Raw genomic sequence first — 57,671 nt, 5'->3', positions numbered from 1 at the left:
TAACTTTGTTTGCAGCGGTGGTATGAGAACCTTGCCAGTATGGACCAGCGATCCGGATTCGTTGTGCCAGCAAAGCGAGATTCAACAGCAGCCGTCGGGCAATCCGTTTGATCAGTCTTCTCAGCCGCAGCAACCTGCGCAACAGGAGCAGAAAGACAGCGACGGCGTAGCAGGCTGGATCAAGGACATGTTTGGCAGTAATTAACGTTCTCAGGCAGTAATGCGTTGATACTAATGGCAGGTTCTCTGTTGATACAGGGAACCTGCTAAATTTAGTGGGATGCAAATATCAGAAGAAATTGACCTGTTTAATATTCAACGCAATGAATTTAAATATTTTTTGCGTGAAACATTCTTCCTTTGATGCCAACAGACATCCTCTCAGAATAGTCGATGAAAGCGTATCGACACAGCCTTTGCCGGACTTAATGAGAAAGCGAATCAAAAAGGTAAATAGTGAATGACTATAGCAGTGCACGCTAATGAGGTATCTCTCAACGTTGTTATTGGTATTAATGAGGGGGGCAAAAGATGATGCGCTCTGGTCAGCAAGTATCACATCCTGAGAATCACTATCAGGCATTATTGCAGGAAATTATGGCATTAAGTGGCCTGGATCCGAAAGGCGTGGCGCAGTATCTCGGCACTTCTTACATTTCAGTTGCTCGCTGGATTCGCGGGGATATTGAACCCAGTGCCGATACGATAAAAGAATTGCATGAGCTACTTGCGAAGCTCAATGCGGGTCTGGCGATCGATCTTGCGAATCTGAATACGACACGAACATTCGCCTCTCGTGGGATACGTAAAAAAACGACAGCCGACAAATATGAAGGCACGATTGTGCTGCGCGATGAGCCGGGGCTGCCTCTGCTCTCCCGACTTAAAAAAGGAGAACTTTGGGGCAATGGTGAATACCTGTTGGCTGAAATTCTTTCATCGCATTCTGAAGCTGCGCAGACCGTGAAAGAGGCTGTGGCGGAGGGCGTTTCAGCAGGAAAGAATACGTATACTTATGACGCGCATACATATCACACCAAAGTTCCGCCTCAAGGGATTGCCCAGGTGCTGCAAAAATATTTGCCCGAAGGCGGACTGGTGCTTGATCCCTTTGCGGGAAGCGGTATGACAGGGGTCGCGGCACTGACGACCGGTCATGATGTCATTCTCAATGAACTGTCACCTGCAGCCAGTTTTATCGCTAATCGATTTACATCGCAATGCGATCCCGCTGCGCTCGCGGCGGCGGTAAAAGTAGTTACTGAGAGTCTGGAGGATCTGCGTAAAACCCTTTACACAACGCAATGCCGTACCTGTGGAAAAGAGGCAGAGTTGCTCTTTACTGTCTGGTCATACAAAGTCATTTGCAGCGAGTGTAGTAAGGAGTTTGTGCTTTGGGACGAATGCCGTAGCTACGGTAACACTGTGCGCGAACATAAATTTTTGCGCGAGTTCCCGTGCCCTTATTGTCATCATCAGGTCAAAAAATCGCGCCTTGCCCGAACGACGCCAGTGCCGGTTCTCGTGGGGTATAAATGCTGCGGTAAAGCTCAGTCCGAGGTGCCGCCTGTGGAGGCCGATCTCAAGCTCATTGCCGCAATTGACGCAGGCAAATATCTTGCTGAGGGGTTCATCCCGGATTTCGATCTACCAGATGGAGTGAATCTGGCACAGCCCAAGCGTCATGGCCTGACTAACATAAAGCATTTTTATACTGCCAGAAATCTGGCGGCGATGAGCCAGTTGTGGAAAGCGATTCATCGCGTTGAAGATACCAATATTGCCGCATTTCTCGGCTTTGTTTTCACTTCGCTCTATCAGCGTGTGACCCGGCTTTCTGAGTACCGTTTTTGGGGCGGCAGCGGTAATACGGCAAATTTTAATGTCCCGTATATTTTCAATGAAGCGAATATCTTTTTGACCTTCGAACGCAAGGCCAGATCAATTATTGATCACCTTGAAACCACGGCTAAAGCCTACGTTGGTCGTTGTCAGGTTAAAACGGGTTCTGCGACCGATCTTTCGTTTCTGCCGGATAATAGTGTTGATCTGATTTTCACCGATCCGCCGTTTGGAGCCAACATTAACTATAGCGAAATGAATATGTTGTGGGAGTCCTGGTTAATGTCCTATACGGATGCCACGGATGAAGCCATAGTTAATCGCGTACAAAAAAAGGATGCCAACAGATATCAGGAATTAATGACGCAGAGTCTGGCTGAAAGTTATCGTGTGCTAAGACCAGGACACTGGATGGTGTTGGTATTTATGAACTCTTCGGAGGACATCTGGAATCGTCTGCGTAATGCAGTGCTGGATGCTGGTTTTACCATTGAAAGGATCGATATTTTCGACAAGCAGCATGGTACGTTTAAGCAATTTGTTAGCGATAACACCGCAGGTGCTGATCTCATGCTGCATTGTCGTAAAGTTGAAAATGGCAACAAGCAGGAAGTGTCAACGGCGGAGGCGAAAACCATTTCAGTTAAGGAATTCCTGAGCCAGCGAAATGGTACGATCCCCGTGCTTCCTTATCTGCACGTTAAACGTGAGGCTGATATTGATTATCGCACTCTCTACAGCGAATATCTGGCTGAAAGTCTTTTACTGCATGGGAAAATGTTGGACTTCGCGACCTTCAGGTCTCAGGCAATTGCTCTTTTGGAAGGTAATAAGGATCCGTTGTAATGGCATACTTACAAGCATTTACTGATACTGAAAAGGTATTTGCTAAACGGTGGTTGGCAACTCAGGTTGCCGCCATGATGGGCAGAAAGCTGGAGGAAGGTGACTGGAGTCGCGTTTACTGCCTGGCAAAAAATATTCCTGATGGTGGCTGGAGCAATTTACATATTGATGTCAATTATCAGGGATTGGGGCTGGAGATGAAACTCTTGCGCATAGCAGGCCTGCGTGACAGACCGATCAAGTCAGTCTGCGGCACTACGCTTATGCACCCGGCTGCAACGCGTTCGATCCGTATTGATGATACCACTCGTGATGCTAACGACGTGATGCATGACGTCTTCCAGCAATACGCAGAGCTTATAGAACGTCGAACGCAAACGGTAAGAGATGCCGCACCTCATAAGACCCCTGATATGCGTACAGGCTGGCTACTATGGGAGGATAGTCTGACGGAATTCCTCTATTTTGAAGAGCGAATGATCCCGCCAAATCCGGAGCAGTACACAGCGGTATGGAATGTTACTCCAGCTAAAGGGGCACGTAAGGCCAGCAAAAGTTTGTGGATATATGACCGGGATACAAAGCAGAAACGCTATTCCGTGACGACCAGTGCGGGTATCAAGATCCAGCCATATTTTGACGTGCCGCTGCCGTCAGACGAGAATCTTTGCTATTTTCGTGTGCAGAGTGAACCGGTGAATGAAGAGATCGTCCGCATGTGGGTTTCTGCCTCCACCGCTCAGGCACTAAAAAGCCGTCTGGGTTCGCTCGACACTGCCACCATGAATGAAGCAATTTTCCGTGCCATTGAACAGAGTGAGAACAACACTCAGGCGCCGGAAGTTGATGAAGGACTGGCGGTTTCTATAGATATCAGTAAACAAGCGCACGTTCAGCTTGCGGAAGCCTGGGAGACCGTGAGCGATGAGCATCGCGCGCAGCTTCTTCTGAAAGCGTTATCCTGACGCGGCTTGTATAGACTGGGGAATAAATCACTACGCCTTGTGGAATGAATGAACACAGGGCGTAGATAAGTCAATATCAGTAACATCCCGCCTAAACAATTAACCCTTTCTTTTCATCTGATTGTTTATTGACCCTTCAGGGGCGCGCATATTGCGTACCGCTTGCGAACCCGTCAGCCTTTCGAATATTATCTTATCTTTATAATAATCATTCTCGTTTACGTTATCATTCACTTTACATCAGAGATATACCAATGGCGCGTTACAAAACTGCTCAGCCAAAACACTCGCTGCGTAAAATCGCAGTTGTAGTAGCCACAGCGGTTAGCGGCATGTCTGTTTATGCACAGGCAGCGGTTGAACCGAAAGAAGACACTATCACCGTTACCGCTGCACCTGCGCCGCAAGAAAGCGCATGGGGGCCGGCTGCAACTATTGCGGCGCGACAGTCCGCTACCGGCACCAAAACAGATACGCCGATTCAAAAAGTGCCACAGTCTATTTCTGTTGTGACCGCCGAAGAGATGGCGCTGCATCAGCCTAAGTCAGTAAAAGAGGCGCTCAGCTACACGCCAGGTGTCTCTGTTGGTACGCGTGGCGCATCCAACACCTATGACCACCTGATCATTCGCGGTTTTGCGGCAGAAGGCCAAAGCCAGAATAACTATCTGAATGGCCTGAAGTTGCAGGGCAACTTCTATAACGATGCGGTCATTGACCCGTATATGCTGGAACGCGCTGAAATTATGCGTGGCCCGGTTTCCGTGCTTTACGGTAAAAGCAGCCCTGGCGGCCTGTTGAACATGGTCAGCAAGCGTCCGACTACCGAACCGCTGAAAGAAGTTCAATTTAAAGCCGGTACTGACAGCCTGTTCCAGACTGGTTTTGACTTTAGCGATGCACTGGATGATGACGGCGTTTACTCTTATCGCCTGACCGGTCTTGCGCGTTCTGCCAATGCTCAGCAGAAAGGGTCAGAAGAGCAGCGTTATGCTATTGCACCGGCGTTCACCTGGCGTCCGGACGATAAAACCAATTTCACCTTCCTTTCTTACTTCCAGAACGAGCCGGAAACCGGTTATTACGGCTGGTTGCCGAAAGAGGGAACCGTTGAGCCGCTGCCGAATGGTAAGCGTCTGCCGACGGACTTTAACGAAGGGGCGAAGAACAACACCTATTCTCGTAATGAGAAGATGGTGGGCTACAGCTTCGACCACGAATTTAACGATACCTTTACCGTGCGCCAGAACCTGCGCTTTGCGGAAAACAAAACCTCGCAAAACAGCGTTTATGGTTACGGTGTCTGCTCCGATCCGGCGAATGCTTACAGCCAACAATGTGCGGCATTAGCGCCAGCGGACAAAGGCCATTATCTGGCGCGTAAATATGTCGTTGATGATGAGAAGCTGCAAAACTTCTCTGTTGATACCCAGCTGCAGAGCAAATTTGCCACTGGCGATATTGACCACACCCTGCTGACGGGTGTTGATTTCATGCGTATGCGTAACGACATCAACGCCTGGTTTGGTTACGACGACTCCGTACCGCTGCTCGATCTGTACAATCCGGTGAATACCGATTTCGATTTCAATGCGAAAGATCCGGCAAACTCCGGCCCTTACCGCATTCTGAATAAGCAGAAGCAAACGGGTATTTACGTTCAGGATCAGGCGCAGTGGGATAAAGTTCTGGTCACCCTGGGCGGTCGTTATGACTGGGCGGATCAAGAATCTCTTAACCGCGTTGCCGGGACGACCGATAAACGTGATGACAAACAGTTTACCTGGCGTGGTGGTGTTAACTACCTGTTTGATAATGGCGTAACACCTTACTTCAGTTATAGCGAATCGTTTGAACCTTCTTCCCAGGTCGGAAAGGATGGTAATATTTTCGCACCGTCTAAAGGTAAGCAGTACGAAGTCGGCGTGAAATATGTACCGGAAGATCGCCCAATTGTGGTGACGGGTGCACTGTATAATCTCACCAAAACCAATAACCTGATGGCGGACCCTGAGGGTTCCTTCTTCTCGGTTGAAGGTGGCGAGATCCGCGCACGTGGCGTAGAAATCGAAGCAAAAGCGGCATTGTCGGCGAGTGTTAACGTGGTGGGTTCTTATACCTACACCGATGCGGAATACACCACCGATACTACCTACAAAGGCAATACGCCTGCGCAGGTGCCAAAACACATGGCTTCTCTGTGGGCTGACTACACCTTCTTTGACGGCCCACTTTCAGGTCTGACACTGGGCACCGGTGGTCGTTATACAGGCTCCAGCTATGGTGATCCGGCTAACTCCTTTAAAGTGGGAAGTTATACGGTCGTGGATGCGTTAGTGCGTTATGATCTGGCGCGAGTCGGTATGGCTGGCTCCAACGTGGCGCTGCATGTTAACAACCTGTTCGATCGTGAATACGTCGCCAGCTGCTTTAACACTTATGGCTGCTTCTGGGGCGCAGAACGTCAGGTCGTTGCAACCGCAACCTTCCGTTTCTAATTTCTCTTTTGGGGCACGGATTTCCGTGCCCGTTTCACAAGTTGGCTGTTATGCAGGAATACACGAATCATTCCGATACCACTTTTGCACTGCGTAATATCTCCTTTCGTGTGCCTGGGCGCACGCTTTTGCATCCGCTGTCGTTAACCTTTCCTGCCGGGAAAGTGACCGGTCTGATTGGTCACAACGGTTCCGGTAAATCCACGTTACTGAAAATGCTCGGTCGTCATCAGCCGCCATCGGAAGGTGAGATTCTTCTTGATGCCCAGCCGCTGGAAAGCTGGAGCAGCAAAGCGTTCGCCCGCAAAGTGGCTTATTTGCCGCAGCAGCTTCCTCCGGCAGAAGGGATGACGGTGCGTGAACTGGTGGCGATTGGTCGTTACCCGTGGCATGGCGCGCTGGGGCGCTTTGGCGCGGCAGATCGCGAAAAGGTCGAGGAAGCTATCTCGCTGGTTGGCTTAAAACCGCTGGCGCAGCGGCTGGTCGATAGTCTCTCTGGCGGCGAGCGTCAGCGGGCATGGATCGCCATGCTGGTGGCGCAGGATAGCCGCTGTCTGTTGCTGGACGAACCGACCTCGGCGCTGGATATCGCCCACCAGGTTGATGTGCTGGCGCTGGTGCACCGTTTAAGTCAGGAGCGTGGCCTGACGGTCATTGCCGTGCTGCACGATATCAATATGGCGGCACGCTACTGTGATTATCTGGTCGCCCTGCGCGGCGGTGAAATGATTGCTCAGGGAACGCCTGCGGAAATTATGCGCGGCGAAACCCTCGAAATGATTTATGGCATCCCGATGGGTATTTTGCCGCATCCGGCGGGTGCTGCACCTGTGAGTTTTGTTTATTGATGAGCGGCTTATCTCTTATTTCGCGCCGCCGACTGTTAACGGCGATGGCGCTTTCTCCGTTGTTATGGCAGATGAATACCGCCCGTGCGGCGGCTATTGATCCCAATCGTATTGTGGCACTGGAGTGGTTGCCGGTGGAGTTACTACTGGCGCTCGGCATCGTACCTTACGGCGTGGCGGATACCATCAACTATCGACTGTGGGTCAGCGAACCGCCATTGCCGGAGTCGGTGATTGATGTTGGTTTGCGTACAGAACCTAACCTCGAACTGCTGACCGAAATGAAACCATCGTTTATGGTCTGGTCGGCGGGATATGGCCCTTCACCAGAAATGCTGGCACGTATTGCGCCGGGACGCGGATTTAACTTCAGCGACGGCAAACAGCCATTGGCGATGGCGCGTAAATCGCTGACGGAAATGGCAGATTTACTTAACCTGCAAAGCGCAGCGGAAATGCATTTAGCGCAATATGAAGACTTTATCCGCAGCATGAAACCCCGCTTTGTAAAGCGAGGATCGCGTCCGTTACTGCTGACGACGCTTATCGATTCGCGCCATATGTTGGTCTTCGGTCCAAACAGCTTATTCCAGGAAATTCTTGATGAGTACGGCATCCCAAATGCCTGGCAAGGGGAAACCAACTTTTGGGGCAGTACCGCCGTCAGTATCGATCGTCTGGCAGCCTATAAAGACGTTGATGTGCTCTGTTTTGATCACGACAACAGCAAAGACATGGACGCGTTAATGGCGACGCCGCTGTGGCAGGCAATGCCGTTTGTCCGTGCCGGACGCTTTCAGCGCGTACCCGCCGTCTGGTTCTATGGTGCGACGCTCTCGGCAATGCATTTTGTGCGTATTCTGGATAACGCCATCGGAGGTCAAGCGTGAGTAAACGAATTGCGCTTTTCCCGGCGTTATTACTGGCGCTGCTGGTGATTGCCGCTGCGGCGTTGACCTGGATGAACTTCTCGCAGGCGCTGCCGCGTAGCCAGTGGGCGCAGGCTGCCTGGTCGCCGGATATTGACGTCATTGAGCAGATGATTTTTCACTACAGCTTGCTGCCGCGTCTGGCGATTTCACTGCTGGTTGGCGCAGGTCTGGGGCTGGTAGGCGTGCTGTTTCAGCAAGTGCTGCGTAACCCGCTGGCGGAACCGACCACGCTGGGCGTCGCAACGGGCGCGCAACTGGGAATTACCGTCACCACGCTCTGGGCGATCCCCGGCGCGATGGCGAGCCAGTTTGCCGCGTTGGCAGGGGCTTGTGTCGTTGGCTTAATTGTCTTTGGCGTCGCGTGGGGCAAGCGCCTTTCGCCGGTAACGCTGATCCTCGCGGGTCTGGTGGTGAGCCTTTATTGTGGGGCAATCAACCAGTTACTGGTTATCTTCCATCACGACCAGCTACAAAGCATGTTCCTGTGGAGCACCGGAACGCTGACACAAACCGACTGGAGCGGCGTTGAGCGTTTATGGCCGCAGCTGCTGGGCGGCGTGATGCTGACGTTGCTGCTACTTCGTCCATTAACCCTGATGGGGCTTGATGATGGCGTGGCGCGCAATCTGGGCCTGGCCTTGTCGCTGGCGCGTCTGGCGGCGCTGTCGCTGGCGATTGTCATCAGTGCTCTGCTGGTGAATGCGGTAGGGATTATCGGCTTTATCGGGTTGTTCGCACCACTGCTGGCGAAAATGCTGGGGGCGCGGCGTTTGCTGCCACGGTTGATGCTGGCGTCGCTGATTGGTGCGCTGATCCTCTGGCTTTCCGATCAAATCATCCTCTGGCTGACTCGCGTGTGGATGGAAGTTTCCACCGGTTCGGTCACTGCGCTCATCGGTGCGCCGCTGCTGTTGTGGCTGCTGCCGCGTTTACGCAGCATTAGTGCGCCAGATATGAAGGTGAACGATCGTGTCGCGACTGAACGCCAACATGTGCTGGCGTTTGCCCTCGCTGGCGGCGTGCTGCTGTTGATTGCTGTGGTTGTGGCGTTGTCGTTTGGTCGTGATGCGCACGGCTGGACGTGGGCGAGCGGGGCGCTGCTTGATGATTTAATGCCCTGGCGCTGGCCACGAATTATGGCAGCACTGTTTGCGGGCGTCATGCTGGCGGTGGCGGGCTGCATTATTCAGCGGTTGACCGGAAACCCGATGGCAAGCCCGGAAGTGCTGGGGATTAGTTCCGGCGCGGCGTTTGGCGTAGTGTTGATGCTGTTTCTGGTGCCGGGCAACGCCTTTGGCTGGCTGTTTCCTGCGGGAAGTCTTGGCGCGGCGGTGACCTTGTTAATCATTATGATCGCCGCCGGTCGAGGTGGATTTTCCCCACACCGGATGTTGCTTGCGGGGATGGCGTTAAGCACCGCGTTCACCATGCTGTTGATGATGTTGCAGGCGAGTGGTGACCCGCGAATGGCGCAAGTGCTGACCTGGATTTCCGGTTCGACCTACAACGCGACCGATGCACAGGTCTGGCGCACCGGAATTGTGATGGTGATTTTGCTGGCGATTACCCCGCTGTGCCGCCGCTGGCTGACCATTTTGCCGCTGGGTGGCGATACCGCACGAGCTGTGGGAATGGCGCTGACGCCGACGCGAATTGCGTTGCTGCTGTTAGCGGCTTGCCTGACAGCGATCGCGACGATGACTATTGGACCGTTGAGTTTTGTTGGTCTGATGGCACCACATATTGCGCGGATGATGGGCTTTCGACGGACGATGCCGCACATTGTGATTTCGGCGTTGGTGGGAGGTTTATTGCTGGTATTCGCTGACTGGTGTGGGCGGATGGTGCTGTTTCCGTTCCAGATCCCAGCGGGGTTGCTATCGACGTTTATTGGCGCGCCGTACTTTATCTATTTGTTGAGAAAGCAGAGCCGTTAATTGAATGCCTCGCCCGGTGGGCGAGGCAAAATCATCACAACTTCGCAAACACCCGACGCGCAGCATCGATGGTGTTATTGATATCTTCCATGCTGTGCGCCACAGACATAAAACCCGCTTCAAACGCTGACGGTGCCAGATATACACCTTCATCCAGCATCATATGGAAGAAACGCTTAAAGCGTTCCACGTCACAAGCCATCACGTCCTGGTAGCACGTCACGGACTCGGCGTCGGTAAAGAAAATACCGAACATGCCGCCAACATGGTTAACGACCAGCGGAATTCCCGCTTCTTCTGCCGCTTCCAGCAGACCTTCCGCCAGACGCGTGGTTAACTCATTCAGCGTTTCGTGAACGCCCGGCTGTGCGACTTCATTCAGACAGGCGAAACCTGCTGCCATCGCAATTGGGTTACCGGAAAGCGTACCAGCCTGATAGACCGGGCCGGTCGGAGCCAGTGCATCCATTACATCACGACGACCGCCGAATGCGCCTACTGGCATCCCACCGCCGATGATTTTGCCCAGGCAGGTGAGATCCGGCACCACGCCGTAATAATCCTGTGCGCCTGCCAGCGCCACGCGGAAACCGGTCATAACTTCATCGATGATCAGCAACGCGCCAAACTCGTCACACAGCGCGCGCAGACCCGGCAGGAACTCTGGCAGCGGAGGAACACAGTTCATGTTGCCTGCCACTGGCTCGACGATAATGCAGGCAATCTCTTGCGGATACTGTTCAAACGCGGCGCGTACAGACGCCAGATCGTTATAGGTACAGGTTAAGGTATGTTTGGCGAAATCTGCCGGAACGCCCGGAGAGTTTGGCTGACCTAACGTGAGCGCGCCAGAACCGGCTTTCACCAGCAGGCAGTCAGCGTGGCCGTGGTAACAACCTTCGAATTTAATGATTTTGTCGCGACCGGTAAAACCACGCGCCAGGCGGATGGCGCTCATCGTTGCTTCGGTGCCAGAGTTCACCATGCGCACCATATCCATCGTCGGCACGAGTTCGGTCACCAGCTCCGCCATTTTTACTTCCATTTCGGTCGGCGCACCAAAGCTCAGACCACGTTCAGCGGCTTCAATCACTGCATTGCGGATCGCCGGATGATTATGACCCAGCACCATCGGCCCCCAGGAACCGACATAATCGATATAGGCTTTGCCATCAACGTCGTACAGATAAGCGCCGTCCGCTTTTTCGATAAACAGTGGAGTACCGCCCACGCCGGTAAAGGCGCGAACAGGAGAGTTCACACCGCCAGGGATCAGCTCGCGCGCTGCGCTGTATAGGTTTTCAGACTTACTCATGGAGGGTTCCTGATTCGTAGAAAAAGTGAATGGCTGCTATTCTATGTTATTCATAACAAGTTAAATACTCGTCAAACATCAGGTTGCTTATACTGCTGCAACCTGGATTTCTAAGAGTATAAAAGTTTTGGGTATTTGAAACATTACGCTTTGCAAAGGATTTTCATGGAACGAGCGAGTAAAATGCCGTCATCTTATTTGTATGACCAATATGTGATCATTGGATGAAAACTGAAACTCCTTCTTATGAAATACCGCAGGCCGCGCGTCTGCGACGCAGACAACTGATTCGCCAACTTCTTGAGCGCGACAAAACCCCGTTAGCCATTTTGTTTATGGCGGCGGTCGTCGGCACCCTTGTCGGGCTGGCTGCAGTTGCTTTTGACAAAGGCGTCGCCTGGTTGCAAAACCAACGTATGGGGGCGCTGGTACATACTGCTGATAATTACCCACTTCTGTTAACCGTCGCTTTTCTTTGTTCGGCGGTGCTGGCAATGTTCGGCTACTTTCTGGTGCGTAAATACGCACCAGAAGCAGGTGGTTCAGGGATTCCGGAAATTGAAGGGGCGCTGGAAGATCAACGTCCCGTTCGCTGGTGGCGTGTTTTGCCGGTGAAATTCTTTGGCGGGTTGGGGACACTCGGTGGTGGTATGGTTCTGGGGCGTGAAGGACCAACCGTACAGATCGGCGGTAACATTGGCCGTATGGTGCTTGATATTTTCCGCATGAAAGGTGATGAAGCTCGCCACACGTTGCTGGCAACCGGTGCAGCGGCGGGGCTTGCGGCGGCCTTTAACGCGCCGCTCGCGGGTATTCTATTTATTATCGAAGAGATGCGTCCGCAGTTTCGCTATACGTTAATTTCGATTAAAGCGGTATTTATTGGCGTCATTATGTCGACCATTATGTATCGGATTTTTAATCATGAAGTTGCGCTGATTGACGTCGGTAAACTTTCTGACGCGCCGCTCAATACCCTGTGGCTTTATCTGATCCTCGGCATTATTTTTGGTATCTTCGGCCCTGTTTTTAATAAATGGGTTCTGGGGATGCAGGATTTGCTGCACCGTGTGCACGGTGGCAATATCACTAAATGGGTGTTGATGGGCGGTGCGATTGGCGGTCTGTGCGGGTTGTTGGGTTTCGTTGCACCAGAAACTTCGGGCGGCGGTTTTAACCTGATTCCTATCGCTACGGCGGGGAATTTCAGCATGGGAATGCTGATATTTATTTTTGTCGCGCGAGTGATCACTACGCTGCTCTGCTTCTCTTCTGGCGCGCCGGGCGGTATTTTCGCTCCGATGCTGGCACTCGGTACGGTTTTGGGAACGGCATTTGGCATGGCTGCCACGGAGATATTTCCGCAATACCACCTTGAAGCAGGGACATTTGCTATAGCTGGAATGGGGGCGTTACTGGCGGCCTCTGTTCGTGCGCCGTTGACCGGGATCATCCTGGTGCTTGAGATGACAGATAACTATCAGCTCATTTTGCCAATGATTATTACCGGTCTTGGCGCAACACTATTAGCACAATTTACTGGTGGGAAACCGTTATACTCGGCGATTCTTGCCCGCACGCTGGCAAAACAGGAAGCGGAGCAGCTGGCGCGAAGCAAGGCCGTGGCTGCCAGCGAGAATACTTGAACGAAATACCAGGGTATTAGATAATGGCAGTTATTATTGGGTTAGAATTTGCCCAATTGCCGATGTCGTTTGGAGCAAAATATGAGTGATGACGTAGCACTGCCGCTGGAGTTTACCGACGCAGCAGCCAACAAAGTTAAAAGCCTGATCGCTGACGAAGATAACCCGAATCTGAAATTACGCGTGTATATTACCGGTGGCGGTTGCAGCGGCTTCCAGTATGGTTTCACCTTTGATGATCAGGTGAACGAAGGCGATATGACCATCGAAAAACAGGGCGTTGGCCTGGTGGTTGATCCGATGAGCCTGCAATATCTGGTCGGCGGTTCCGTTGATTATACCGAAGGTCTGGAAGGTTCACGCTTCATCGTAACCAACCCGAATGCGAAAAGCACCTGCGGTTGCGGTTCTTCCTTTAGCATCTAATCTGCTGTTAATGTGCCGGATAAACTATCCGGCACACCTTCTCTCTTCAACGCCCATTCTCATCCAGCGCAAACGTCGGCAATTTCAGATGCCACCGAATAGCCGCCAGCCGTATCAATAGCGTTACAACCATTCCCATCATACTGGCTGTTTCCAGCGTTACGGAGAAGGTGTAATGAGCTGTAGCGTGGACAATACCGCCGATAATACAGGCCGTCGCGTAGATTTCTGTGCGTAATATCATCGGAACTTCGCGCGCCAGTACATCGCGGATGATCCCGCCGCCAACGCCGGTGATCACACCCATACAAACCGCGATTAACGGACCGGCTTCCGCATTAAAGGCTTTGTTGACACCAATGCCAACAAACACTGCCAGACCAACAGCATCCAGCACCGGCAGCATCCATTTGGGTAAGCGCCTTGGCTGGCGTACCAGAACGATAGTCAGCATACTGGTCACCATCGCGACGACCAGATCGGTGGGATCTTTCACCCAAAATACCGGACCGTGATCCAGCGCCATGTCGCGAATTGTCCCGCCACCTACTGCGGTAACCACGCCCAGAACCAGGACGCCAAAAGGGTCCATACGCAATTTTCCGGCCAGCAAAACGCCGGAGATGGCAAATACCGCTGTACCGACTATATCCAGCCAATAGACGAGCATTTTTCAATCCCCACTGAGCACCTGAAAGGTCAGGCGCTAATCCACTTGTGAAAGCGCATTACAGAGTTGTTGTGCAGCGAGGATAATACGTGGGCTTGCGCGTTCAAACCAGTCACTTGTGAGAGGAATAACGGGAATTTTGAGTTGTTCGCCCCAGTATTGCTTTATTTTAGGAATTTTATCCGCTCCGCCAGTGATGACAATGGCCTGCGGTGCGCGTGCTAATACTTGTTCACGGCTAACCTGCGGCCAGGGAACTCGACTGTCTTTAAAGATGTTTTCTCCGCCGCAAACTTCCAGTATCTGGTTCTGAATCGACTCTTTTCCGCTGGTGAATGGCGGATTAATGCCGAATTGTAAGAAAACACGTTTTTTCGGTTTATCAGCATATTGCGCTTTCAGTTGCGCATACTGTTCCAGTAAGGTTTGCGCGGCTTTTCCGGCCTTGTCAGGTTGCGGACTCCAGGGAGCCAGTTGACGTAACGCATCGGCAATTTGTTCAATGCTTGTCGCATCGACCCACATGACTTTTATTCCCAGCGAAGCAAGTTGGTCAACCTGCCGCTCGGCGTTCCCTCCGCGCCAGGCAACCACCAAATCGGGTTTCAGCGCCACGATGCGTTCCAGATTCATCCCTTGCCAGGTGGAAACCTGCTCAATATTCTGCGCTTCTGGCGGATAGTCGGAATAACTGCTGACCCCTACCGGCGTGATCCCGGCGGCAAAGGCAAGTTCAGTGTTGGCGGGAGAAAGTGTGATAACGCGCGGCGCGGCGTTGAGCCACAGCGGTGCGAGAAAAGACAGGGCGACCAGCGCCCTGAACAGTGACTTAGCCATGCGCCAGTTTCTGCACCAGTGACTCAACCATCAGGCTGGACTGTTTGGCTGCAACGGCCAGAAATTCGTCGAAGCTGAGATGAGACTGTTGATCGGCCACGTCGGAGATGGCGCGTACCACCACAAACGGTACATTAAAATTGTGGCAGACATGAGCGATAGCTGTCGCTTCCATCTCTACCGCAATGGCCTGCGGGAAATTGTGGCGGATTTTCGCCAGACCAACAGAGCCGTTGATGAACGCGTCGCCGCTGACAATCAGGCCTCGTACAGCGTTAAGATTCAGTTCGGCAATGCAGGACTCGGCGGCAGCGATCAGTTTATCATCAGCTTTGAAGCCTGCCGGACAGCCAGGTAACTGACCATATTCATAACCAAATGCCGTGACATCCGCGTCGTGATAACGTGCTTCGTCAGAGACAACGATATCGCCCACTTTCAGCGTTGGCGCCAGGCCCCCTGCAGAACCGGTGTTAATAATCACATCTGGTTTGCAGTGTTCCAGCAGCAGAGTCGCACCCAGCGCCGCAGCGACTTTACCGATGCCCGATTTCAGAAGCGCAACCTCGGTTCCGTTCAGTTGACCTGTGTAGATTTCACAGCCACCCAGACGGAGAGTTTGACGGTTTTCGATTTTGTCACGCAGTAGCGTAACTTCTTCTTCCATTGCACCAATGATGCCGATTTTCATAGATTTACTCGCGATAAGCCTGATTTGAGGGCATAGTTTATCATGCGCTTAAGAGGAAGCGTATTTCTCACGCGGGAGAGGACATGGCACAGATTGATTTCCGAAACAAAATAAACTGGCATCGTCGTTATCGTTCACCGCAGGGCGTTAAAACCGAACATGAGATCTTGCGGATCTTTGAAAGCGATCGCGGGCGTATTATTAACTCTCCGGCGATTCGTCGTCTGCAACAAAAGACCCAGGTTTTTCCACTTGAGCGCAATGCCGCCGTACGCACGCGTCTTACCCATTCAATGGAAGTTCAGCAGGTGGGGCGCTATATCGCCAAAGAGATTTTAAGTCGTCTGAAAGAACTTAAATTGCTGGAGGAGTACGGCCTGGATGAACTGACCGGGCCGTTTGAAAGCATTGTCGAGATGTCATGCCTGATGCACGATATCGGTAATCCACCGTTTGGTCATTTTGGTGAAGCGGCTATAAATGACTGGTTTCGCCAGCGTTTGTACCCAGCGGATGCCGAAAGTCAGCCGCTGACCGACGATCGCTGTAGCGTGACAGCGTTGCGATTGCGGGAAGGGGAGGAACAACTTAACGAGCTGCGGCGCAAAATTCGTCAGGACTTATGTCATTTTGAAGGCAATGCACAAGGTATTCGTCTGGTGCATACATTGATGCGGATGAATCTCACCTGGGCGCAGGTTGGCGGTATTTTAAAATATACTCGTCCGGCGTGGTGGCGTGGTGAAACGCCTGAGACTCACCACTATTTAATGAAAAAACCGGGCTATTATCTTTCTGAAGAAGCCTATATTGCCCGTTTGCGTAAAGAACTTAATTTGGCGCTTTACAGTCGTTTTCCATTAACGTGGATTATGGAAGCTGCTGACGATATCTCTTATTGTGTGGCTGATCTTGAAGATGCGGTAGAGAAAAGAATATTTACCGTTGAGCAGCTTTATCATCATTTGCATGATGCGTGGGGTCAGCATGAGAAAGGTTCTCTGTTTGCACAAGTGGTAGAAAATGCCTGGGAAAAATCGCGCTCAAATAGTTTAAGCCGCAGTACGGAAGATCAGTTTTTTATGTATTTACGGGTGAACACCCTCAATAAGCTGGTGCCCTATGCGGCACAACGATTTATTGATAATTTGCCGACGATTTTTGCCGGAACGTTTAATCATGCCCTGTTAGAAGATGCCAGTGAATGTAGTGAACTTTTAAAATTATATAAAAATGTCGCCGTAAAACATGTGTTTAGCCATCCAGATGTCGAGCAGCTTGAGTTGCAGGGGTATCGGGTGATTAGCGGGTTATTAGAGATTTATCGTCCTTTATTAAGCATGTCATTATCAGACTTTACTGAACTGGTAGAAAAAGAGCGAGTAAAACGTTTCCCCATTGAATCACGCTTATTCCACAAGCTCTCAACGCGCCATCGGCTGGCCTATGTCGAGGCTGTCAGTAAATTACCGTCAGATTCTCCTGAGTTCCCGTTATGGGAATATTATTATCGTTGTCGGCTGTTACAGGATTATATCAGCGGCATGACGGACCTTTATGCGTGGGATGAATATCGGCGGCTGATGGCGGTAGAACAATAACCAGGCTTTTGTAAAGACGGACAATAAATTTTTACTTTTTGCAGAAACTTTAGTTCGGAACTTCGCGCTATAAAACGAATCTGAAGAACACAGCAATTTTGCGTTATCTGTTAATCGAGACTGAAATACATGAAAAAAACCACATTAGCACTGAGTGCACTGGCTCTGAGTTTAGGTTTGGCGTTATCTCCGCTCTCTGCGACGGCGGCTGAGACATCTTCAGCAACGACAGCACAGCAGATGCCAAGCCTTGCACCGATGCTCGAAAAGGTGATGCCTTCAGTGGTCAGCATTAACGTAGAAGGTAGCACAACCGTCAATACGCCGCGTATGCCGCGTAATTTCCAGCAGTTCTTCGGCGATGATTCTCCGTTCTGCCAGGACGGTTCTCCGTTCCAGAGCTCTCCGTTCTGCCAGGGGGGCCAGGGCGGCAATGGCGGCGGCCAGCAACAAAAATTCATGGCGCTGGGTTCCGGCGTTATTATTGATGCCGATAAAGGCTATGTCGTCACCAACAACCACGTTGTTGATAACGCGACGGTAATTAAAGTCCAACTGAGCGATGGCCGTAAGTTCGACGCGAAGATGGTTGGCAAAGATCCGCGTTCTGATATCGCGCTGATCCAAATCCAGAACCCGAAAAACCTGACAGCAATTAAGATGGCGGATTCCGACGCGCTGCGCGTGGGGGATTACACCGTCGCTATCGGTAACCCGTTTGGTCTGGGCGAGACGGTAACTTCCGGTATCGTCTCTGCGTTGGGGCGTAGCGGCCTGAATGCCGAAAACTACGAAAACTTCATCCAGACCGATGCGGCAATCAACCGTGGTAACTCCGGTGGTGCGCTGGTTAACCTGAACGGCGAACTGATTGGTATCAACACCGCAATCCTCGCACCGGACGGCGGCAACATCGGTATCGGTTTTGCTATCCCGAGCAACATGGTGAAAAACCTGACTTCGCAGATGGTGGAATACGGGCAGGTGAAACGCGGCGAGCTGGGTATTATGGGAACCGAACTGAACTCCGAACTGGCGAAAGCGATGAAAGTTGACGCCCAGCGCGGTGCATTTGTAAGTCAGGTTCTGCCGAATTCTTCTGCCGCGAAAGCAGGTATTAAAGCGGGTGATGTGATCACCTCACTGAACGGTAAGCCAATCAGCAGCTTTGCCGCGCTGCGTGCCCAGGTAGGCACCATGCCGGTGGGCAGCAAACTGACTCTGGGCTTACTGCGCGACGGTAAGCAGGTTAACGTGAATCTGGAACTGCAGCAGAGCAGCCAGAATCAGGTTGACTCCAGCTCCATCTTCAACGGCATTGAAGGCGCTGAGATGAGCAACAAAGGCAAAGATCAGGGCGTCGTCGTGAACAACGTGAAAACGGGCACTCCGGCTGCACAGATTGGCCTGAAAAAAGGTGATGTGATTATTGGCGCGAACCAGCAGGCAGTGAAAAACATCGCTGAACTGCGTAAAGTTCTCGACAGCAAACCATCCGTGCTGGCACTGAACATTCAGCGCGGCGACAGCACCATCTACCTGTTAATGCAGTAATCTCCCTCAACCCCTTCCTGAAAACGGGAAGGGGTTCTCCTTACAATCTGTGAACTTCCCCACAACTCCATACTTCTTCATTATCCTTTGGGCATTTGCACAATGCCGTGCGTTCCGTACTTCCTTATGCTAAGCCGTGCACAATGGAGGGCTTATGGCTGGCTGGCATCTTGATACCAAAATGGCGCAGGATATCGTGGCGCGCACCATGCGCATTATCGATACCAATATCAATGTAATGGATGCTCGCGGGCGCATTATCGGCAGCGGCGATCGTGAACGTATTGGTGAATTGCACGAAGGTGCATTGCTGGTACTCTCGCAGGGGCGAGTTGTCGATATCGATGACGCGGTAGCACGTCATCTGCACGGTGTGCGGCAAGGGATTAATCTACCGTTACGGCTGGAAGGTGAGATTGTCGGCGTAATTGGCCTGACTGGTGAACCAGAGAATCTGCGCAAATATGGCGAACTGGTCTGCATGACGGCTGAAATGATGCTGGAACAGTCGCGGTTGATGCACCTGTTGGCGCAGGATAGCCGTTTGCGGGAAGAACTGGTGATGAACCTGATTCAGGCCGAGGAGAATACACCCGCACTCACTGAATGGGCGCAACGGTTGGGGATAGATCTCAATCAACCGCGAGTGGTGGCTATTGTCGAGGTCGACAGCGGTCAGCTTGGCGTGGACAGCGCAATGGCAGAGTTACAGCAATTGCAAAACGCGCTGATTACGCCGGAGCGTAATAATCTGGTGGCGATTGTCTCGCTGACCGAAATGGTGGTGTTGAAACCGGCGTTGAATCCGTTTGGGCGCTGGGATGCAGAAGATCATTGTAAGCGAGTTGAGCAGCTCATTACTCGTATGAAAGAGCACGGTCAGCTGCGGTTTCGCGTTTCGCTGGGTAATTATTTTACCGGTCCTGGCAGTATTGCCCGCTCTTACCGCACGGCGAAAACAACGATGGTGGTTGGTAAACAGCGAATGCCCGAAAATCGCTGCTATTTTTATCAGGATCTGATGCTACCAGTCTTACTTGATAGTTTGCGCGGTGATTGGCAAGCCAACGAACTTGCGCGACCGCTGGCGCGCTTGAAAGCGATGGACAATAACGGCTTGCTGCGGCGAACACTGGCGGCGTGGTTTCGCCACAATGTGCAACCGCTGGCAACGTCAAAGGCGCTGTTTATCCATCGAAATACGCTGGAGTATCGACTTAATCGTATATCAGAACTGACCGGCCTGGATTTGGGCAATTTTGATGACAGGTTGCTGCTGTATGTGGCGCTGCAACTGGATGAAGAGCGGTAGGTTCATAACAAAGTTAAAGCCGGGTGATACTTTACCCGGCTCGCAGAATGACATCAGTAACTATTATTTGCGTGTCAGCTTTTCCAGATCCGCTTCAATCTCACTGATCTTATTGGTTACCACTGACTCCAGGTGACGCAAGTCATCGAGGATCTTACGCTTAAGATCAACTTCGCTACGGTCACGCTGGCAGATTTGATCAAGCTCATCAATGATATAACGAAGATTTGGGCTGATTTCCTGCACTTCTTTATAACCCTGACCCACACCATCGGCGACCACCGTTTTGCGCTGACGCGGATATTTAAACTTCACGCTCTTGGCGAAAAACTCACCTTTGTCTTTCTGAAAATAGATTTTCAGAATATCGTTGTTGGCTTCCTGCCGGAGGCTGTAACGATCAATTTCTTCAGGATTGGTAATACCCAGACTTTTCAGATTGTCGTACATAGCGTTACCTCAAAATGAGTCAGTAAATTGTGCTTATCTTAGCATTTGGCCTGGCCCGCCCGGCTCGACTGTGATCGCGGAAAGCCTTTTTCTTCCAGACTTCTATCATGGCGTAAAATTTAAAAAATTACCTGCTTTATTCTGGCGATATTCCAGAGGATGGATTAGCACATTTATCTTCGTTTTGCGAATTACATGACAGTCCAAAAAAGATGAAAAAGTATTTAAAAGAAGAGACAAGAATGAGTAGGGCGAATTAATCTGAGTCAGAAAGCACACGGGCAGCATCGTGCTGCCCGTTTGCATACTTTTAGTCGATGGTACGCAGCAGTTCGTTAATACCGACTTTACCGCGAGTTTTCGCGTCAACTTTCTTAACGATAACGGCACAATAAAGGCTGTATTTGCCATCTTTCGACGGCAGGTTGCCAGAAACAACCACAGAGCCTGCCGGAACGCGACCGTAGTGGATTTCGCCGGTTTCACGGTCGTAAATACGGGTGCTCTGACCGATGTATACGCCCATGGAAATAACGGAACCTTCTTCGACAATCACCCCTTCAACCACTTCAGAGCGCGCGCCGATGAAGCAGTTGTCTTCAATGATGGTCGGGTTAGCCTGTAGCGGCTCCAGCACGCCGCCAATGCCTACACCGCCAGACAGGTGCACGTTTTTACCAATCTGCGCACAGGAACCGACGGTCGCCCAGGTATCAACCATGGTGCCTTCATCAACATATGCGCCGATGTTGACGTAAGACGGCATCAGCACGGTGTTACGGGCAATAAACGCACCCTGACGTACCGCCGCTGGTGGTACAACACGGAAGCCTTCTTTCTGGAAACGTGCTTCGTCGTAGTTGGCGAATTTCATCGGCACTTTATCGAAGTAGCGGCTTTCTGCCCCTTCGATCACCTGATTATCATTAATACGGAAAGAGAGCAGCACCGCTTTTTTCAACCACTGATGCGTCACCCACTGACCGTCAATTTTTTCCGCAACACGCAGCGCGCCAGAGTCCAGCAGCGAGATCACCTGATTTACCGCTTCGCGGGTAACAGTGTCTGCATTGGCTGGCGTGATTTCGGCACGGCGTTCAAAAGCGGTTTCAATAATGTTCTGTAACTGCTGCATTGTTAAACTCTTTTCATATCAGTAAACACATCACCCTTTATCGTTTGGATTGAGGGCCTCTGTCAACCGCTGATGCACTTCCTGCTGCAACTCATTATTAAGCGCACGTCGGTCGGCGGTGGCGATTATGAATAAATCTTCTACTCGCTCACCAATGGTTGTAATTCGGGCGCCATGAAGCGAAATTCCCAGATCGGCAAAAATTTTCCCCACCCGTGCCAGCAGTCCTGGTTGGTCGAGGGCGATCAGTTCGAGGAATGATTTTCGGTCGGTATGGGTCGGCAAAAACGTCACTTCGGTTTCAACAGTAAAGTGACGTAATTTGGCGGGTTGACGACGCGGCTGCGGTGGCTGCCAGCTACTTTGTGTCAGTACTTGCTCCAGACCAAAGCGAATAACCTCATGGCGATCTGCGGATAGCGGGCTGCCATCCGGCTCCAGCACAATGAAGGTATCCATCGCCATACCGTCGCGGGTCGTGAAAATTTGCGCGTCATGAACGCTTAAATTGCGGCGGTCTAATTCGGCACACACGGCAGCAAACAGATACGGCCGATCAGGGCTCCAGATAAATATCTCCGTACCGCCGCGCGTAGCCTGTGGGCTAAGTAATACCAGCGGCTTGCTTAAATCATGCTGTAATAAATGTCGAGCGTGCCAGGCCAGTTGATTTGGGCTATGGCGGACAAAATAGTTAGCGCGACAGCGTGACCAGATCTGGTGTAGCGCCTCTTCGTCGATATTGTCCATACGCAGCAGCGCCAGTGCCTGAAGCTGGTGATGGCGAACTCGTTCGCGCATATCTGGCGTGTTTTGCATTCCGCGTCGTAGCTGTTTTTCGGTGGCAAAATAGAGTTCGCGCAACAGACTCTGCTTCCAGCTATTCCACAGCGTTTCGTTAGTGGCGCAAATATCGGCTACCGTCAGACAGACCAGAAAACGCAGTCGATTTTCCGTTTGTACTTCTTCGGCGAATTGTTTGATGACTTCCGGATCCTGAATATCGCGGCGCTGGGCGGTGACCGACATCAGCAAGTGCTGGCGAACCAGCCAGGCGACCAGTTGCGTTTCGCGCGAGTTCAGGCCGTGCAGTTCGGCAAAATGCACCACGTCTTGTGCGCCGAGTATGGAGTGGTCACCGCCGCGCCCTTTGGCGATATCGTGAAACAGTGCGGCGATAAAAATCAGCTCTGGTGATGGCAGGCGCGGCCAGACGTCCACACACAACGGATGGCGCTGGCGCGTTTCTTCACTGGCAAAACTCTCCAGTTTCAACATCACGCGAATGGTATGTTCATCCACTGTGTAAGCGTGGAACAGGTCAAACTGCATCTGCCCGACGATATGCGACCATTGGGGCATATAGGCGCCCAGCACGCTATGGCGATGCATTGGCAGTAACCCGCGACGCATTGCGCCGGGGTGACGCAGAATGCTCAAAAATAGCTTTCGCGCTTCCGGAATGTTGCACAGTGGTTGTTGCAGATGACGGCGGGCGTGACGTAACTGGCGCAGCGTGGTGGAGTAAATGCCGGTGATCGCACTGTTGCGTACCATAGTGTAGAACATACGCAAGATGGCTTCCGGCTGGCGCATAAATAGTGTTTCATCACGCAGGTCGATAAGCGTACCGCGTAGCTGAAACTCATCGTCAATCGGACGCGGCTTTTCATCGGCGGGCAGGGCGAGGATGGCTTCATCAAACAGTTGTAGCAGCATCTGGTTGAGTTCGCTGACGCGGCGCGTGACGCGGAAGTAATCCTTCATCATCCGCTCGACCGGTTCGTTACCTTCACCACTGTAATTCAGACGCTGGGCGACGCTAAGCTGGCGATCAAACAACAGGCGGTTATCGTAACGGCTGACGACCAGATGCAGGGCAAAGCGAATACGCCACAAAATATGCAGGCACTCGTTTAATTCTGCTCGTTCCGCTGAGGTTAAGAAGCCAAACCCGACCATTTCATCCAGCGATGTTGCGCCAAAATGGCGGCGGGCCACCCACTGTAAAGTGTGAATATCACGCAAGCCCCCGGGGCTGCTTTTGATGTCTGGCTCAAGGTTGTAGCTGGTGCCGTGGTAACGCTGGTGGCGCTGGTTCTGTTCTTCAACTTTCGCCGCGTAGAACTTGTCGGAAGGCCAGAATCCTTCGCTGAAAATGTGTTTTTGCAGTTCGAGAAATAGCGCAACATCGCCAATCAACAAGCGTGATTCAATTAAATTGGTGGCTACGGTTAAATCCGATAACCCTTCCAGGATGCATTCTTCAAGTGTCCGCACGCTATGACCGACTTCCAGCTTCACATCCCAGAGCAGCGTTAACAACTCGCCTACTTTTTGTGCCTGGTCGTCCGGCAGTTTCTTGCGGCTTAAGATCAGTAAATCGACGTCCGAAAGTGGATGCAGCTCGCCACGACCATAGCCACCGACAGCGACCAGCGCCAGGTCGGCAATCTGACTGAAACCGGCTTCAATCCACAAGCGTTGCAGGAGTTGGTCGATAAACTCGGTGCGGGCTTCAATCAACTGTTCTGCGGAGATCCCGCTATCAAAGGCATCGCCCAGCCAACGCTGAAAGGTATCAATATGGGCTTTTATCCCAGAGACGGTTAATTCGTCACGGGGCCAGACGCATGGATTTTGCGGTTGACCGGGCAGGGTGGGGAGAGCGGTATTTGCGTACTGTTCTGGAAGGGTATTCATTGTGCGCCACCCATAAGATTAAATTATCGCATTAAAAAAGCCGGCATTCGCCGGCTTCAGATTGTTGACAAAGTGCACGTGTTCATGCCGGATGCGGCGTGAAGGCCTTATCCGGCCTACAACTCCTTGCAAATTCAATATATTGCAGGAGAAAGTAGGCCTGATAAGCGTAGCGCATCAGGCATTTTTGCGTTTGTCTGCCTCTTATTCGTCGTGCGAGATTATCGCCGGGATGGTGTCATCCTTGCGTAGCGTCAGAATTTCGCAGCCGTTATCAGTCACCACAATAGTATGCTCGTATTGTGCAGACAAGCTGCGATCTTTGGTTTTTACCGTCCAGCCATCTTTCATGGTGCGGATCTCTTTTTTACCCGCGTTGACCATTGGCTCGATGGTGAAGGTCATCCCCGGTTTCAGCACGACGTTGGTTTCAGGTGAGTCATAGTGCAGCACTTGCGGCTCTTCGTGGAAGCCGCGACCAATACCGTGTCCGCAATATTCACGAACGACAGAGAAGCCTTCTGCTTCGACAAATTTCTGAATTGCCGCGCCGATTTCGCGCAGATTAATACCTGGTTTTACCATGCGTAGCGCCAGGTACAGACTTTCCTGCGTCACGCGGCACAGGCGTTCGCCCATGATGGTCGGTTTACCGACGATAAACATTTTCGAGGTGTCGCCGTGGAAACCATCTTTGATTACGGTGACGTCAATGTTAACGATGTCACCGTCTTTCAGCAGTTTGGCGTCGTCCGGGATACCGTGGCACACCACTTCATTAATAGAGATGCAAACGGATTTCGGATAACCGTGATAGCCGAGGCAGGCCGAAACCGCGTGTTGTTCATTAACAATATAATCATTACAGATGCGATCCAGCTCGCCGGTGCTGACGCCCGGTTTAACATAGGGTTCGATCATCTCCAGCACTTCGGCAGCCAGGCGGCCAGCGACGCGCATTTTTTCGATATCTTCAGGGGTCTTGATTGAGATAGCCATTAATTCTGTCCATCAGCGTCGGTGATACCGACAATATATATGTAAGTGCTGTCAATGGTATCACACCCTGTCAAATTGAGAATCATTCTGAACTTCGCGAAACGTGCCACCGAGGGTTTTCTATAATAGAAAATTTAGCGTCTGATGCTGTACACAGCGCCAACAATTATTGGAGTCCACGGCGTATTTGTGGTATAAAGCGCGCCGGACTTCCGATCCATTTCGTATACACAGACTGGACGGGAGCGACAATCTCACTTTGTGTAACAACACACACGTATCGGCACATATTCCGGGGTGCCCTTTGGGGTCGGTAATATGGGATACGTGGAGGCATAACCCCAACTTTTATATAGAGGTTTTAATCATGGCAACTGTTTCCATGCGCGACATGCTCAAGGCTGGTGTTCACTTCGGTCACCAGACCCGTTACTGGAACCCGAAAATGAAGCCGTTCATCTTCGGTGCGCGTAACAAAGTTCACATCATCAACCTTGAGAAAACTGTACCGATGTTCAACGAAGCTCTGGCTGAACTGAACAAGATTGCTTCTCGCAAAGGTAAAATCCTTTTCGTTGGTACTAAACGCGCTGCAAGCGAAGCGGTGAAAGACGCTGCTCTGAGCTGCGACCAGTTCTTCGTGAACCATCGCTGGCTGGGCGGTATGCTGACTAACTGGAAAACCGTTCGTCAGTCCATCAAACGTCTGAAAGACCTGGAAACTCAGTCTCAGGACGGTACTTTCGACAAGCTGACCAAGAAAGAAGCGCTGATGCGCACTCGTGAGCTGGAGAAACTGGAAAACAGCCTGGGCGGTATCAAAGACATGGGCGGTCTGCCGGACGCTCTGTTTGTAATCGATGCTGACCACGAACACATTGCTATCAAAGAAGCAAACAACCTGGGTATTCCGGTATTTGCTATCGTTGATACCAACTCTGATCCGGACGGTGTTGACTTCGTTATCCCGGGTAACGACGACGCAATCCGTGCTGTGACCCTGTACCTGGGCGCTGTAGCTGCAACCGTACGTGAAGGCCGTTCTCAGGATCTGGCTTCCCAGGCGGAAGAAAGCTTCGTAGAAGCTGAGTAATAAGGCTTGATAACTCCCCCAAAATAGTTCGAGTTGCAGAAAGGCGGCAAGCTCGATAATTCTTGGGAGCTTACATCAGTAAGTGACCGGGATGAGCGAGCGAAGACAACGCATCTGCGGCACGAAATATGAAGGGGGGAGAGCCCTTATAGACCAGGTAGTACACGTTTGGTTAGGGGGCCTGCATATGGCCCCCTTTTTCACTTTTATATCTGTGCGGTTTAATTCCGGGCAGATCACATCTCCGAGGATTTTAGAATGGCTGAAATTACCGCATCCCTGGTAAAAGAGCTGCGTGAGCGTACTGGCGCAGGCATGATGGATTGCAAAAAAGCACTGACTGAAGCTAACGGCGACATCGAGCTGGCAATCGAAAACATGCGTAAGTCCGGTGCTATCAAAGCAGCGAAAAAAGCAGGCAACGTTGCTGCTGATGGCGTGATCAAAACCAAAATCGACGGCAACTACGGCATCATTCTGGAAGTTAACTGCCAGACTGACTTCGTAGCAAAAGACGCTGGTTTCCAGGCGTTCGCAGACAAAGTTCTGGACGCAGCTGTTGCTGGCAAAATCACTGACGTTGAAGTTCTGAAAGCACAGTTCGAAGAAGAACGCGTTGCGCTGGTAGCGAAAATTGGTGAAAACATCAACATTCGCCGCGTTGCTGCGCTGGAAGGCGACGTTCTGGGTTCTTATCAGCACGGTGCGCGTATCGGCGTTCTGGTTGCTGCTAAAGACGCTGACGAAGAGCTGGTTAAACACATCGCTATGCACGTTGCTGCAAGCAAGCCGGAATTCATCAAGCCGGAAGACGTATCTGCTGAAGTGGTAGAGAAAGAATACCAGGTACAGCTGGATATCGCGATGCAGTCTGGTAAGCCGAAAGAAATCGCAGAGAAAATGGTTGAAGGCCGCATGAAGAAATTCACCGGCGAAGTTTCTCTGACCGGTCAGCCGTTCGTTATGGAACCGGCAAAAACTGTTGGTCAGCTGCTGAAAGAGCATAACGCTGAAGTGACTGGCTTCATCCGCTTCGAAGTGGGTGAAGGTATCGAGAAAGTTGAGACTGACTTTGCAGCAGAAGTTGCTGCGATGTCCAAGCAGTCTTAATTATCGAAAAGGAGCCGCCTGAGGGCGGCTTCTTTTTGCGCCCATCTTGTAAATTCAGCTAACCCTTATGGGGCTGCGCTGAAAAGCGACGTACAATGTCGCTAGTATTAATTCATTTCAATCGTTGACAGTCTCAGGAAAGAAACATGGCTACCAATGCAAAACCCGTCTATAAACGCATTCTGCTTAAGTTGAGTGGCGAAGCTCTGCAGGGCACTGAAGGCTTCGGTATTGATGCAAGCATACTGGATCGCATGGCTCAGGAAATCAAAGAACTGGTTGAACTGGGTATTCAGGTTGGTGTGGTGATTGGTGGGGGTAACCTGTTCCGTGGCGCTGGTCTGGCGAAAGCGGGTATGAACCGCGTTGTGGGCGACCACATGGGGATGCTGGCTACCGTAATGAACGGTCTGGCAATGCGTGATGCACTGCACCGCGCCTATGTGAACGCTCGTCTGATGTCCGCTATTCCATTGAATGGCGTATGCGACAGCTACAGCTGGGCAGAAGCTATCAGTCTGTTGCGCAACAACCGTGTGGTGATCCTCTCCGCCGGTACTGGTAATCCATTCTTTACCACTGACTCCGCAGCTTGTCTGCGTGGTATCGAAATTGAAGCCGATGTGGTGCTGAAAGCAACCAAAGTTGACGGTGTGTTTACCGCTGACCCGGCGAAAGATCCAACTGCAACTATGTACGAGCAGCTGACCTACAGTGAAGTGCTGGAAAAAGAGCTGAAAGTAATGGATCTGGCGGCCTTTACGCTGGCTCGTGACCACAAATTACCGATTCGTGTTTTCAACATGAACAAACCGGGTGCGCTGCGCCGTGTGGTAATGGGTGAAAAAGAAGGGACTTTAATCACGGAATAATTCCCGTGATGGATAAATAAGGGTAAGATTCCGCATAAGTATCGCGGGGGCGTAAGTCTGGTTATAAGGCGTTATTGTTGCAGGCAGTTTGGTCACGGCCAGCGCGCAGCAACCGGAGCGTACATAAGTACGTGAGGATAGCGAGCACTGCCCGGGGTCAAAATGGCAAATAAAATAGCCTAATAATCCAGACGATTACCCGTAATATGTTTAATCAGGGCTATACTTAGCACACTTCCACTGTGTGTGACTGTCTGGTCTGACTGAGACAAGTTTTCAAGGATTCGTAACGTGATTAGCGATATCAGAAAAGATGCTGAAGTACGCATGGACAAATGCGTCGAAGCGTTCAAAACCCAAATCAGCAAAATACGCACGGGTCGTGCTTCTCCCAGCCTGCTGGATGGCATTGTCGTGGAATATTACGGCACGCCGACGCCGCTGCGTCAGCTGGCAAGCGTAACGGTAGAAGATTCCCGCACTCTGAAAATCAACGTGTTTGATCGTTCAATGTCTCCGGCCGTTGAAAAAGCGATTATGGCGTCCGATCTCGGCCTGAACCCGAACTCTGCAGGTAGCGACATCCGCGTTCCGCTGCCGCCGCTGACGGAAGAACGTCGTAAAGATCTGACTAAAATCGTTCGTGGTGAAGCTGAACAGGCGCGTGTTGCAGTACGTAACGTGCGTCGTGATGCGAACGACAAAGTGAAAGCACTGTTGAAAGATAAAGAGATCAGCGAAGACGACGATCGCCGTTCTCAGGACGATGTACAGAAACTGACTGATGCTGCAATCAAGAAAATTGAAGCGGCGCTGGCAGACAAAGAAGCAGAACTGATGCAGTTCTGATTTCTTGAACGACAAAAAACGCCGCTCAGTAGATCCTTGCGGATCGGCTGGCGGCGTTTTGCTTTTTATTCTGTCTCAACTCTGGATGTTTCATGAAGCAACTCACCATTCTGGGCTCGACCGGCTCGATTGGTTGCAGCACGCTGGACGTGGTGCGCCATAATCCCGAACACTTCCGCGTAGTTGCGCTGGTGGCAGGCAAAAATGTCACTCGCATGGTAGAACAGTGCCTGGAATTCTCTCCCCGCTATGCCGTAATGGACGATGAAGCGAGTGCGAAACTTCTTAAAACGACGCTACAACAACAGGGTAGTTGCACTGAAGTCTTAAGCGGTCAGCAGGCTGCCTGCGATATGGCGGCGCTTGAAGATGTTGATCAGGTGATGGCGGCGATTGTCGGTGCTGCAGGCCTGTTACCTACGCTTGCTGCTATCCGCGCGGGTAAAACCATACTGCTGGCCAACAAAGAATCACTGGTCACCTGTGGACGTCTGTTTATGGACGCCGTAAAGCAGAGTAAAGCGCAGTTATTACCGGTCGATAGCGAACATAACGCCATTTTTCAGAGTTTACCGCAACCTATCCAGCACAATCTGGGATACGCTGACCTTGAGCAAAATGGCGTGGTGTCCATTTTACTTACCGGGTCTGGTGGCCCTTTCCGTGAGACGCCATTGCACGATTTGGCAACAATGACGCCCGATCAAGCCTGCCGTCATCCGAACTGGTCGATGGGACGTAAAATTTCTGTCGATTCGGCTACCATGATGAACAAAGGTCTGGAATACATTGAAGCGCGTTGGTTGTTTAACGCCAGTGCCAGCCAGATGGAAGTGCTGATTCACCCGCAGTCAGTGATTCACTCAATGGTGCGTTATCAGGACGGCAGCGTTCTGGCGCAACTGGGAGAACCTGATATGCGTACGCCAATTGCCCACACCATGGCATGGCCGAATCGCGTGAACTCTGGCGTGAAGCCGCTCGATTTTTGCAAACTCAGTGCGTTGACATTTGCCGCACCGGATTATGATCGTTATCCATGCCTGAAACTGGCGATGGAGGCGTTCGAACAAGGTCAGGCAGCGACGACAGCATTGAATGCCGCAAACGAAATCACCGTTGCTGCTTTTCTTGCGCAACAAATCCGCTTTACGGATATCGCCGCGTTGAATTTATCCGTACTGGAAAAAATGGATATGCGCGAACCACAATGTGTGGACGATGTGTTATCTGTTGATGCTAATGCGCGTGAAGTCGCCAGAAAAGAGGTGATGCGTCTCGCAAGCTGAGGATAATCCGGCTACAGAGAGTCGCGCTATTTGTTAGCGTAAGGCTTCAGTGATATAGTCTGCGCCATCTGATCGTAAGTAGTTGGCTTTCTAAGATCAGGTATGCCGTGGTTTTACACGGCTTTTTTTTGTATAGGCTTCAGTATTCCTGAGTACCGTAAACCCTGTCAGGGAATAAGAAACGCGTGATGTTGTCTGCTACTCAACCACTTAGCGAAAAATTGCCAGCGCATGGCTGTCGTCATGTTGCGATCATTATGGACGGCAATGGTCGCTGGGCAAAAAAGCAAGGGAAGATTCGTGCCTTTGGGCATAAAGCCGGGGCTAAATCGGTTCGCCGGGCGGTCTCTTTTGCGGCCAACAACGGTATTGAGGCGTTAACGCTGTATGCCTTTAGTAGTGAAAACTGGAACCGACCAGCGCAGGAAGTCAGTGCGTTAATGGAACTGTTTGTGTGGGCGCTTGATAGCGAAGTAAAAAGCCTGCACCGACATAACGTGCGTCTGCGTATTATTGGCGATACCAGTCGTTTTAACTCGCGTTTGCAAGAACGTATTCGTAAATCTGAAGCGTTAACTGCCGGGAATACCGGTCTGACGTTGAATATTGCGGCGAACTACGGTGGACGTTGGGATATAGTCCAGGGTGTCAGGCAACTGGCTGAAAAGGTGCAGCAAGGAAACCTGCAACCAGATCAGATAGATGAAGAGATGCTAAACCAGCATGTCTGTATGCATGAACTGGCCCCTGTAGATTTAGTAATTAGGACTGGGGGGGAGCATCGCATTAGTAACTTTTTGCTTTGGCAAATTGCCTATGCCGAACTTTACTTTACAGATGTTCTCTGGCCCGATTTCGATGAACAAGACTTTGAAGGGGCACTAAATGCCTTTGCTAATCGAGAGCGTCGTTTCGGCGGCACCGAGCCCGGTGATGAAACAGCCTGATGGGGGTCGCTTTTGCTGAAGTATCGCCTGATATCTGCTTTTGTTTTAATACCTGTCGTCATCGCGGCGCTGTTTTTATTGCCGCCGGTAGGGTTCGCTATTGTTACGCTGGTAGTCTGTATGCTGGCAGCGTGGGAATGGGGACAGCTTAGCGGTTTTACCTCTCGCTCGCAGCGGGTATGGCTGGCGGTGCTGTGCGGGTTATTGTTGGCGCTGATGCTTTTTCTGTTGCCGGAATATCACCGAAATATTCATCAACCGCTGGTTGAAATCTCACTTTGGGCTTCGCTGGGTTGGTGGATTGTCGCGCTATTGCTGGTGTTATTCTATCCCGGTTCCGCGACAATATGGCGTAAATCCAAAACATTGCGCATTATCTTTGGCGTGCTAACCATTGTTCCCTTCTTTTGGGGCATGTTGGCGTTACGGGCCTGGCACTATGACGAGAATCATTACAGTGGCGCGATATGGTTGCTCTATGTCATGATCCTGGTCTGGGGCGCTGACTCTGGCGCATATATGTTTGGCAAATTGTTTGGCAAACATAAGCTGGCACCGAAGGTTTCTCCGGGTAAAACCTGGCAAGGCTTTATTGGCGGACTCGCGACCGCAGCGGTAATCTCATGGGGTTATGGCATGTGGGCGAATCTGGACGTTGCACCCGTCACCTTACTCATTTGCTCTATTGTCGCAGCGTTAGCTTCAGTGCTCGGCGATCTGACCGAGAGCATGTTTAAGCGTGAAGCAGGAATTAAGGACAGCGGTCATTTAATTCCAGGACATGGCGGTATTTTGGATCGTATTGATAGCTTGACGGCTGCTGTACCGGTCTTTGCTTGCCTGCTGTTGCTGGTATTCAGGACGCTTTAACGGAAGGTATTATGCTGAGTTTTCTCTGGGATTTGGCTTCGTTCATCGTTGCATTGGGTGTACTCATCACCGTGCATGAATTTGGTCATTTCTGGGTTGCCCGGCGTTGCGGTGTTCGCGTTGAGCGTTTCTCTATAGGTTTTGGTAAGGCGCTCTGGCGCCGAACTGATAAGCTAGGCACCGAATATGTCATCGCCCTGATCCCTTTGGGCGGTTATGTCAAAATGCTGGATGAGCGTGCTGAACCGGTTGTTCCGGAGCTTCGCCACCATGCCTTCAATAATAAATCTGTTGGCCAACGTGCGGCGATCATTGCCGCAGGTCCGGTTGCAAACTTCATTTTTGCTATCTTTGCTTACTGGCTGGTTTTTATCATTGGTGTGCCTGGTGTACGTCCGGTGGTTGGCGAAATAGCAGCCAATTCGATAGCTGCGCAAGCACAAATTGCACCAGGAACGGAACTAAAAGCCGTAGATGGTATCGAAACGCCTGATTGGGATGCCGTGCGTTTGCAGTTGGTCGATAAAATTGGCGATGAAAGCACCACCATTACGGTAGCGCCATTTGGCAGCGACCAACGGCGGGATGTAAAGCTCGATTTACGTCAGTGGGCGTTTGAGCCTGATAAAGAAGATCCAGTATCTTCTTTGGGGATTCGTCCCCGTGGGCCGCAAATTGAACCTGTAGTGGAAAATGTGCAGCCAAATTCGGCGGCAAACAAGGCGGGTTTGCAAGCAGGCGACAGGATCGTTAAAGTCGATGGTCAGCCATTAACGCAATGGGTGACCTTTGTGTTGCTTGTCCGGGATAATCCGGGTAAATCCTTAGCGTTGGAAATCGAAAGGCAGGGGAGTCCCTTGTCTTTGACATTAATCCCGGAGAGTAAACCGGGTAATGGTAAGGCGATTGGTTTTGTCGGTATTGAGCCGAAAGTCATTCCTCTGCCAGATGAGTATAAAGTTGTACGCCAGTATGGGCCGTTCAACGCCATCGTCGAAGCTACGGACAAAACGTGGCAGTTGATGAAGCTGACGGTCAGTATGCTGGGAAAATTGATCACCGGTGATGTGAAACTGAACAACCTCAGTGGGCCGATCTCTATCGCCAAGGGGGCTGGGATGACAGCGGAACTCGGGGTTGTTTATTATCTACCGTTTCTTGCGCTTATTAGCGTGAACTTAGGGATAATTAACCTGTTTCCGTTGCCCGTACTTGACGGGGGGCATCTGCTGTTCCTTGCGATCGAAAAGATCAAGGGCGGACCGGTATCCGAGCGGGTTCAAGACTTTTGTTATCGCATTGGCTCGATTCTGCTGGTGCTGTTAATGGGGCTTGCACTTTTCAATGATTTCTCTCGGTTATGAGAGTTAGTTAGGAAGAACGCATAATAACGATGGCGATGAAAAAGTTGCTCATAGCGTCGCTGCTGTTTAGCAGCGCCACCGTATACGGTGCTGAAGGGTTCGTAGTGAAAGATATTCATTTCGAAGGCCTTCAGCGTGTCGCCGTTGGTGCGGCCCTCCTCAGTATGCCGGTGCGCACAGGCGACACGGTTAATGATGAAGATATCAGTAATACCATTCGCGCTCTGTTTGCTACCGGCAACTTTGAGGATGTTCGCGTCCTTCGTGATGGTGATACCCTTCTGGTTCAGGTAAAAGAACGTCCGACCATTGCCAGCATCACTTTCTCCGGTAACAAATCGGTGAAAGATGACATGCTGAAGCAAAACCTCGAGGCTTCTGGCGTGCGTGTGGGCGAATCTCTTGATCGCACTACCATTGCTGATATCGAAAAAGGTCTGGAAGACTTCTACTATAGCGTCGGTAAATATAGCGCCAGCGTTAAAGCTGTCGTGACCCCGCTGCCGCGCAACCGTGTTGACCTAAAACTGGTGTTCCAGGAAGGGGTGTCAGCTGAAATCCAGCAAATTAACATTGTTGGTAACCATGCTTTCACCACCGACGAACTGATCTCTCATTTCCAACTGCGTGACGAAGTGCCGTGGTGGAACGTGGTAGGCGATCGTAAATACCAGAAACAAAAACTGGCGGGCGACCTTGAAACCCTGCGCAGCTACTATCTGGATCGCGGTTATGCCCGTTTCAACATCGACTCGACCCAGGTCAGTCTGACGCCAGATAAAAAAGGTATTTACGTCACGGTGAACATCACCGAAGGCGATCAGTACAAGCTTTCTGGGGTTGAAGTGAGCGGTAACCTTGCCGGGCACTCCGCTGAAATTGAGCAGCTAACTAAGATCGAGCCGGGCGAGCTGTATAACGGCACCAAAGTGACCAAAATGGAAGATGACATTAAAAAGCTTCTCGGTCGCTATGGTTATGCCTATCCGCGCGTACAGTCGATGCCTGAAATTAACGATGCTGACAAAACCGTTAAATTACGTGTGAACGTTGATGCGGGTAACCGTTTCTATGTGCGTAAGATCCGTTTTGAAGGTAACGATACCTCGAAAGATGCCGTCCTGCGTCGCGAAATGCGTCAGATGGAAGGTGCATGGCTGGGTAGCGATCTGGTCGATCAGGGTAAGGAGCGTCTGAATCGTCTGGGCTTCTTTGAAACGGTCGATACCGATACCCAACGTGTTCCGGGTAGCCCGGACCAGGTTGATGTAGTCTACAAGGTGAAAGAACGTAACACCGGTAGCTTCAACTTCGGTATTGGTTACGGTACTGAAAGTGGCGTGAGCTTCCAGGCTGGCGTGCAACAGGATAACTGGTTAGGTACGGGTTATGCCGTTGGTATCAACGGAACCAAAAACGATTACCAGACCTATGCTGAACTGTCGGTAACCAACCCGTACTTCACCGTAGATGGCGTAAGCCTCGGTGGCCGTCTCTTCTATAATGACTTCCAGGCAGATGACGCCGACCTGTCCGACTATACCAACAAGAGTTATGGTACAGACGTGACGTTGGGCTTCCCGATCAACGAATACAACTCGCTGCGAGCAGGTCTGGGTTATGTACATAACTCCCTGTCCAACATGCAGCCGCAGGTTGCGATGTGGCGTTATCTGTACTCTATGGGTGAACATCCGAGCACCTCTGATCAGGATAACAGCTTCAAAACGGACGACTTCACGTTCAACTATGGTTGGACCTATAACAAGCTTGACCGTGGTTATTTCCCGACAGATGGTTCACGTGTCAACCTGACCGGTAAAGTGACCATTCCGGGATCGGATAACGAATACTACAAAGTGACGTTAGACACGGCGACCTATGTACCGATCGACGACGATCACAAATGGGTTGTTCTGGGTCGTACCCGCTGGGGTTATGGTGATGGTTTAGGCGGCAAAGAGATGCCGTTCTACGAGAACTTCTATGCCGGTGGTTCCAGCACCGTGCGTGGCTTCCAGTCCAACACCATCGGTCCAAAAGCGGTTTACTTCCCGCATCAGGCCAGTAATTATGACCCAGACTATGATTACGAATGTGCGACTCAGGACGGAGCGAAAGACCTGTGTAAATCGGATGATGCTGTAGGCGGTAACGCCATGGCAGTTGCCAGCCTCGAACTCATCACCCCGACGCCGTTCATTAGCGACAAGTATGCTAACTCTGTTCGTACTTCCTTCTTCTGGGATATGGGCACCGTTTGGGATACAAACTGGGATTCCAGCCAATATTCTGGATATCCGGACTATAGTGATCCAAGCAATATCCGTATGTCTGCGGGTATCGCATTACAATGGATGTCCCCATTGGGGCCGTTGGTGTTCTCCTACGCCCAGCCGTTCAAAAAGTACGATGGAGACAAGGCAGAACAGTTCCAGTTTAACATTGGTAAAACCTGGTAAGTGTTCTCCACAAAGGAATGTAGTGGTAGTGTAGCGATGACTTTAGGCGATCAATATAAGATCGCCGGGCCACGCAAAGAACTGCACCCTCCGGTGCAAATGGGATGGTAAGGAGTTTATTGTGAAAAAGTGGTTATTAGCTGCAGGTCTCGGTTTAGCACTGGCAACTTCTGCTCAGGCGGCTGACAAAATTGCAATCGTCAATATGGGCAGCCTGTTCCAGCAGGTAGCACAGAAAACCGGTGTTTCTAACACGCTGGAAAATGAGTTCAAAGGCCGTGCCAGCGAACTGCAGCGTATGGAAACCGATCTGCAAGCTAAAATGAAAAAGCTGCAGTCTATGAAAGCCGGTAGTGATCGTACTAAGCTGGAAAAAGACGTGATGGCTCAGCGCCAGACTTTTGCTCAGAAAGCGCAGGCTTTTGAGCAGGATCGCGCACGTCGTTCCAACGAAGAACGCGGCAAACTGGTTACTCGTATCCAGACTGCTGTGAAATCCGTTGCCAACAGCCAGGATATCGACCTGGTTGTTGATGCAAACGCCGTTGCTTACAACAGCAGCGATGTAAAAGACATCACTGCCGACGTACTGAAACAGGTTAAATAAGTAATGCCTTCAATTCGACTGGCTGATTTAGCGCAGCAGTTGGATGCAGAACTACACGGTGATGGCGATATCGTCATCACCGGCGTTGCGTCCATGCAATCTGCACAAACAGGTCACATCACGTTCATGGTTAACCCAAAATACCGTGAGCATTTAGGCTTGTGCCAGGCGTCTGCGGTTGTCATGACCCAGGACGATCTTCCTTTCGCGAAAAGTGCCGCGCTGGTAGTGAAGAATCCCTACCTGACTTACGCGCGCATGGCGCAAATTTTAGATACCACGCCACAGCCCGCGCAGAACATTGCACCCAGTGCAGTGATCGATGCAACGGCGAAGCTGGGTAACAACGTCTCAATTGGTGCTAACGCGGTGATTGAGTCCGGCGTTGAGCTGGGCGATAACGTGATTATCGGTGCCGGTTGCTTCGTTGGTAAAAATAGCAAAATCGGCGCAGGTTCGCGCCTTTGGGCGAACGTAACCATTTACCACGAGATCCAGATCGGTCAGAATTGCCTGATTCAATCCGGAACGGTGGTAGGTGCGGACGGCTTTGGCTATGCCAACGATCGTGGTAACTGGGTGAAGATCCCTCAGATTGGTCGCGTGATTATTGGCGATCGCGTGGAGATCGGCGCCTGTACTACCATCGATCGCGGTGCGCTGGATGACACCATTATCGGCAATGGCGTGATCATTGATAACCAGTGCCAGATTGCACATAACGTCGTGATTGGCGACAATACGGCGGTTGCCGGTGGCGTCATTATGGCGGGCAGCCTGAAAATTGGTCGTTACTGCATGATCGGCGGTGCCAGCGTAATCAACGGGCATATGGAAATATGCGATAAAGTGACGGTTACGGGCATGGGGATGGTGATGCGTCCCATCACTGAACCTGGCGTCTATTCCTCAGGCATTCCGCTGCAACCCAACAAAGTCTGGCGCAAAACCGCTGCACTGGTGATGAACATTGATGATATGAGCAAGCGTCTGAAATCGCTTGAGCGCAAGGTTAATCAACAAGACTAACGTTCCATCTTTTGTTCGCCAAACTTTACGGCCTGTCTCATTCTTACGATTGCGGCAGGCCGTGTTATTATTGTCGTTTCTTATATTTTGACAGGAAGAGTATCTTGACTACTAACACTCATACTCTGCAGATTGAAGAGATTTTAGAACTTCTGCCGCACCGTTTCCCGTTCTTATTGGTGGATCGCGTGCTGGATTTTGAAGAAGGTCGTTTTCTGCGCGCAGTAAAAAATGTCTCTGTCAATGAGCCATTCTTCCAGGGCCATTTCCCTGGAAAACCGATTTTCCCGGGTGTGCTGATTCTGGAAGCAATGGCACAGGCAACAGGTATTCTGGCGTTTAAAAGCGTAGGAAAACTGGAACCGGGTGAGCTGTACTACTTCGCTGGTATTGACGAAGCGCGCTTTAAGCGCCCGGTCGTGCCAGGCGATCAAATGATCATGGAAGTCACTTTCGAAAAAACGCGCCGTGGCCTGACCCGCTTTAAAGGGGTTGCTCTGGTCGACGGTAAAGTAGTTTGCGAAGCAACGATGATGTGTGCTCGTAGCCGGGAGGCCTGATACGTGATTGATAAATCCGCCTTTGTGCATCCAACCGCCATTGTGGAAGAGGGCGCGTCGATTGGTGCCAACGTTCACATTGGTCCTTTTTGTATCGTTGGACCCCATGTTGAAATTGGTGAGGGGACCGTACTGAAATCTCACGTTGTCGTGAATGGCCATACTAAAATTGGTCGCGACAATGAGATTTATCAGTTCGCCTCCATCGGCGAAGTTAACCAGGATCTGAAATATGCTGGTGAACCGACCCGTGTGGAAATCGGCGATCGTAACCGCATTCGCGAAAGCGTCACCATTCATCGTGGCACAGTCCAGGGCGGTGGATTGACGAAGGTGGGCAGCGACAACTTACTGATGATCAATGCGCACATTGCGCACGATTGTACGGTAGGTAACCGCTGTATTCTCGCCAACAACGCAACGCTGGCGGGGCACGTATCGGTAGATGACTTCGCGATCATCGGCGGCATGACCGCAGTCCATCAGTTCTGCATCATTGGTGCGCACGTGATGGTTGGCGGTTGCTCCGGTGTGGCGCAGGACGTCCCTCCTTATGTCATTGCGCAGGGTAACCACGCAACGCCGTTCGGTGTCAACATCGAAGGGCTGAAGCGTCGCGGTTTTAGCCGTGAGGCGATTACTGCTATCCGCAATGCGTATAAGCTGATTTATCGCAGCGGTAAAACGCTCGATGAAGTGAAACCGGAAATTGCTGAACTGGCGGAAACTTATCCGGAAGTGAAAGCGTTTACCGATTTCTTTGCACGCTCAACGCGCGGTCTGATTCGTTAATGGCTGAACAGCGTCCATTAACGATTGCCCTGGTCGCCGGAGAAACCTCCGGCGATATCCTGGGGGCCGGTTTAATCCGCGCTCTGAAAGAACGTGTGCCCAACGCCCGCTTTGTTGGTGTTGCCGGGCCACGAATGCAGGCTGAAGGCTGCGAAGCCTGGTACGAAATGGAAGAACTGGCGGTGATGGGCATTGTTGAAGTGCTCGGTCGTCTGCGTCGCTTACTGTATATTCGTGCCGATTTGACAAAGCGTTTTGGTGAACTGAAGCCAGATGTTTTTGTCGGCATTGATGCGCCTGATTTCAATATTACCCTCGAAGGTAACCTCAAAAAGCAGGGTATCAAAACCATTCATTACGTCAGTCCGTCCGTGTGGGCGTGGCGACAGAAACGCGTTTTCAAAATAGGCAGAGCCACCGATCTGGTGCTCGCATTTCTGCCTTTCGAAAAAGCGTTTTATGACAAATACAACGTGCGGTGTCGTTTTATCGGTCACACCATGGCTGATGCCATGCCGTTAGATCCAGATAAAAACGCCGCCCGTGATGTGTTGGGGATCCCCCACGATGCCCACTGCCTGGCGTTGCTGCCTGGCAGTCGTGGCGCGGAAGTTGAGATGCTTAGTGCCGATTTCCTGAAAACGGCTCAGCTTTTGCGCCAGACATATCCCGATCTTGAGATTGTGGTGCCGCTGGTGAATGCCAAACGCCGCGAGCAGTTTGAACGCATCAAAGCTGAAGTTGCGCCAGACCTTGCTGTTCATCTCTTAGATGGATTGGGGCGTGAGGCGATGGTGGCAAGCGATGCGGCGCTACTGGCGTCGGGTACGGCAGCACTGGAGTGTATGCTGGCGAAATGCCCGATGGTGGTGGGATATCGCATGAAGCCTTTCACCTTCTGGCTGGCGAAGCGACTGGTGAAAACTGATTATGTCTCTCTACCCAATTTGCTGGCGGGCAGAGAGTTAGTCAAAGAGTTATTGCAGGAAGAGTGTGAGCCGCAAAAACTGGCAGAGGCGTTGTTACCGCTGTTGGCGAACGGGAAAACCAGCCACGCGATGCACGACACCTTCCGCGAACTGCATCAGCAGATCCGCTGCAATGCCGATGAGCAGGCGGCACAAGCCGTTCTGGAGTTAGCACAATGATCGAATTTGTTTATCCGCACACGCAGCTCGTTGCGGGTGTGGATGAAGTCGGACGTGGGCCGTTGGTTGGCGCGGTTGTCACCGCTGCCGTAATCCTCGACCCGGCGCGCCCGATTGTCGGGCTGAATGATTCCAAAAAGCTGAGCGAAAAACGCCGTCTGGCGTTGTATGAAGAGATTAAAGAGAAAGCGTTAAGCTGGAGTCTGGGTCGCGCTGAACCTCATGAAATCGACGAACTGAATATTCTACACGCGACCATGCTGGCGATGCAGCGTGCGGTTGCGGGGCTGCATATCGTCCCGGAATATGTGTTGATTGATGGTAACCGCTGTCCGAAATTACCGATGCCGTCGATGGCTGTAGTTAAAGGCGACAGCCGCGTGCCGGAAATCAGTGCGGCGTCTATTCTGGCGAAAGTGACGCGCGACGCTGAAATGGCGGCACTGGACATTGTTTATCCACAATATGGTTTTGCCCAACACAAAGGGTATCCAACAGCTTTTCATCTTGAAAAACTGGCTGAACACGGCGCGACCGAACACCATCGGCGCAGCTTTGGCCCTGTCAAACGCGCACTGGGACTTGCGTCCTGATTCTTGTGTCGAGATTAAGTAAACCGGAATCTGAAGATGTCTGAACCACGTTTCGTTCACCTGCGGGTGCACAGCGACTACTCGATGATCGATGGCCTGGCAAAAACCGCGCCGCTGGTAAAAAAGGCGGCGGCGTTGGGTATGCCTGCACTGGCGATCACCGATTTCACCAACCTTTGCGGTCTGGTGAAGTTCTACGGAGCGGGACATGGCGCGGGGATTAAGCCCATCGTCGGGGCGGATTTTAATGTCCAGTGCGACCTGTTGGGGGATGAGTTAACTCACCTGACGGTACTGGCGGCGAACAATACCGGCTATCAGAATCTGACGTTGCTGATCTCAAAAGCGTATCAGCGCGGGTACGGTGCTGCCGGGCCGATCATCGATCGCGACTGGCTAATCGAATTAAACGAAGGGCTGATCCTCCTTTCCGGTGGGCGCATGGGCGATGTCGGACGCAGCCTTTTGCGTGGTAACAGCACGCTGGTAGATGAGTGCGTTGCGTTTTATGAAGAACACTTCCCGGATCGCTATTTTCTCGAACTGATCCGCACCGGCAGGCCGGACGAAGAAAGCTATCTGCACGCGGCGGTAGAACTGGCGGAAGCGCGCGGTTTGCCCGTCGTGGCGACCAACGACGTGCGCTTTATCGACAGCAGCGACTTTGACGCGCATGAAATCCGCGTCGCTATCCACGACGGCTTTACCCTGGATGATCCTAAACGCCCGCGTAACTATTCGCCGCAGCAATATATGCGTAGCGAAGAGGAGATGTGCGAGCTGTTTGCCGACATCCCCGAAGCTCTTGCCAACACCGTTGAGATCGCCAAACGCTGTAACGTAACTGTGCGTCTTGGTGAATACTTCCTGCCACAGTTCCCGACCGGGGACATGAGCACCGAAGATTATCTGGTCAAGCGCGCAAAAGAAGGGCTGGAAGAGCGTCTGGCATTTTTATTCCCTGACGAGGAAGAGCGTCTTAAGCGTCGCCCGGAATATGACGAACGTCTGGATACTGAACTTCAGGTTATCAACCAGATGGGCTTCCCCGGCTACTTCCTCATCGTTATGGAATTTATCCAGTGGTCGAAAGATAACGGCGTACCGGTAGGGCCAGGCCGTGGCTCCGGTGCGGGTTCACTGGTGGCTTATGCGCTGAAAATCACCGACCTCGATCCACTGGAATTTGACCTGCTGTTCGAACGTTTCCTTAACCCGGAACGTGTCTCCATGCCTGACTTTGACGTTGACTTCTGTATGGAGAAACGCGACCAGGTTATCGAACACGTGGCGGACATGTATGGTCGTGATGCGGTATCGCAGATCATCACCTTCGGTACGATGGCGGCAAAAGCGGTGATCCGCGACGTAGGTCGCGTGCTAGGGCATCCATATGGCTTTGTCGATCGTATCTCGAAACTGATCCCGCCCGATCCGGGGATGACGCTGGCGAAAGCGTTTGAAGCTGAACCGCAACTGCCAGAAATCTACGAAGCGGATGAAGAAGTTAAGGCGCTCATCGACATGGCGCGCAAGCTGGAAGGGGTCACCCGTAACGCTGGTAAACACGCCGGTGGGGTGGTTATCGCGCCGACCAAAATTACCGATTTTGCGCCGCTTTATTGCGATGAAGAGGGCAAACATCCAGTCACTCAATTTGATAAAAGCGACGTTGAATACGCCGGGCTGGTGAAGTTCGACTTCCTTGGTTTGCGTACGCTCACCATCATCAACTGGACGCTGGAGATGATCAACAAGCGGCGAGCGAAGAATGGCGAGCCGCCGCTGGATATCGCTGCGATCCCGTTGGATGACAAGAAAAGTTTTGACATGCTGCAACGCTCGGAAACCACGGCGGTATTCCAGCTTGAATCGCGCGGCATGAAAGACCTGATCAAGCGTCTGCAACCTGACTGCTTCGAAGATATGATTGCACTGGTGGCACTGTTCCGTCCGGGGCCGTTGCAATCAGGGATGGTGGATAACTTTATCGACCGTAAACATGGTCGCGAAGAGATCTCCTATCCGGACGTGCAGTGGCAGCATGAAAGCCTGAAACCGGTACTTGAGCCAACCTACGGCATTATCCTGTATCAGGAACAGGTCATGCAGATTGCCCAGGTACTTTCTGGTTATACTCTCGGCGGCGCGGATATGCTGCGTCGTGCAATGGGTAAGAAAAAGCCGGAAGAGATGGCCAAGCAGCGTTCTGTATTTGCTGAAGGTGCAGAAAAGAACGGGATCAACGCCGAACTGGCGATGAAAATCTTCGACCTGGTGGAGAAATTCGCCGGTTACGGATTTAACAAATCGCACTCCGCAGCCTATGCTTTGGTGTCATATCAAACGTTATGGCTGAAGGCGCACTATCCGGCGGAGTTTATGGCGGCGGTAATGACCGCCGATATGGACAACACCGAGAAGGTGGTTGGCCTGGTGGATGAGTGCTGGCGGATGGGGCTGAAAATCCTGCCGCCGGATATAAACTCCGGTCTTTACCATTTCCACGTCAACGACGACGGCGAAATCGTGTATGGTATTGGCGCCATCAAAGGGGTAGGTGAGGGGCCAATTGAGGCAATCATCGAAGCCCGAAATAAAGGTGGTTACTTCCGCGAGCTTTTTGATCTCTGCGCCCGTACCGACACGAAAAAGTTGAACCGGCGGGTGCTGGAAAAACTGATCATGTCCGGGGCGTTTGACCGTCTGGGGCCACACCGTGCGGCGCTGATGAACTCGCTGGGCGATGCGTTAAAAGCGGCAGATCAACACGCGAAAGCAGAAGCCATCGGCCAGGCCGATATGTTTGGCGTACTGGCGGAAGAGCCTGAGCAAATTGAACAATCCTACGCCAGCTGCCAACCGTGGCCGGAGCAGGTGGTGTTAGATGGGGAACGTGAAACGTTAGGTCTGTACCTGACGGGACACCCTATCAACCAGTATTTAAAAGAGATTGAGCGTTATGTCGGAGGCGTAAGGCTGAAAGACATGCACCCGACAGAACGTGGTAAAGTCACCACGGCTGCGGGGCTCGTTATTGCCGCGCGGGTTATGGTCACCAAGCGCGGCAATCGTATCGGTATCTGCACGCTGGATGACCGTTCCGGGCGCCTGGAAGTCATGTTGTTTACTGACGCCCTGGATAAATACCAGCAATTGCTGGAAAAAGACCGCATACTTATCGTCAGCGGACAGGTCAGCTTTGATGACTTCAGCGGTGGGCTTAAAATGACCGCTCGCGAAGTGATGGATATTGACGAAGCCCGGGAAAAATATGCTCGCGGGCTTGCTATCTCGCTGACGGACAGGCAAATTGATGACCAGCTTTTAAACCGACTCCGTCAGTCTCTGGAACCCCACCGCTCTGGGACAATTCCAGTACATCTCTACTATCAGAGGGCGGATGCACGTGCGCGGTTGCGTTTTGGCGCGACGTGGCGTGTCTCTCCGAGCGATCGTTTATTAAACGATCTCCGTGGCCTCATTGGTTCGGAGCAGGTGGAACTGGAGTTTGACTAATACAGGAATACTATGAGTCTGAATTTCCTTGATTTTGAACAGCCGATTGCAGAGCTGGAAGCGAAAATCGATTCTCTGACTGCGGTTAGCCGCCAGGATGAGAAACTGGATATTAACATCGATGAAGAAGTGCATCGTCTGCGTGAAAAAAGCGTAGAACTGACGCGTAAAATCTTCGCCGATCTCGGTGCATGGCAAATTGCGCAACTGGCTCGCCATCCACAGCGTCCTTATACCCTGGATTACGTTCGCCTGGCATTTGATGAATTTGACGAACTGGCAGGTGACCGCGCGTATGCAGATGACAAAGCTATCGTCGGTGGCATCGCACGTCTTGATGGTCGTCCGGTGATGATTATTGGTCACCAGAAAGGTCGTGAAACCAAAGAGAAAATTCGCCGTAATTTTGGTATGCCAGCGCCAGAAGGTTACCGCAAAGCACTGCGTCTGATGCAAATGGCTGAACGCTTTAAGATGCCAATCATCACCTTTATCGACACACCGGGGGCATATCCGGGCGTGGGCGCAGAAGAGCGTGGTCAGTCAGAAGCCATCGCACGCAACCTGCGTGAGATGTCTCGCCTTAGCGTACCGACTATTTGTACCGTTATTGGTGAAGGTGGTTCTGGTGGCGCGCTGGCGATTGGCGTGGGCGATAAAGTGAATATGCTGCAATACAGCACCTATTCTGTTATCTCGCCGGAAGGTTGTGCGTCCATTCTGTGGAAGAGCGCCGATAAAGCGCCGCTGGCGGCTGAAGCGATGGGCATCATCGCTCCGCGTCTGAAAGAACTGAAATTGATCGACTCCATCATCCCGGAACCGCTGGGCGGCGCTCACCGTAACCCGGAAGCGATGGCGGCGTCTTTGAAAGCGCAACTGCTGGCGGATCTGGCCGATCTCGACGTGTTAAGCACTGAAGATTTAAAAAATCGTCGTTATCAGCGCCTGATGAGCTACGGCTACGCGTAATCAGCAAATGTTCTGAAAAGGGTCACTTCGGTGACCTTTTTTGTATGTAGTTTATTTAGTCATATTATAAATACATTTAGATAATCTCACTTTCATTTTCCCCATCCCAAAAATTCTTGAACTCATGTTGATAACTCCGATTTCGGAGGCATATACCAATATACACAGTGGTTAAAAATAATATAAATTTATCAGGCTCATAGAATTTTTAAGGATAAAATATGAAAGCAATTTTAGGATTTGATCGTCTTCTTATGCCGCGTGTACTGGTGTTTTTTTACTGGCTGGCTATGGTGCTGACACTGATAGGCGGTGTCTTCTCCATATTTAGCGGAAACTTTCTCTTAGGGTTAGCTTATACCGTCATTGGTCTTATAAGCTGTCGTATGACTTTCGAATTAATTATGATAGCGTTTAAGAATAACGAATATTTGCGCCGCATTGCTGAGAGTGTTAGCAAGAATAGCGCAGAGTAATCTCCCGTAAAACGCTTCACCAAACCGCATCTCAACCGCTATTACAGGCGTTTGAGATGTTGTTTTAAAGTCAGTGTAAATGTCTGATTCATCTTTCCTGCAATTTATGCGTATTATCAATATATCGCGATGCACGTGTGTATCATATCAATGCAGGAGATTCTATGTTGGGTTTAAAACAGGTTCACCATATTGCGATTATTGCGACGGATTATGCGGTGAGCAAAGCTTTCTACTGCGATATTCTCGGCTTCACGCTGCAAAGCGAAGTCTATCGTGAAGAGCGCGATTCGTGGAAAGGGGATTTGGCGCTTAATGGGCAATATGTGATTGAACTTTTCTCATTTCCGTTCCCGCCGGAGCGCCCCAGCCGACCGGAAGCCTGCGGCCTGCGGCATCTGGCGTTTAGCGTTGATGATATCGATGCGGCAGTGGCGCACCTTGAAAGCCATAACGTGAAGTGTGAAGCCATACGTGTCGATCCATACACGCAAAAACGCTTCACCTTCTTTAACGATCCGGACGGGCTGCCGTTGGAACTGTATGAGCAGTAAGGCTTGTCATCGCCGCATTTGCCCGGTAACGTGCCGGGCATTGCTACTGTAAAATCGCACCATCATGACACTCACGCTCAATAGACAACTTCTTACCTCACGCCAGATTCTGGTGGCCTTTAGCGGCGGGCTTGACTCCACCGTTCTGCTGCATCAGTTGGTGCAGTGGCGGACGGAAAATCCGGGTGTCGCTCTGCGCGCTATTCATGTGCATCACGGTTTAAGTGCCAATGCCGATGCCTGGGTTACGCATTGCGAAAACGTCTGCCAACAGTGGCAGGTGCCGCTGGTGGTCGAGCGCGTACAACTTGCGCAAGAGGGGCTAGGCATTGAGGCCCAGGCGCGGCAGGCGCGTTATCAGGCATTTGCCCGTACACTTCTGCCTGGCGAAGTGCTGGTTACCGCGCAGCATCTTGACGATCAATGTGAAACCTTTCTGCTGGCGCTAAAACGCGGTAGCGGCCCTGCCGGGCTTTCGGCTATGGGGGAAGTCTCCGATTTTGCCGGAACGCGGCTTATCCGCCCGTTGCTCGCTCGCACGCGGGGAGAACTGGAGCTGTGGGCGCGTGAGCATGATTTACGCTGGATTGAAGACGAAAGTAATCAGGACGACTCATACGATCGTAACTTCCTGCGTCTGCGCGTGGTGCCGTTATTGCAGCAGCGTTGGCCGCATTTTACCGAAGCAACGGCTCGCAGCGCCGCACTTTGCGCTGAACAAGAGAGCCTGTTAGATGAACTGCTGGCGGATGATTTAGCGCACTGTCAAACGCCGCAGGGGACGTTGCAGATTGCGCCAATGATGACGATGAGCGGCGCCCGTCGCGCGGCGATTATCCGCCGCTGGCTGGCAGGGCAGAATGCTCCGATGCCTTCCCGAGATGCGATGGTGCGCATCTGGCAAGAAGTGGCGCTGGCGCGGGAAGATGCTTCTCCTTGCTTGCGATTTGGTGCGTTTGAAATACGTCGCTATCAGTCGCAATTGTGGTGGATTAAATCCGTCACCGGGCAAAGCGAAACCATTGTGCCGTGGCAGACGTGGCAACAGCCGCTGGAATTACCGGCAAGTCTGGGAAGTGTGCAACTTATTGCGGGTGGAGATATTCGCCCTCCGCGTGCAGACGAAGCGGTCAGCGTGCGTTTTAAAGCGCCAGGATTGCTGCATATTGTCGGGCGCAACGGTGGGCGCAAGCTAAAGAAAATCTGGCAGGAGCTGGGCGTGCCGCCGTGGCTACGTGACACCACGCCACTGCTGTTTTATGGCGAAACGCTGATTGCGGCGGCGGGGATTTTTGTGACGCAAGACGGTGTGGCAGAAGATGAGAATGGCGTAAGTTTTGTCTGGCAGAGAAACGCTTAGTTAAGTGAAAGCCGGATGAGACGTATCAAACGTCGCATCCGGCAAAAGTGAATCAGGACTCGCTCACCACCACCGTACCGATTTCCGGATGGCTAAAGCTGGTAATTTTATCCAGACGTAGCTCGCGGGTTTCGCCAGCGGTTTCGACGACCAGATACTCCACATTTTTGCGGGAGACTAAATCGCTGGCCTTCCCCTGCAATTTTTCGCCATCTTTCATCTCAAGTGTCAGCATTAAATGATGCTGGCAGGCGAGCTCAAGATTATCGTAATCATCACAATTGATTGGTTGATACGTATCATTCATTGACATAATCGCTCACCAGTAAGTTTGCCGCAGCGTATGCTGCTTTTTCCCTGACAGCCTCAGAAAGGGCGTCGTCGGCAGCCATTTCATTCAGCACTTTCAAAACGCAGCCCAGCGCGTCCGGAACGTATCCTAAGTCTCCGCTGGCGATTTCCGCGTACCGCTTGCGTATTAACTCACAATATTTTTCCACATGCCCTCCTGTCAGCACTCTGACTTAACCGTGGATGCAAGTCTAAGCCTACGAAGATAAACTCTGTTTCGCAAGGTGACTATACCACACTCATTTCTGCAATATCAGCGCCGCAACTGCACGTATTCCGTTACAATGGCCTCCTGATTCGAAAGGAGTTTTCTTATGGCGCTTAAAGCGACAATTTATAAAGCGACGGTTAATGTGGCCGATCTCGACCGCAACCAGTTTCTCGATGCCTCTCTGACGCTGGCGCGCCATCCTTCAGAAACCCAGGAGCGTATGATGCTGCGCCTGCTGGCGTGGCTGAAATATGCCGATGAACGTCTGCAATTTACCCGTGGCTTGTGTGCCGATGATGAGCCGGAAGCGTGGCTGCGTAACGATCACCTGGGCATTGATTTGTGGATTGAGCTGGGGCTGCCGGATGAGCGGCGGGTTAAGAAAGCCTGCACCCAGGCCGCAGAAGTGGCGCTGTTTGCCTATAATAGTCGGGCGGCGCAAATCTGGTGGCAGCAAAATCAGAGCAAATGCGCGCAGTTTGCCAATCTTTCCGTCTGGTATCTGGATGACGAGCAACTGGCGAAAGTAAGCGCCTTTGCCGATCGTACCATGACGCTGCAGGCAACAATTCAGGATGGCGTGATCTGGTTATCGGATGATAAGAATAATCTGGAAGTGAACTTAACCGCCTGGCAACAACCTTCATGATTGTGATTTCCCGACATGTTGCTATTCCCGATGGTGAGCTTGAGATCACCGCCATTCGTGCGCAGGGCGCGGGCGGGCAGCATGTTAATAAGACCTCAACGGCTATTCATCTGCGTTTTGACATTCGGGCGTCCAGCCTGCCAGAGTATTACAAAGAGCGCCTGCTCGCCGCCAGCCATCATCTGATTAGCAGCGATGGGGTGATAGTCATTAAGGCACAGGAATACCGCAGCCAGGAGCTGAACCGCGAAGCGGCGCTGGCCCGGCTGGTGACAGTGATTAAAGAATTAACAACAGAACAAAAAGCCCGGCGACCGACACGACCTACCCGCGCATCGAAAGAGCGCAGGCTGGCATCGAAAGCACAAAAATCAAGCGTGAAGGCGATGCGTGGCAAAGTGCGCAGCGGTCGGGAATAAAAAGAAGGAATGGATGGTGAAAAAAGCGATTGTGACAGCGATGGCTGTAATCAGCCTCTTTACACTGATGGGATGTAATAATCGGGCCGAAGTCGATACGCTTTCCCCGGCGCAGGCTGCCGAACTGAAACCGATGCCGCAAAGTTGGCGCGGCGTGCTGCCGTGTGCCGATTGTGAAGGAATCGAAACCTCTCTGTTCCTCGAAAAAGACGGAACATGGGTGATGAATGAGCGTTATCTGGGTGCGCGCGAAGAGCCTTCCTCCTTCGCTTCCTACGGTACATGGGCGCGAACCGCTGACAAGCTGGTATTAACCGACAGCAAAGGTGAAAAGTCATATTATCGGGCGAAAGGGGATGCGCTGGAGATGCTCGATCGTGAAGGTAATCCGATTGAATCGCAGTTCAACTACACGCTGGAACCTGCAAAGTCCAGCCTCCCCATGACACCGATGACTCTGCGTGGCATGTATTTTTATATGGCTGATGCGGCGACCTTTACTGATTGCGCGACTGGAAAACGTTTCATGGTGGCGAATAACGCAGAGCTGGAACGTGGCTACCTGGCTGCTCGCGGTAACAGTGAAAAACCCGTGTTACTGTCTGTAGAAGGTCACTTTACGCTTGAGGCTAACCCGGATACCGGTGCGCCGACCAAAGTATTAGCGCCCGATACGGCAGGGAAATTTTACCCAAACCAGGATTGCAGTAGTTTGGGGCAGTAATTGAAAGCCGGAGCATTCTCCGGCTTTCATCACTGAGTCAGCCCAACAAAGCGACCCGCCTTGATATAAATCCCAGGCTTCAGGTGTCCAACATACTGTAACTGCGTTTCTGGCTTAAACGCAGAGACATCGCCAGTACGCATATGCATCAGATCGGCAGGGCTAATCCAGCCCGATTGCGCCAGCGTAAGCGGATGCCCGGCTTTGGCAAATGCATCAGTGACAAATTCTGAACAAAACCACGACTTTTTGTCTCCTTCGCCCACACCGCTTAACTGTGCTTTTGCCAGCCCGCTGATGCACTGTTGGCGAAAATCTGTGGAAAAAGGATTTAGTGAGCACATCTGGCGAGTCACCATAAACGGAATGAACTCGACAATGCCACGATAGTTGTAACCGCTGTCTTTGATTTTATTGGCGAAAGCGGTGATTTCTGTGGCTTGTTGCGGGGTAAGATCCGGGACTCGTAAGACGAAAAGCTTATCACTGTGCTTCATGGCTTTTTTAAGAGGAACAATCTGGACGCCATCTCCAGTCGCTTCTGCAACGTTATTTTCACCCAAATATATTGCAACGTGACTTACAGAGGAAGTGCTGAAGACGCGGATACCAAATGAGGTTACCCCAAGGCTTGAGGAGAACAGCAAATCGCCGGGTTTGAGATCAGGTTCGGTTATTTCTTTTATTGATCGTTCGGTGAAAGAGCTTTGATGCTGGAATTTGACTGCCCATGTTTTCGCCTCGGCATCCACCGCTGTTGCTGATGAGTCTGGCTGGCTGATATCAACGGTACAGGCCGAAAGTAAAAGAAAGAAGGGGAGAAGCAGGCGGCAGTACGCCTTTGGTTTATCCATTTTATACAATCCATGTAAAAAAGGGCCCTGAAATTCAGGACCCTTTCTGGCATCAGCCTTTAATCTGTTTCACCAGATATTCGACGATGTCACCAGTCTTAATTAACTGTTTCTCGCCGTTACGACGATATTTGTATTCGATATCGTCGTTGTCGAGGTTACGGTCGCCAAGCACAATAGTGTGCGGAATACCGATCAGTTCCATATCAGCAAACATCACGCCCGGACGCTCTTTACGGTCATCCAGAAGCACTTCGATGCCCTGCGCGCGCAGTTCGCTGTACAGTTTCTCAGCAAGCTCCTGTACGCGGAAGGATTTGTGCATGTTCATCGGCAGAATCGCCACCTGGAACGGCGCGATAGCGTCAGGCCATACGATGCCGCGTTCGTCGTAGTTCTGCTCAATTGCCGCAGCGACTACGCGTGTTACCCCGATACCGTAGCAACCCATAGTTAGAATTTGGTTACGCCCATCTTCGCCCTGTACGGAGGCTTTCAGTGCTTCGGAGTACTTAGTACCCAGCTGGAAGATGTGACCGACTTCGATACCACGTTTGATCAGCAGCGTACCCTGACCATCCGGGCTTGGATCGCCAGCCACTACATTACGAATATCAGCAACTTCCGGGGTAGCAACATCGCGATCCCAGTTGATACCGAAGTAGTGTTTGCCATCAATGTTAGCACCGGCAGCAAAATCACTCATCGCCGCAACGGTACGGTCAATCACCACCGGAATCGGCATGTTTACCGGACCCAGTGAACCCGGACCGGCTTTAACCACGGCACGAATTTCTTCTTCGGTCGCGAAAGTCAGCGGGCTGGCAACCTGTGGCAGTTTTTCTGCTTTAACTTCGTTCAGCTCATGGTCACCACGCACCAGCAGCGCAACCAGCGGGAAGCTACTGCCTTCAACCGCTTTAACCAACAGAGTCTTAACCGTTTTCTCAATCGGCAGATTGAACTGTTCAACCAGTTCAGCGATGGTTTTCGCGTTAGGCGTATCAACCAGCGTCATTTCCTGGGTAGCAGCAGCGCGCGGTTCTTTCGGCGCGATAGCTTCTGCCAGTTCAATGTTCGCTGCATAGTCAGAGGTATCGGAGAAGACCACATCGTCTTCACCGCTCTGCGCCAGCACCTGGAATTCGTGAGAGGCGCTGCCGCCGATAGAACCGGTGTCGGCCTGTACGGCGCGGAAATCCAGCCCCATGCGGCTGAAGATTTTGCTGTAGGCCGCATACATTGCATCGTAGGTTTCCTGCAGGGATTCCTGAGAAGTGTGGAAAGAGTAAGCATCTTTCATCAGGAATTCGCGGGAACGCATGACGCCGAAACGCGGACGCACTTCGTCGCGGAACTTGGTCTGGATCTGATAGAAGTTCAGCGGCAGCTGTTTGTAAGAGCTAAGCTCGTTACGAATCAGGTCAGTGATAACTTCTTCATGAGTTGGGCCGAGTACGAACGGACGCTCGCCACGGTCAACAAAACGCAGCAGTTCCGGACCGTACTGTTCCCAACGACCACTCTCTTGCCACAAATCGGCTGGCTGAACCACCGGCATCGACACCTCGATCGCACCGGCGTTGTTCATCTCTTCACGCACGATGTTTTCGACTTTTTTCAGAACGCGCACGCCGGTCGGCAGCCAGGTATATAACCCGGAGGCCAGCTTGCGGATCATCCCGGCGCGTAGCATCAGCTGATGGCTGATCACCTCGGCGTCGGCAGGTGTCTCCTTGAGAGTGGAGAGCAGGTATTGGCTAGTACGCATGTTGTTACGGTTCCAGTTGGAAGGTAGAACAGGCTCAAGGTGAGCCTGGGACAAAAAAAAGTGATTTAGTTTACCAGTGCAGGAGAAATGTCAAAAGAGAAGGGCGTGAATTTAACGCGGTTCCAGCGCAAAGACTTCAAAACCTGCGTCGGTGACGCGCCAGCGAACATTAAAATCATGCAGCCAGACGGCATAGGTTTTGCCCGTTTCCTCACCTTTACGATAGGCCGGACGCGGATCCTGCGCCAGTACTTCGCGGATAAACAGCGTTAACTGCGGATAACGCTTCTCCAGCGTCAAAAGCTGCTTTTCGACCTCTGCGGTAAAACTCACTGCCATTTCTGCCGCAGGCGCACTTTGCGCATAGCTGGCACTGGCATCGGGAAGCGATTCGGCAAAGGGGAGATACGGTTTGATATCTACTACCGGTGTACCATCGACCAGATCCAGACTGCCGAGCTTCAGAATCACGCTGTCTTTATGGCAAACAACCTCTTTCAGCTCTACCAGCGACATACCAATCGGGTTAGGGCGGAAAGTAGAGCGTGTGGCGAAAACGCCCATTCTGGCGTTACCGCCGAGGCGCGGAGGGCGTACAGTCGGACGCCAGCCGCCTTCCATCGTTTGATGAAAGACGAAAAGGATCCATAAATGGCTGAATGCTTCCAGGCCGCGCACGGCGTCGGCCTGGTTGTAGGGAGCAATGAGATGCAGTTCGCCGTTGACGCTTTTTACCAGACCTGGCTGGCGCGGAACGGCGAATTTTTCTTTATAGGGCGATCGAATAACGCCTATTTGCTCAAACTGGAAACTGCTCATTTTGCCGTAATGTTAAGCGCAGAACCGATACATACAGCCTGACGATAGCAGCCTGGCGTACCGCTGGTGACTTCACAGCTATGCAGTAAAACAGCATTGGCTTTCATTTTAGAGGCGTTGATTTGCATCCGCTTACGCGCGGTTGGAATGCTCGGTGGAGAGTCCTGATTAGAGGCCTGGCAAGAGTCGCCACTGACTTCACCGAGATCGCGGAACGGTTTGCCGACTAATTCTTCTGCATTGGTATAAATTCGAACCGGCGTGGCGCGCGGTGCTTTCGGTTTTGTAGGCTCCGCTTTCGGCTGGGGTGCAGTGCTTTGAACGGGTTCGACAGGGGATCTGCTTAACATGGAACAACCGCTTAGCATGAGTGCTACTAAACAGATCGGTAAAGCACGCATAGTATTTCCTCAATGTATGATCAAAACGTCAATATTGAATCAGGCGCTTGTAAAAATGACAAGACGGGCAAGCGCCCGTCCTGAATGATATTACAAATTGTGGAAACAGCCTAAAAATTACCAGCCTTTAACTGCACCGCCGTTAAACACTTTGTTTGCCGCTTCATAAACTTCGTCAGACTGATAAGCCTGCACGAATTTCTTCACGTTCTCTGCGTCTTTGTTGTCTTCACGAGTTACGATCAGGTTAACGTACGGGGACTCTTTGTCTTCTACAAAGATGCCGTCTTTCGCCGGAGTCAGGCCAATCTGGCTGGCATAGGTGGTGTTGATAACTGCCAGAGCGATTTGCGCGTCGTCCAGAGAACGCGGCAGTTGCGGTGCTTCCAGTTCAACAATTTTCAGGTTTTTTGGGTTCTCAACAACATCAAGAACAGTCGGCAGCAGGCCAACGCCATCTTTCAGTTTGATCAAGCCCACTTTTTGCAGCAGTAGCAGAGAACGGCCAAGGTTAGTCGGATCGTTTGGAACTGCAACCTGCGAACCATCCTGCAGTTCATCCAGCGATTTGATTTTCTTGGAGTAACCGGCAATTGGATAAACAAAAGTATTGCCTACAGCGACCAGTTTGTAGCCACGATCTTTCAGTTGCTGATCAAGGTACGGTTTGTGCTGGAAAGCGTTAGCGTCGATATCGCCTTTGCTCAATGCTTCGTTTGGCAGAACATAGTCGTTGAAGGTTACCAGCTCAACGTCCAGGCCATATTTGTCTTTCGCGACTTTCTGCGCGACTTCTGCAACCTGCTGTTCGGCACCGACAATCACGCCGACTTTAATGTGGTTCGGATCTTTTTCATCCTGGCCGCAGCCTACCAGTGCCAGTGATCCAATCAGGGCTCCCACTGCCGCAAAGGTTTTGAATTTGAACGCCATACCTTATTCCTTCTTCAATTATTTATGTTGTGTTGAACGTTACTTGCGAGTGACAGCCCGGACGATGCGGTCGCCTGCGAACTGAATTAAATAAACCAGAATGACCAGCAATACCAGTACCGTATTCATCACCGTCGCGTTATAGCCGATGTAGCCATACTGATAGCCAATCTGACCCAAACCACCGGCACCGACTGCGCCGCCCATTGCGGAATAACCGACCAGGGTAATCAGGGTGATAGTTGCGGCGTTTACCAGACCCGGCAACGCTTCCGGTAACAGCACTTTGCGTACGATCTGCATCGGCGTGGCACCCATTGCGCGGGAAGCTTCAATTAACCCAGTTGGGATCTCCAGCAGAGCGTTCTCGACCATACGGGCAATAAACGGTGCTGCACCAACGGTTAACGGAACAATCGCTGCCTGCAAACCAATCGATGTACCGACAATAACGCGGGTAAACGGAATCATCCATACCAGCAAGATAATGAACGGGATGGAACGGAAAATGTTCACAATCGCAGAAACAGTACGATACAGCTTCGCGTTAGCAATAATTTGCCCCGGACGCGTGACATAAAGCAGAACGCCAACCGGCAGACCAATCACAAAGCCAAAAAAACCGGATACGAAGGTCATTGCCAGCGTTTCCCATACGCCACGAACCAGCAGCCACATCATCGGCTCAGACATAACCCAGTACCTCTACTTTTACATGGTGTTCTTGCAGCCAGGCAATAGCGGCTTGCGTATCTTGTTGTGTGCCGTGCATTTCGGTCAGCATAATGCCGAACTTAACGCCACCGGCGTAATCCATCTGCGCGCTAATAATGTTGTTGTTGACGTTGAAACGACGCGCGGTTTCAGAAAGCAGCGGAGCATCGACCGACTGGCCGGTAAACTCCAGGCGTAGCATCGGCACGCAGTCAGCGAATGGCTCTGCTTGCAGGCGTTCCTGGTAATCTTCCGGGATATCCAGATGCAGGGTTGACTGAATAAACTTCTGCGCCAGCGGTGTTTTCGGATGCGAGAACACTTCGCTTACCGTGTCTTGCTCGATCAGTTCGCCATTGCTGATGACTGCAACGCAATCACAAATGCGCTTCACAACGTCCATTTCGTGGGTGATCAACAGAATCGTCAAACCCAGACGGCGGTTGATGTCTTTTAGTAGTTCGAGAATAGAACGCGTGGTTGCCGGGTCCAGCGCGCTGGTGGCTTCATCGCACAGCAATACTTTGGGATTGCTGGCTAACGCACGGGCAATCGCCACACGTTGTTTCTGCCCACCGGAAAGATTCGACGGGTAGCTATCATGCTTATCGCCAAGACCAACCAATGACAGCAATTCCGTCACGCGACGTTTGATCTCGTCTTTCGGTGTATTGTCCAGCTCCAGCGGCAGCGCCACGTTGCCAAAAACAGTACGCGAAGAGAGCAGGTTAAAATGCTGGAAAATCATACCAATCTGGCGGCGAGCTTTAGTCAGCTCGGATTCTGACAACGTAGTCAGTTCCTGGCCATCGACCAGCACGCTACCCTCGGTTGGGCGCTCCAGCAGATTTACACAACGTATAAGCGTACTCTTACCCGCGCCTGAGGCACCGATAACGCCATAAATTTGTCCAGCTGGCACATGCAGGCTGACGTTGTTCAACGCCTGGATGGTGCGGGTGCCCTGGTGGAACACTTTGGTGATATTCGAAAGTTTTATCATTGATTATTTATTATCGTCATTAAGTTAGTCGTGGCATTTCGAATGCCTGGAACGGGCAACGCCGTCAATGAAATGGATGTTAAGGCATCCAGACGTCTAAATCAATCAGGTTTATGCGAAGAGCACTTTCTTGCTGGTCGAAACATGCGATACTAGCGTCACATGCCTTATTAAGGAGCTATAAAAGGTGGCGAAGAGCGTACCCGCAATTTTTCTTGACCGTGATGGCACCATTAATGTCGATCACGGCTATGTCCATGAGATCGACAACTTTGAATTTATCGATGGTGTTATTGACGCCATGCGCGAGCTAAAAAAAATGGGCTTTGCGCTGGTGGTAGTAACCAACCAGTCTGGCATTGCTCGCGGTAAATTTACTGAAGCACAGTTTGAAACGCTGACCGAGTGGATGGATTGGTCGCTGGCGGACCGCGATGTCGATCTGGATGGCATCTATTATTGCCCGCATCATCCGCAGGGTAGTGTTGAAGAGTTTCGCCAGGTCTGCGATTGCCGTAAACCACATCCGGGGATGCTTTTGTCCGCACGCGATTATTTGCATATTGATATGGCCGCTTCTTATATGGTGGGCGATAAATTAGAAGATATGCAGGCAGCGGCTGCGGCGAACGTCGGAACAAAAGTGCTGGTGCGTACGGGTAAACCTATTACGCCTGAAGCAGAAAACGCGGCGGATTGGGTGTTAAATAGCCTGGCAGACCTGCCGCAAGCGATAAAAAAGCAGCAAAAACCGGCGTAATGATTAAAAGATGAGCGGTTGAAATAAAAATGCATTTTTCCGCTTGTCTTCCTGAAACGACTCCCTATAATGCGCCTCCATCGACACGGCGGATGTGAATCACTTCACACAAACAGCCGGTTCGGTTAAAGAGAAAAATCCTGAAATTCAGGGTTGACTCTGAAAGAGGAAAGCGTAATATACGCCACCTCGCGACAGTGAGCTGAAAGCCGCGTCGCAACTGCTCTTTAACAATTTATCAGACAATCTGTGTGGGCACTCGAAGATACGGATTCTTAACGTCGCAAGACGATAAATGAATACCAAGTCTCAAGAGTGAACACGTAATTCATTACGAAGTTTAATTCTTTGAGCATCAAACTTTTAAATTGAAGAGTTTGATCATGGCT

Annotated in this window: 55 protein-coding genes (1 of these 55 running past the window's edge); 38 read left to right on the top strand and 17 right to left on the bottom strand. The window is 51.5% G+C overall.

What is annotated here, in order from left to right:
- The 7 genes from mrcB to fhuB form a co-directional block, all read left to right on the top strand.
- Positions 1–205: the end of a bifunctional glycosyl transferase/transpeptidase gene (gene mrcB / locus A7098_RS02780; RefSeq protein WP_000918200.1), read on the top strand. 2,300 nt of this gene lie to the left of the window's left edge; the window shows 205 of its 2,505 coding nt (coding positions 2,301–2,505); the start codon falls outside the window, past its left edge; its stop codon occupies positions 203–205.
- 380 nt (positions 206–585) lie between these two features.
- A complete protein-coding gene (locus A7098_RS02775; protein ID WP_301005534.1) occupies positions 586–2,688 on the top strand; it encodes a DNA methyltransferase in 2,103 nt (700 codons plus the stop codon).
- Positions 2,688–3,653, top strand: coding sequence for a hypothetical protein (locus tag A7098_RS02770; RefSeq protein ID WP_000323819.1), 966 nt, complete (start codon positions 2,688–2,690; stop codon positions 3,651–3,653). The genes A7098_RS02775 and A7098_RS02770 overlap by 1 nt, the downstream gene beginning before the upstream one ends.
- Before the next feature lie 254 nt (positions 3,654–3,907).
- Positions 3,908–6,151, top strand: coding sequence for a ferrichrome porin FhuA (gene fhuA, locus A7098_RS02765; RefSeq protein ID WP_000135208.1), 2,244 nt, complete (start codon positions 3,908–3,910; stop codon positions 6,149–6,151).
- 50 nt (positions 6,152–6,201) lie between these two features.
- Positions 6,202–6,999 (top strand): Fe3+-hydroxamate ABC transporter ATP-binding protein FhuC, encoded by a 798-nt coding sequence (gene fhuC, locus A7098_RS02760; protein WP_010346004.1) that lies wholly within the window; start codon positions 6,202–6,204, stop codon positions 6,997–6,999.
- Positions 6,999–7,889 (top strand): Fe(3+)-hydroxamate ABC transporter substrate-binding protein FhuD, encoded by an 891-nt coding sequence (gene fhuD / locus A7098_RS02755; protein ID WP_105280292.1) that lies wholly within the window; start codon positions 6,999–7,001, stop codon positions 7,887–7,889. Before fhuC ends, fhuD begins: the two co-directional genes overlap by 1 nt.
- Positions 7,886–9,868, top strand: a complete 1,983-nt coding sequence (gene fhuB, locus A7098_RS02750; protein ID WP_105280291.1) for a Fe(3+)-hydroxamate ABC transporter permease FhuB — start codon at positions 7,886–7,888, stop codon at positions 9,866–9,868. The genes fhuD and fhuB overlap by 4 nt, the downstream gene beginning before the upstream one ends.
- Before the next feature lie 34 nt (positions 9,869–9,902).
- Here the strand turns inward: fhuB and hemL are convergent, their stop codons facing one another.
- Positions 9,903–11,183 carry a glutamate-1-semialdehyde 2,1-aminomutase gene (gene hemL / locus A7098_RS02745; protein WP_016159359.1) on the bottom strand — a complete coding sequence of 427 codons (1,281 nt, stop codon included), beginning with the start codon at positions 11,181–11,183 and terminating at the stop codon, positions 9,903–9,905.
- Between the two features lie 165 nt (positions 11,184–11,348).
- On the opposite strand from hemL, the gene A7098_RS24115 reads away from it, so the two are divergent.
- From A7098_RS24115 to erpA, 4 genes are read left to right on the top strand one after another with little or no spacing between them, the layout of a single operon-like run.
- Positions 11,349–11,411 (top strand): hypothetical protein, encoded by a 63-nt coding sequence (locus A7098_RS24115; protein WP_212741837.1) that lies wholly within the window; start codon positions 11,349–11,351, stop codon positions 11,409–11,411.
- Positions 11,408–12,829, top strand: coding sequence for a H(+)/Cl(-) exchange transporter ClcA (clcA, locus tag A7098_RS02740; protein WP_000846361.1), 1,422 nt, complete (start codon positions 11,408–11,410; stop codon positions 12,827–12,829). Before A7098_RS24115 ends, clcA begins: the two co-directional genes overlap by 4 nt.
- Before the next feature lie 23 nt (positions 12,830–12,852).
- Positions 12,853–12,918 carry a small protein YadW gene (gene yadW / locus A7098_RS23635; RefSeq protein WP_122998795.1) on the top strand — a complete coding sequence of 22 codons (66 nt, stop codon included), beginning with the start codon at positions 12,853–12,855 and terminating at the stop codon, positions 12,916–12,918.
- Positions 12,911–13,255: an iron-sulfur cluster insertion protein ErpA gene (erpA, locus tag A7098_RS02735; RefSeq protein WP_001295564.1), complete on the top strand. Its 345-nt coding sequence runs from the start codon at positions 12,911–12,913 to the stop codon at positions 13,253–13,255. The genes yadW and erpA overlap by 8 nt, the downstream gene beginning before the upstream one ends.
- 46 nt (positions 13,256–13,301) lie before the next feature.
- Here erpA and A7098_RS02730 read toward each other — a convergent pair whose 3' ends face one another.
- From A7098_RS02730 to mtnN, 3 genes are read right to left on the bottom strand one after another with little or no spacing between them, the layout of a single operon-like run.
- A complete protein-coding gene (locus A7098_RS02730; RefSeq protein ID WP_105280290.1) occupies positions 13,302–13,925 on the bottom strand; it encodes a TRIC cation channel family protein in 624 nt (207 codons plus the stop codon).
- Between the two features lie 36 nt (positions 13,926–13,961).
- Entirely contained in the window at positions 13,962–14,762 is an 801-nt protein-coding gene (gene btuF / locus A7098_RS02725) for a vitamin B12 ABC transporter substrate-binding protein BtuF (RefSeq protein WP_010345996.1), read from the bottom strand.
- On the bottom strand, positions 14,755–15,453 hold the full coding sequence (mtnN, locus tag A7098_RS02720; protein WP_000689855.1) for a 5'-methylthioadenosine/S-adenosylhomocysteine nucleosidase: 699 nt from the start codon (positions 15,451–15,453) through the stop codon (positions 14,755–14,757). The genes btuF and mtnN overlap by 8 nt, the downstream gene beginning before the upstream one ends.
- Before the next feature lie 83 nt (positions 15,454–15,536).
- On the opposite strand from mtnN, the gene dgt reads away from it, so the two are divergent.
- The 3 genes from dgt (at position 15,537) to cdaR (ending at position 19,920) form a co-directional block, all read left to right on the top strand.
- Complete coding sequence (dgt, locus tag A7098_RS02715) at positions 15,537–17,054, top strand: dGTPase (RefSeq protein WP_032224478.1); 1,518 nt, start codon at positions 15,537–15,539, stop codon at positions 17,052–17,054.
- Positions 17,055–17,183: 129 nt separating this feature from the next.
- Positions 17,184–18,608 carry a serine endoprotease DegP gene (gene degP, locus A7098_RS02705; protein ID WP_000753934.1) on the top strand — a complete coding sequence of 475 codons (1,425 nt, stop codon included), beginning with the start codon at positions 17,184–17,186 and terminating at the stop codon, positions 18,606–18,608.
- Positions 18,609–18,762: 154 nt separating this feature from the next.
- Positions 18,763–19,920: a DNA-binding transcriptional regulator CdaR gene (gene cdaR, locus A7098_RS02700; RefSeq protein WP_105280289.1), complete on the top strand. Its 1,158-nt coding sequence runs from the start codon at positions 18,763–18,765 to the stop codon at positions 19,918–19,920.
- A gap of 63 nt (positions 19,921–19,983) precedes the next feature.
- Here cdaR and A7098_RS02695 read toward each other — a convergent pair whose 3' ends face one another.
- From A7098_RS02695 to map, 4 genes are all read right to left on the bottom strand, one after another.
- Positions 19,984–20,370, bottom strand: coding sequence for a DUF3461 family protein (locus tag A7098_RS02695; RefSeq protein WP_000272188.1), 387 nt, complete (start codon positions 20,368–20,370; stop codon positions 19,984–19,986).
- Between the two features lie 310 nt (positions 20,371–20,680).
- Positions 20,681–21,505 (bottom strand): 2,3,4,5-tetrahydropyridine-2,6-dicarboxylate N-succinyltransferase, encoded by an 825-nt coding sequence (gene dapD / locus A7098_RS02690; protein ID WP_001186663.1) that lies wholly within the window; start codon positions 21,503–21,505, stop codon positions 20,681–20,683.
- A gap of 30 nt (positions 21,506–21,535) precedes the next feature.
- Positions 21,536–24,208: a bifunctional uridylyltransferase/uridylyl-removing protein GlnD gene (gene glnD, locus A7098_RS02685; RefSeq protein ID WP_001094592.1), complete on the bottom strand. Its 2,673-nt coding sequence runs from the start codon at positions 24,206–24,208 to the stop codon at positions 21,536–21,538.
- A gap of 204 nt (positions 24,209–24,412) precedes the next feature.
- On the bottom strand, positions 24,413–25,207 hold the full coding sequence (gene map / locus A7098_RS02680) for a type I methionyl aminopeptidase (protein WP_001018198.1): 795 nt from the start codon (positions 25,205–25,207) through the stop codon (positions 24,413–24,415).
- A gap of 367 nt (positions 25,208–25,574) precedes the next feature.
- Between map and rpsB the strand changes: the two genes are divergently transcribed.
- From rpsB to tilS, 20 genes are all read left to right on the top strand, one after another.
- Positions 25,575–26,300 (top strand): 30S ribosomal protein S2, encoded by a 726-nt coding sequence (gene rpsB, locus A7098_RS02670; RefSeq protein ID WP_000246882.1) that lies wholly within the window; start codon positions 25,575–25,577, stop codon positions 26,298–26,300.
- Between the two features lie 258 nt (positions 26,301–26,558).
- Positions 26,559–27,410 (top strand): translation elongation factor Ts, encoded by an 852-nt coding sequence (tsf, locus tag A7098_RS02660; protein WP_105280288.1) that lies wholly within the window; start codon positions 26,559–26,561, stop codon positions 27,408–27,410.
- A gap of 146 nt (positions 27,411–27,556) precedes the next feature.
- On the top strand, positions 27,557–28,282 hold the full coding sequence (gene pyrH, locus A7098_RS02655) for a UMP kinase (protein ID WP_000224573.1): 726 nt from the start codon (positions 27,557–27,559) through the stop codon (positions 28,280–28,282).
- Between the two features lie 291 nt (positions 28,283–28,573).
- On the top strand, positions 28,574–29,131 hold the full coding sequence (frr, locus tag A7098_RS02650; protein ID WP_000622418.1) for a ribosome recycling factor: 558 nt from the start codon (positions 28,574–28,576) through the stop codon (positions 29,129–29,131).
- 92 nt (positions 29,132–29,223) lie between these two features.
- Positions 29,224–30,420 carry a 1-deoxy-D-xylulose-5-phosphate reductoisomerase gene (gene ispC / locus A7098_RS02645; protein ID WP_105280287.1) on the top strand — a complete coding sequence of 399 codons (1,197 nt, stop codon included), beginning with the start codon at positions 29,224–29,226 and terminating at the stop codon, positions 30,418–30,420.
- A gap of 188 nt (positions 30,421–30,608) precedes the next feature.
- Positions 30,609–31,367 carry a (2E,6E)-farnesyl-diphosphate-specific ditrans,polycis-undecaprenyl-diphosphate synthase gene (ispU, locus tag A7098_RS02640; protein WP_001295562.1) on the top strand — a complete coding sequence of 253 codons (759 nt, stop codon included), beginning with the start codon at positions 30,609–30,611 and terminating at the stop codon, positions 31,365–31,367.
- 12 nt (positions 31,368–31,379) lie between these two features.
- Positions 31,380–32,237: a phosphatidate cytidylyltransferase gene (gene cdsA / locus A7098_RS02635; RefSeq protein WP_105280286.1), complete on the top strand. Its 858-nt coding sequence runs from the start codon at positions 31,380–31,382 to the stop codon at positions 32,235–32,237.
- Positions 32,238–32,248: 11 nt separating this feature from the next.
- The gene (gene rseP, locus A7098_RS02630) at positions 32,249–33,601 is read left to right on the top strand and encodes a sigma E protease regulator RseP (RefSeq protein ID WP_000948224.1); all 1,353 of its coding nucleotides are present in this window, start codon (positions 32,249–32,251) and stop codon (positions 33,599–33,601) included.
- A gap of 29 nt (positions 33,602–33,630) precedes the next feature.
- On the top strand, positions 33,631–36,063 hold the full coding sequence (bamA, locus tag A7098_RS02625; RefSeq protein ID WP_001240898.1) for an outer membrane protein assembly factor BamA: 2,433 nt from the start codon (positions 33,631–33,633) through the stop codon (positions 36,061–36,063).
- A gap of 121 nt (positions 36,064–36,184) precedes the next feature.
- Positions 36,185–36,670, top strand: a complete 486-nt coding sequence (gene skp, locus A7098_RS02620) for a molecular chaperone Skp (protein WP_000758956.1) — start codon at positions 36,185–36,187, stop codon at positions 36,668–36,670.
- A 3-nt stretch (positions 36,671–36,673) separates the two neighbouring features.
- Complete coding sequence (gene lpxD, locus A7098_RS02615) at positions 36,674–37,699, top strand: UDP-3-O-(3-hydroxymyristoyl)glucosamine N-acyltransferase (protein WP_001139279.1); 1,026 nt, start codon at positions 36,674–36,676, stop codon at positions 37,697–37,699.
- 104 nt (positions 37,700–37,803) lie between these two features.
- Complete coding sequence (gene fabZ, locus A7098_RS02610; protein WP_000210739.1) at positions 37,804–38,259, top strand: 3-hydroxyacyl-ACP dehydratase FabZ; 456 nt, start codon at positions 37,804–37,806, stop codon at positions 38,257–38,259.
- A 3-nt stretch (positions 38,260–38,262) separates the two neighbouring features.
- Entirely contained in the window at positions 38,263–39,051 is a 789-nt protein-coding gene (gene lpxA, locus A7098_RS02605; protein WP_000565979.1) for an acyl-ACP--UDP-N-acetylglucosamine O-acyltransferase, read from the top strand.
- Positions 39,051–40,199 carry a lipid-A-disaccharide synthase gene (gene lpxB / locus A7098_RS02600; protein WP_105280285.1) on the top strand — a complete coding sequence of 383 codons (1,149 nt, stop codon included), beginning with the start codon at positions 39,051–39,053 and terminating at the stop codon, positions 40,197–40,199. The genes lpxA and lpxB overlap by 1 nt, the downstream gene beginning before the upstream one ends.
- On the top strand, positions 40,196–40,792 hold the full coding sequence (gene rnhB / locus A7098_RS02595; RefSeq protein ID WP_000569438.1) for a ribonuclease HII: 597 nt from the start codon (positions 40,196–40,198) through the stop codon (positions 40,790–40,792). The genes lpxB and rnhB overlap by 4 nt, the downstream gene beginning before the upstream one ends.
- A gap of 36 nt (positions 40,793–40,828) precedes the next feature.
- Positions 40,829–44,311, top strand: a complete 3,483-nt coding sequence (gene dnaE / locus A7098_RS02590) for a DNA polymerase III subunit alpha (protein WP_105280284.1) — start codon at positions 40,829–40,831, stop codon at positions 44,309–44,311.
- 12 nt (positions 44,312–44,323) lie between these two features.
- Positions 44,324–45,283 carry an acetyl-CoA carboxylase carboxyl transferase subunit alpha gene (gene accA, locus A7098_RS02585; protein ID WP_000055746.1) on the top strand — a complete coding sequence of 320 codons (960 nt, stop codon included), beginning with the start codon at positions 44,324–44,326 and terminating at the stop codon, positions 45,281–45,283.
- A gap of 221 nt (positions 45,284–45,504) precedes the next feature.
- Positions 45,505–45,759 (top strand): DUF4282 domain-containing protein, encoded by a 255-nt coding sequence (locus A7098_RS02580; protein ID WP_000644313.1) that lies wholly within the window; start codon positions 45,505–45,507, stop codon positions 45,757–45,759.
- 164 nt (positions 45,760–45,923) lie between these two features.
- Positions 45,924–46,313, top strand: coding sequence for a VOC family protein (locus tag A7098_RS02575; RefSeq protein ID WP_000901103.1), 390 nt, complete (start codon positions 45,924–45,926; stop codon positions 46,311–46,313).
- 64 nt (positions 46,314–46,377) lie between these two features.
- Positions 46,378–47,673 (top strand): tRNA lysidine(34) synthetase TilS, encoded by a 1,296-nt coding sequence (tilS, locus tag A7098_RS02570; protein WP_105280283.1) that lies wholly within the window; start codon positions 46,378–46,380, stop codon positions 47,671–47,673.
- A 52-nt stretch (positions 47,674–47,725) separates the two neighbouring features.
- Here the strand turns inward: tilS and rof are convergent, their stop codons facing one another.
- Both rof and A7098_RS02560 read right to left on the bottom strand, forming a co-directional pair.
- Positions 47,726–47,986: a Rho-binding antiterminator gene (gene rof / locus A7098_RS02565; protein WP_123056742.1), complete on the bottom strand. Its 261-nt coding sequence runs from the start codon at positions 47,984–47,986 to the stop codon at positions 47,726–47,728.
- Positions 47,973–48,173, bottom strand: coding sequence for a YaeP family protein (locus A7098_RS02560; RefSeq protein WP_000417058.1), 201 nt, complete (start codon positions 48,171–48,173; stop codon positions 47,973–47,975). Before A7098_RS02560 ends, rof begins: the two co-directional genes overlap by 14 nt.
- Before the next feature lie 165 nt (positions 48,174–48,338).
- Here A7098_RS02560 and A7098_RS02555 point away from each other — a divergent pair, with 165 nt between their 5' ends.
- From A7098_RS02555 to nlpE, 3 genes are read left to right on the top strand one after another with little or no spacing between them, the layout of a single operon-like run.
- Entirely contained in the window at positions 48,339–48,884 is a 546-nt protein-coding gene (locus A7098_RS02555; RefSeq protein ID WP_001185297.1) for a YaeQ family protein, read from the top strand.
- Entirely contained in the window at positions 48,881–49,303 is a 423-nt protein-coding gene (arfB, locus tag A7098_RS02550) for an alternative ribosome rescue aminoacyl-tRNA hydrolase ArfB (RefSeq protein ID WP_000635553.1), read from the top strand. Before A7098_RS02555 ends, arfB begins: the two co-directional genes overlap by 4 nt.
- 13 nt (positions 49,304–49,316) lie before the next feature.
- The gene (gene nlpE / locus A7098_RS02545) at positions 49,317–50,027 is read left to right on the top strand and encodes an envelope stress response activation lipoprotein NlpE (RefSeq protein ID WP_000239165.1); all 711 of its coding nucleotides are present in this window, start codon (positions 49,317–49,319) and stop codon (positions 50,025–50,027) included.
- A 29-nt stretch (positions 50,028–50,056) separates the two neighbouring features.
- On the opposite strand, the gene A7098_RS02540 is transcribed toward nlpE, so the two are convergent.
- From A7098_RS02540 to metN, 7 genes are all read right to left on the bottom strand, one after another.
- Positions 50,057–50,881: a YaeF family permuted papain-like enzyme gene (locus A7098_RS02540; protein ID WP_085460347.1), complete on the bottom strand. Its 825-nt coding sequence runs from the start codon at positions 50,879–50,881 to the stop codon at positions 50,057–50,059.
- A 52-nt stretch (positions 50,882–50,933) separates the two neighbouring features.
- Positions 50,934–52,652: a proline--tRNA ligase gene (gene proS / locus A7098_RS02535; protein WP_001260712.1), complete on the bottom strand. Its 1,719-nt coding sequence runs from the start codon at positions 52,650–52,652 to the stop codon at positions 50,934–50,936.
- Between the two features lie 111 nt (positions 52,653–52,763).
- Positions 52,764–53,471: a tRNA (N6-threonylcarbamoyladenosine(37)-N6)-methyltransferase TrmO gene (tsaA, locus tag A7098_RS02530; protein WP_105280282.1), complete on the bottom strand. Its 708-nt coding sequence runs from the start codon at positions 53,469–53,471 to the stop codon at positions 52,764–52,766.
- Complete coding sequence (rcsF, locus tag A7098_RS02525; protein WP_105280281.1) at positions 53,468–53,872, bottom strand: Rcs stress response system protein RcsF; 405 nt, start codon at positions 53,870–53,872, stop codon at positions 53,468–53,470. Before rcsF ends, tsaA begins: the two co-directional genes overlap by 4 nt.
- Before the next feature lie 117 nt (positions 53,873–53,989).
- Positions 53,990–54,805, bottom strand: a complete 816-nt coding sequence (gene metQ / locus A7098_RS02520) for a methionine ABC transporter substrate-binding lipoprotein MetQ (RefSeq protein WP_000874226.1) — start codon at positions 54,803–54,805, stop codon at positions 53,990–53,992.
- A 39-nt stretch (positions 54,806–54,844) separates the two neighbouring features.
- A complete protein-coding gene (locus A7098_RS02515; RefSeq protein WP_001294600.1) occupies positions 54,845–55,498 on the bottom strand; it encodes a methionine ABC transporter permease MetI in 654 nt (217 codons plus the stop codon).
- Entirely contained in the window at positions 55,491–56,522 is a 1,032-nt protein-coding gene (gene metN, locus A7098_RS02510) for a methionine ABC transporter ATP-binding protein MetN (protein ID WP_000593991.1), read from the bottom strand. Before metN ends, A7098_RS02515 begins: the two co-directional genes overlap by 8 nt.
- A gap of 187 nt (positions 56,523–56,709) precedes the next feature.
- Between metN and gmhB the strand changes: the two genes are divergently transcribed.
- The gene (gmhB, locus tag A7098_RS02505; RefSeq protein ID WP_001140174.1) at positions 56,710–57,282 is read left to right on the top strand and encodes a D-glycero-beta-D-manno-heptose 1,7-bisphosphate 7-phosphatase; all 573 of its coding nucleotides are present in this window, start codon (positions 56,710–56,712) and stop codon (positions 57,280–57,282) included.
- Positions 57,283–57,671: the final 389 nt, after the last annotated feature.

This window comes from Escherichia sp. MOD1-EC7011, from assembly GCF_002965005.1.
Classification (GTDB): domain Bacteria; phylum Pseudomonadota; class Gammaproteobacteria; order Enterobacterales; family Enterobacteriaceae; genus Escherichia; species Escherichia ruysiae.
The sequence above is the reverse complement of the archived record's forward strand: the minus strand, read 5'-3'. Positions and strand labels throughout refer to the sequence as shown.

Excerpts from the sequence above, each read along its gene's own strand:
- cdaR (WP_105280289.1), top strand. The coding sequence starts at position 18,763 with ATGGCTGGCTGGCATCTTGATACCAAAATGGCGCAGGATATCGTGGCG.
- metQ (WP_000874226.1), bottom strand. The coding sequence starts at position 54,805 with ATGGCGTTCAAATTCAAAACCTTTGCGGCAGTGGGAGCCCTGATTGGA.
- arfB (WP_000635553.1), top strand. The coding sequence starts at position 48,881 with ATGATTGTGATTTCCCGACATGTTGCTATTCCCGATGGTGAGCTTGAG.
- A7098_RS02730 (WP_105280290.1), bottom strand. The coding sequence starts at position 13,925 with ATGCTCGTCTATTGGCTGGATATAGTCGGTACAGCGGTATTTGCCATC.
- rpsB (WP_000246882.1), top strand. The coding sequence starts at position 25,575 with ATGGCAACTGTTTCCATGCGCGACATGCTCAAGGCTGGTGTTCACTTC.
- clcA (WP_000846361.1), top strand. The coding sequence starts at position 11,408 with ATGAAAACTGAAACTCCTTCTTATGAAATACCGCAGGCCGCGCGTCTG.
- proS (WP_001260712.1), bottom strand. The coding sequence starts at position 52,652 with ATGCGTACTAGCCAATACCTGCTCTCCACTCTCAAGGAGACACCTGCC.
- A7098_RS02555 (WP_001185297.1), top strand. The coding sequence starts at position 48,339 with ATGGCGCTTAAAGCGACAATTTATAAAGCGACGGTTAATGTGGCCGAT.
- A7098_RS02575 (WP_000901103.1), top strand. The coding sequence starts at position 45,924 with ATGTTGGGTTTAAAACAGGTTCACCATATTGCGATTATTGCGACGGAT.
- dnaE (WP_105280284.1), top strand. The coding sequence starts at position 40,829 with ATGTCTGAACCACGTTTCGTTCACCTGCGGGTGCACAGCGACTACTCG.
- rnhB (WP_000569438.1), top strand. The coding sequence starts at position 40,196 with ATGATCGAATTTGTTTATCCGCACACGCAGCTCGTTGCGGGTGTGGAT.
- rcsF (WP_105280281.1), bottom strand. The coding sequence starts at position 53,872 with ATGCGTGCTTTACCGATCTGTTTAGTAGCACTCATGCTAAGCGGTTGT.
- fhuC (WP_010346004.1), top strand. The coding sequence starts at position 6,202 with ATGCAGGAATACACGAATCATTCCGATACCACTTTTGCACTGCGTAAT.
- rof (WP_123056742.1), bottom strand. The coding sequence starts at position 47,986 with ATGTCAATGAATGATACGTATCAACCAATCAATTGTGATGATTACGAT.
- lpxB (WP_105280285.1), top strand. The coding sequence starts at position 39,051 with ATGGCTGAACAGCGTCCATTAACGATTGCCCTGGTCGCCGGAGAAACC.
- A7098_RS02695 (WP_000272188.1), bottom strand. The coding sequence starts at position 20,370 with ATGTACGACAATCTGAAAAGTCTGGGTATTACCAATCCTGAAGAAATT.
- A7098_RS02580 (WP_000644313.1), top strand. The coding sequence starts at position 45,505 with ATGAAAGCAATTTTAGGATTTGATCGTCTTCTTATGCCGCGTGTACTG.
- hemL (WP_016159359.1), bottom strand. The coding sequence starts at position 11,183 with ATGAGTAAGTCTGAAAACCTATACAGCGCAGCGCGCGAGCTGATCCCT.
- A7098_RS02515 (WP_001294600.1), bottom strand. The coding sequence starts at position 55,498 with ATGTCTGAGCCGATGATGTGGCTGCTGGTTCGTGGCGTATGGGAAACG.
- mtnN (WP_000689855.1), bottom strand. The coding sequence starts at position 15,453 with ATGAAAATCGGCATCATTGGTGCAATGGAAGAAGAAGTTACGCTACTG.
- tilS (WP_105280283.1), top strand. The coding sequence starts at position 46,378 with ATGACACTCACGCTCAATAGACAACTTCTTACCTCACGCCAGATTCTG.
- accA (WP_000055746.1), top strand. The coding sequence starts at position 44,324 with ATGAGTCTGAATTTCCTTGATTTTGAACAGCCGATTGCAGAGCTGGAA.
- erpA (WP_001295564.1), top strand. The coding sequence starts at position 12,911 with ATGAGTGATGACGTAGCACTGCCGCTGGAGTTTACCGACGCAGCAGCC.
- rseP (WP_000948224.1), top strand. The coding sequence starts at position 32,249 with ATGCTGAGTTTTCTCTGGGATTTGGCTTCGTTCATCGTTGCATTGGGT.
- lpxD (WP_001139279.1), top strand. The coding sequence starts at position 36,674 with ATGCCTTCAATTCGACTGGCTGATTTAGCGCAGCAGTTGGATGCAGAA.
- nlpE (WP_000239165.1), top strand. The coding sequence starts at position 49,317 with ATGGTGAAAAAAGCGATTGTGACAGCGATGGCTGTAATCAGCCTCTTT.
- A7098_RS02770 (WP_000323819.1), top strand. The coding sequence starts at position 2,688 with ATGGCATACTTACAAGCATTTACTGATACTGAAAAGGTATTTGCTAAA.
- tsaA (WP_105280282.1), bottom strand. The coding sequence starts at position 53,471 with ATGAGCAGTTTCCAGTTTGAGCAAATAGGCGTTATTCGATCGCCCTAT.
- map (WP_001018198.1), bottom strand. The coding sequence starts at position 25,207 with ATGGCTATCTCAATCAAGACCCCTGAAGATATCGAAAAAATGCGCGTC.
- tsf (WP_105280288.1), top strand. The coding sequence starts at position 26,559 with ATGGCTGAAATTACCGCATCCCTGGTAAAAGAGCTGCGTGAGCGTACT.
- A7098_RS02540 (WP_085460347.1), bottom strand. The coding sequence starts at position 50,881 with ATGGATAAACCAAAGGCGTACTGCCGCCTGCTTCTCCCCTTCTTTCTT.
- dapD (WP_001186663.1), bottom strand. The coding sequence starts at position 21,505 with ATGCAGCAGTTACAGAACATTATTGAAACCGCTTTTGAACGCCGTGCC.
- fhuD (WP_105280292.1), top strand. The coding sequence starts at position 6,999 with ATGAGCGGCTTATCTCTTATTTCGCGCCGCCGACTGTTAACGGCGATG.
- ispU (WP_001295562.1), top strand. The coding sequence starts at position 30,609 with ATGTTGTCTGCTACTCAACCACTTAGCGAAAAATTGCCAGCGCATGGC.
- degP (WP_000753934.1), top strand. The coding sequence starts at position 17,184 with ATGAAAAAAACCACATTAGCACTGAGTGCACTGGCTCTGAGTTTAGGT.
- fhuA (WP_000135208.1), top strand. The coding sequence starts at position 3,908 with ATGGCGCGTTACAAAACTGCTCAGCCAAAACACTCGCTGCGTAAAATC.
- metN (WP_000593991.1), bottom strand. The coding sequence starts at position 56,522 with ATGATAAAACTTTCGAATATCACCAAAGTGTTCCACCAGGGCACCCGC.
- bamA (WP_001240898.1), top strand. The coding sequence starts at position 33,631 with ATGGCGATGAAAAAGTTGCTCATAGCGTCGCTGCTGTTTAGCAGCGCC.
- pyrH (WP_000224573.1), top strand. The coding sequence starts at position 27,557 with ATGGCTACCAATGCAAAACCCGTCTATAAACGCATTCTGCTTAAGTTG.
- ispC (WP_105280287.1), top strand. The coding sequence starts at position 29,224 with ATGAAGCAACTCACCATTCTGGGCTCGACCGGCTCGATTGGTTGCAGC.
- btuF (WP_010345996.1), bottom strand. The coding sequence starts at position 14,762 with ATGGCTAAGTCACTGTTCAGGGCGCTGGTCGCCCTGTCTTTTCTCGCA.
- dgt (WP_032224478.1), top strand. The coding sequence starts at position 15,537 with ATGGCACAGATTGATTTCCGAAACAAAATAAACTGGCATCGTCGTTAT.
- glnD (WP_001094592.1), bottom strand. The coding sequence starts at position 24,208 with ATGAATACCCTTCCAGAACAGTACGCAAATACCGCTCTCCCCACCCTG.